Here is a 56,058-nt window from a genome sequence, read left to right on the forward strand (position 1 = left end):
CGGCTTCGTGTACGACACCAAGACCGCCGACGCCAAGGATCCCGACGCGCTCGCCGACTTCATTCTCAACGGCAAACGCGGCTTCTGTGAGCAGTTCGCGTCCGCGATGGCCGTGATGCTGCGGTCGATCGGCATCCCGTCGCGGGTCGCCATCGGTTTCACCTCCGGCACCCCGAAGGGCGATCACCTCTCGATCAGCTCCGAGGACGCGCACGCGTGGGTCGAAGTCTTCTTCCAGCAGAAGGGCTGGGTCAGTTTCGACCCGACCCCGCTGGTCGACGGCCGCGCGGTCGTCCCGCCGTATCTGCAGACCGACACCAGCAGCTCCACGACCAACGACACCCAGGAAGTGCCGACAGCGCCGGCGTCGAGCGCCCCCGCCACCGGCACCCCGCGTGACCCGGGCGCGGACCAGGGCGCGGGCGACACCGGTGGTCAGCAGGAGGAGGAGCCGCTGTGGCCCGCCATCCTCGCCGGGATCCTCGGTGGCTTGGCGGCCGCGCTCACCGTGGTCGCGATCGTGCGCTCCCGCTTGCGATACCGGGCGCTCATGCGCTCGAAACCGTCCCGATCCCCTGATTCGCCCGCATCGGCGCGTGCAGACGACGGGTTCCTGGACAACCCGAACGTCGCGAACTGGCTGCCTTTGATCGCGATCGGGCTGTGGGTGGCGGCGTTCGCGTTCCTGGCGGCGTGGGTGTCGTGGTGGTTCGCGCTGATCTTGGTGGTCGTGCTCGGCGGCTTGGGCACGCCGACGGCGATCCGGGAGATCAAGCGACGGCTGCGGCTGCAGAAGATCGCGTCCCACTCCCCCGACGCCGCCGACGCGGCGTGGCGCGAACTGATGGACGAATGCGCGGACCGGGGGCTGCCGCTCTCGGACGGCGACACGGTGCGCGTGGCGGGCCGGAAAGTCGCCGAGAAGCACCGTCTGGACGAGGAGGGCCGCTCCGGCCTGCGGACGGTCATCGGCGTCGTGGAGACGTCCTGGTACTCCGACCAGCCGGCGAGCGACGACGAACTGGGCCCGGCCTTCGCCGAGGTTCGCAAGAGCCTTAAGCGGAACGCGCCCATGTCGTGGAAGGGCCGCCTGTTCCCGCGGTCGCTGAGGCGAGGCAAGTAAGCTCTGGGGTGAAGTACATGATGGCCCCCTTCCTTGCGCCAGGCGCAAGGAAGGGGGCCATCATGTACTTAGGGAAGGTGTGAAGGTCGACTAGAACCGTCACCACCACTCACGAGCCTCAGCGTCCTCCGCGCACGACAACGCGAACATGCCGACGGGGCAGCGCCCCGTCGGCATGTTCGCGTGTGTGAGAGCTATTGCTCCTCGAAGCGCTGGCGGAAGCGCTCTTCCATGCGCTGGGTGAACGAGCTTCGGCGCGGGGACGACTTTCCGCCGCCACCTCCGCCGGCGCCCGGGCCACCGCTGTCCTTACCGCCTTCCGTTTCGGCTCCGTGCCGAATCGATGTGACGGCCATCATGACTCCGAAGAACATCACGAGGAACCCGAGCACGCTGATCACTGGGATCTCGGCTACCCGGATGTTGACCACCACGCCGAGCACCAACAGTGCGACGCCCACTACGAACAGGGCAACGCCCTGGATACGCCGTCGGCGGGCGGGGCGGCGCAACCGGGTGCCTCGCACCGTGGATGCGAACTTGGGGTCCTCGGCATAGAGCTCGCGCTCGATCTGATCGAGCAGCCGCTGCTCATGCTCGGAGAGTGGCATCTTTCCTCCTCCGGCACAGCTGTCGCGGGCGCCGGGCCGCGCAACGTCATGGACCCAACAGACAACCCCAGGCGGGGTGTCTCTGTCCAGGATACGAGCCCCGCGCTCGTCCGACTACCCGATCCCGTATCCAGAAGGGATCGAATTGGCCGAAACCACCCGACTCGGCTCTCTCGAAGACGGTCGAGCGGCCGATGTCACTGGTCACGGGGGGTCAGCAGGGACGCGGGCCGCACCGCGGCGGCGCCGAACTTCGACCTCGCGACGTCGGCGGCCACTTCCGCGTCCCGCCAACGGGGTTCCGGTGCTGCGAAAACCAGCTGCTCTCCATCACTCTCCGTGTGCAACCCCTCGACTCTTACGCCGATCAGGCGGACTGCGCCCGTCGGCGCGTGCTCGGTGAGGAGTTCGACGGCGGTGCGGTGGATGTCGCGGGCCACATCCACTCCGACGGCGGTTGTCCTGGCCCGGGTGATCGTCTTGAAATCCGCGAACCGGACCTTGATCGACACCGTCCGCCCGCGCAGCCCCCGGCGGCGCAAGGTGGCGGCGACGCGTTCCGACAGCCGGAGCAGTTCCAGGCCGAGTGCCGAGCGGTCGTGGAGATCGACGTCGAAGGTCACTTCGGCACCGATCGACTTGTCGGGTGTCTCCGGCACGACCTCACGGTCGTCGTGCCCGTTCGCCAGCGCGTACAGATGGTCTCCCAGCGCCCGCCCGAGCGAGCGCCGCAGCCGGGGCAGCGGCGCCGCGGCGACATCGGCGATCGTGTCGAGACCCTGCTGCCGCAACTGCTCCTCGGTGCGCTTCCCGACACCCCACAGTGCCGACACGGGCAGCGGACGCAGGAACGCGAGCGTCTCGGCCGCCGGGACGACGACCATGCCGTCCGGTTTCGCCATCCCGGACGCGAGCTTCGCGACGAACTTGACCTTCGCGACACCGACCGAGCAGCTGATCCCGAAGTCGGCGGCCACCCGCTCCCGGATCCAGGCACCGAGCCGCGCGGGTGAGGAGTCCAGCCGTCTGAGCGCCCCGCTGACGTCGAGGAAGGCCTCGTCCAGGCTCAGCGGCTCCACCAGCGGCGTCAGCTCGCGGAAGACCCCCATGACACCCTTCGACACTTCGCCGTAGAGCCCGGGTGTCGGGGTGATGCAGATCAGCTGTGGACAGAGCCGCTTCGCGGTCGAGAACGGCATGGCCGACCGGACGCCGAACTCACGCGCCGCGTAACTCGCGGCCGCCACGACCGACCTCGGACCGCCACCCGAGACCACCACCGGCTTGTCGGCCAGTTCGGGCCGCGTACGCAGCTCACAGGACACGAAGAAGGCGTCCATGTCGACGTGCAGCAGGCCGCAACCGGTGTCGTCGGGCCAACTGGTGGCCCCGGTCGTCACCCGGTAGCGGGCCATCCCGCCGGGCAGCTCAGCGTTTCTCCCCACGGTGTGTCTATTTGTCGCGCGCTACCGGAAACGCCCCGGCAGGGCGCACGTTGTCGATATCCGCTGCGGTGACCATGCAAGCGCCCTGCCAAAACGTTTCCGGGGGCCTTCGGCCCGAAAGAGGCGCGCGACGGTGAAGTCGCCGTCGGGCGCGGGGCGCCCTCCGGCGACCTTGCGGGCACGTTAGCCGGAGGCACCGACAGTTCCGCGTCCAGCGTGCTAGGAAAGGCTCTTTCCTGGCGAAATTTGCCAGGAAAGGACCTTTCATGGCGTGTCCGGACGCGGCTCAGGCCGGGCGGCGGGCGAGGAGGTGCAGCCGGCTGGAGATGTCCCGCAGCGGAGACACCGACGCGGCCGCCAGCTCGAACTCCGCCAGGTCCTCTTCCCGCACTCCGCCCGGCACGAAGTCCGCCACGACACCGTCGCCCTGCAGGGAGGTCACCTCGAGTCCCACCGCGACGAGCTGCGCCCGCAGCGCCTCGGCGTCGAAGCGTCGCAGCACGGTCTCCCGGCCGCCACCCAGCACGCCGCTTCCGGACGCGAGCAGCTCCCGTGCCTCGCCGAGCCGTCCGGCCAGCGCGCGCTGCAGGATCGCGGCGTGACGGTTCGCCACCAGCACCGAGACCGCGCCGCCGGGTTTGACCGCGGCGGCCAGCGCGGCGAGCACAAGCTCGGGGTCGTCGACGACCTCGAGCAGGCCGTGCGCGAGCACCAGGTCGGCCGATCCGGCCGCGACGTGGTCGCCGAGCGCGTCGGAGTCGTCGGCGATCACCGTGATGCTGCCGGAGACGCCCTCCTCCTCGGCGCGGCGGCGCAGGGTCGCCAGCGCGTTGGGGTTCGGCTCGACGACGGTCACCAGGCAGCCCGCCGAAGCCAGCGGCACCGCCCAGCCGCCGCTGCCGCCGCCGACGTCGACGACGTTCGGCTGGTGCGCGCCTCGCGCCCGGGCGGCCTTGAGTTCTGCTTCGAGAACCCGGCGGACCGCGCCCGATCCCCGCGTGGCCACGGTGTCCGTCTTCATAAGCGCACAGGGTAATGCCCGCCTTCCGGCAGGCCTTACCTGTGTAGTCCGATGCGGTGTTCGACACCTTGCCGGGGAGCCACCCCGCCGAAGGCCCGTAGGCTGTATCGAGTGCACACGGTCGCTGTACTCAGCCTGAAGGGTGGCGTCGGTAAAACGACGGTCGCCCTCGGTGTCGCGTCCGCCGCCCTGCGCCGGGGCGCGCGGACCCTCGTGGCCGACCTCGACCCGCAGGGCAACGCCACCACCTCGCTGGATCCGCCCCTCACCGACCGCACGCTGGCCGACGTCCTCGAGACACCGACGCGTCCGGTGCTCGAACGCGCGATCGCGCCCAGCGTGTGGAGCGACCGGATCGACGTCCTCGTCGGCGCCGAAGAGCTGGAGATGCTCAACGAGCCCGACGCCGACAGCCGCCGTCTGGAGAACCTGTCCCGCGCGCTCGACGAGCTGCACACCAACCCGTTGCGCGAGGAACCCTACGAGCTGGTGATCCTCGACTGCCCGCCGTCGCTCGGCAGGCTGACCCGCTCGGCGCTGGTGGCCGCGGACAGCGCCCTGATCGTCACCGAGCCGACGATGTACGCCGTCTCCGGCGCCCGCCGCGCGCTCGAAGCGATCGAGAAGATCCGCGAGGAGCAGAACCCGGGGCTGCGGCCGATCGGCGTCGTGGTCAACAAGCTCCGCGTGCGCTCCTACGAACACCAGTTCCGGGTGGCCGAACTCCGGGAGAACTTCGGGCCGCTCGTGATGCCGACGGCGATCCCGGACCGGCTCGCGGTGCAGCAGGCCCAGGGCGCGTGCAGCCCGATCCACGAGTGGCACTCCCCCGGCGCCCAGGAGATCGCGCTCACCTTCAACATGGTGCTGGCGAAGGTCCTCCGCTCGAACCGCGCCGGACGTCATCGCGTCCGCGGCGACGAGCCGGAGCCCGCAGAAGAGCCCGCCAAGCTGAGCGACACCGGTACGGGTTAGCGCCGATGCCCGAAGGCGACACCGTCTTCCTCGCCGGCAAGGTCCTCGACAAGGCACTGGCCGGGAAGACCCTGCGGAAAGGCGAGTTCCGGGTCCCTCGACTGGCCACGGCGGATCTCGCCGGGCGGGAGGTACTCGGCGTCGGCACGGTCGGCAAGCACCTGCTGACGCGTTTCTCCGGCGACCTCACCCTGCACAGCCACCTGCGCATGGACGGCAAATGGGCGGTCTATCCGGCGGGCGCTCGCTGGCGCCATCCGGCCCATCACGCGCGCGCCATCCTGGTGACCGAAGACGTCCAGGCGATCGGGTTCCGCGTGCACGACCTCGAACTCGTGCCCACCGGCGAAGAAGACCGCCTGGTCGGCCATCTCGGGCCGGATCTGCTCGATCCGCAATGGACGGACGAACTCGCGGAACGGGCGGCCGCCGCGCTGGCCGCGGACCCGGACCGCGAACTGGGTGACGCCCTGCTGGATCAGCGGATCATGGCCGGGATCGGGAACATGTACAAGGTCGAGATGTGCTTCCTGCTCGGCGTCACACCGTGGACCCCGGTTTCCGACGTGGATCCCGCGAAAGCCGTCGCGCTCGGCCGCAAACTGCTGAAGGCGAACGCCTGGCACACCTCGCAGACCACCACCGGTGACCAGCGGCGCGGCCGTGAGCACTGGGTCTACGAGCGGACCAAGCAGGGCTGTTTCCGCTGTGGCGGACGGCTCCGGGTCGCCGCACAGGGCACCGGCCACCAGGCGAGACCGACCTGGTTCTGTCCGAAATGCCAGTCAGGGCCGGTTCCCGGCGGCTAAGCTGGCCTCGTGACGCTGTTCAAGCTCCCGCTCTACGGGGCCGACACCGAACGCGGCGACCTCGCTCCCTGAGCCGACCGCTCCACGCACACGTCACCCTTCGCCCACTTTTTCGGGGAGCTTTCGTCATGTCCGGATTCCTGACGGGCGAGGCGCTGCGCGCGTTCGTGCACGCCTTGCCCAAGGTCGAACTCCACGTCCACCTCGTCGGTTCGGCGAGCCTGCCCACGGTGCTGGAACTGGCCCGGCGCCGCCCGTCCGCCGGGGTGCCGACAGCGCCCGAAGCGCTCGCCGAGTTCTTCACCTTCCGTGATTTCCCGCATTTCCTCCGCAACTACCTGGCGGTGACGTCGCTGGTGCGCGACACCCGCGACATCCACACCCTCGTCACCGGGCTGGCCGCCGATCTGGCCGCGCAGAACGCGCGCTACGCCGAAGTGACCGTGACGCCGTACAACCACCTTCTCGACGGCATGACCGGGGACGATCTCCTCACCGGCCTCGCCACCGGGCGAGCCGCGGCGAAGGCGGAACACGGGGTGGAACTGGCCTGGTGCTTCGACATCCCCGGCGAGAAAGGCGTCGTCGCCGGGCGCGAGACGGTCGTGTTCGCGCTCCGCGAACGGCCCGAAGGACTGGTGTCGTTCGGGCTCGGCGGACCGGAGGTCGGCGTCGGCCGCGCGCAGTTCGCACCCTTCTTCACGCGGGCCCGGGAGGCAGGCCTGCACAGCGTCCCGCACGCGGGCGAGACCACCGGACCCGCCACCGTCTGGTCGGCGGTGCACGATCTCGGCGCCGAGCGGATCGGCCACGGTGTCGGCGCGTACACCGCTCCGGCCCTCATGGAATACCTTGCGGCACAAGGCATTCCGCTGGAAGTCTGCCCCACGTCGAATGTCCGGACGGGACAGTTCCCGTCGATTGCGGCGCATCCGATCCGCCGCCTGCTCGACCACGGCGTGGTGGTCACGCTCAACACCGACGACCCGCCGATGTTCGGCGCCACGCTCGACGGCGAGTACCTGGCCGTCGCCGAAACCCTCGGCCTCACCGCGTCCGAAATCGCCAGGTTGGCGGAGAACGCCGTGCACGCGTCGTTCCTGGAACCGGCGTCGAAGGCGGCACTGGTGACCGAGATCAAAGAAATCTTGTTGCAGGACACCGAACACCTCGCCTAGCGTGGCAGTACACGAGAGAGGAGGTGGTCCAAAGTTGTATTCCAACAGGACTCGTGAGGTGACTGTCCGCTAGCGGACCGCACGCGTAGGACTTTTGAGCAGATACAACGCAAGTTGGAGCCACCTTCGGCTCGTCGTCTGCTTCGCGTGGTGCCTGATAGCGAATACCAGGCAGTCACCGGGCCCCCGAGATTCCCGAGCACCGGTCCGGCTCGGGCCCGGCCGCCGATTCCGGCGTCCGGGAGCCATCTCGGGGGTACCCTCATGTCCGGGATGGCCCTTTTGCGCACCCGGAGGGACCACCCGTCGATCTGGAGGACCGTCCGCCGCTGTTCCGCCCCAGGAACCCCGCGGACTTCGCTAGCCTGACGCCATGTTGAGGCCCGATTTCCCGATCACCACCCCGCGCCTTACCCTCCGTGCCTTCACTCCGGACGATCTCGACGGACTCAGTTCCTTCCAGTCCCGCGCCGACGTCGCCCGCTATCTGTACTGGGGCCCGCGCAGCCGGGCAGAATCCGCCGCGGCGCTCGCGAAACGCGTCCACAGCAGCACCCTGGCGAAGGAAGGCCAGTTCCTGGCCGTGGCCGTGGAGCTGACCGAGACCGGGCAGCTGATCGGCGATCTGAACCTCGAATACCTCAGCAGCGAGCACCGGCGGGGTGAGATCGGTTTCGTGTTCCATCCCGATCACCACGGCAAGGGGCTCGCCGCGGAGGCCGCCGTCGAACTGCTCCGGCTCGGCTTCGAAGACCTCGGGCTGCACCGGATCATCGGCCGCTGTGACGGCCGCAACACCGCTTCCGCCGCGCTGATGGAACGCCTCGGCATGCGGAAGGAGGCGCATCTGCGGGAGAACGAGATCGTCAAGGGCGAGTGGTGTGACGAACTCGTCTTCGCGATGCTCGAAGACGAGTGGAAGGCGAGCCGCTAGCGGCCACCAGGCATGATGGGGCCGTGCTCTTCGACAAGATCGTCCGCCCCGCGCTCTACCGGGTCTCCGGCGGTGACCCCGAAACCGTGCACGAACGCACCATCGGCAGCCTCGCCAGGCTGAGCCGGGTCTCCCCCGCGCTCGCCGCGCTCGGCCGCGTCTACCGGACGGACGATCCGGTCACCTTCCTCGGGCTCCGCTTCCCGAACCGCGTCGGCCTCGCCGCCGGGATGGACAAGAACGGCCGCGCGCTGCACGCCTGGCCGTCGCTCGGCTTCGGTTTCGTCGAGGTCGGCACGGTCACCCGGCATCCGCAGCCGGGCAACGACAAACCGCGGCTGTTCACCCTCGCCGAAACCGACGCGGTGATCAACCGGATGGGCTTCAACAACGAAGGCGCGGAAGCGCTCGCCGCCCGCCTCGCCGCGGGCGGGAAGCCGCTGGTGCCGCTCGGCGTCAGCATCGGCAAGTCCAAGGTGACCCCGCTCGACGAGGCCGTCGAGGACTACCGGTTCTCGCTGCGGGCGCTGTACCCGTACGCCGACTACTTCGCGATCAACGTCAGTTCGCCCAATACGCCGGGGCTGCGGGCGCTGCAGGACAAGACGGCGCTGGCCGAACTGCTCGCCGAACTCCGGAAGACCTCGGCCACGCTCGCGGGCGACGCCGCGCCGACACCGGTGCTGGTGAAGGTCGCCCCCGACCTCACCGACGAAGCACTCGCGGAACTGCTGGAGGTCTGCCTCGAACACGGTGTCGCCGGGCTGATCGCGACCAACACGACCCTGTCCCGCGATGGCATCGCGCCGACCGAGGCCGCCATCGGCGAGCAGGCGGGCGGGCTTTCCGGCCGCCCGCTCACCGCACGCGCGGTCGAGGTGGTGCGGTTCGTGCACGACGAAACCGGCGGCGAGCTGCCGATCATCGGCGTCGGCGGCATCTTCGACGCCGGCGCCGCCGCCCGGATGCTCGACGCCGGCGCCGGTCTCGTCCAGCTCTACAGCGGTTTCGCCCTGCACGGCCCCGGCCTGGTCAAGCGGGTCGCCCGAGGTCTCGCGGCCCGGCCGTGCTGACGAACCGCAGGTAGGCCCGCCAGCACTGGTACCGCGTGAGCTCCGTCGCCGTCGCCGCGGCCGTCTGGTCACAAAGGACGGCCAGCGGCGTGTCCCCGTTCTCCAGCCGGATCCGGCCGAGGACGAACGGCGCGGGCAGCGCGGCGGCGAACGCGCCGAGTGCGGCGGGCGAGAGCCGCCAGCGCTCCCCCGACAGCATCGTGTGCTCGCCCGCGGCGCTCACCGGTACGACACCAGGCTGCGGCGGTTCGGTCGGCAGCAACAGCATCCGATAGCCCTCGGCGGTCTTGACCGGCCCGGAGAACCGGGCCCCCGCCGCGACCAGCTGCTCGTTCAGCGGCTGCCCGCGCAGCTGCGCGCCGAACACCACGAGATCCGCACCCGGTGCGGGATAAGGGAAATCGGCCTGTTCGTCGGTGAGGACGGCGGCGAGGTCGATGGCGACCTGGTCGTCGAACGGCCGCACCACCACCGACACCCCGTACGGGCCGAGATCCGACGGCGACGACGGCACCGTGACCGCGGCGAGGTCGAGCAGGTTGACGAACGCCGTGAACCGCTCCAGCCGCTGGGCGACCCCGTCCGGATCGGCCAGTGCCTCGGCGATCTCAGGATGGTCCGCGACCGTCGGCAGGACCAGGGCGTCGTACTCCGACAGCATCCGGAGCGCGAGCATCCCGGCCTCGGCGACCCGCTGCCTGTCGGCGGTGAAGCCCTCGTCGCGGATCAGTTCCCCCACCGACAGCAATGCCGACACCTCCACCGTCTCCACGACGGCGCCGGACGCGCGCAGCGCCGAAACCGCGCCGAGGAAGGCGGACCGGGATCGCAGCGACAGGCCGGTGAGCGTTCCGGAGCCCGGGATCGCGACCCGGGGCCGGTCTCCCGCGCCGAGCCGGACGTCGGACGGCCAGTCTCGCGCCAGTGGGTCGATCCCGTCCGCGCCGGTCATCAGACTCAGCGCGCGCTGCCCCAGTGTCAGGCTGCGCGCGAACAAGGCCACGCCCGCACAGGGCGCGACGACGCCGGTCTTGGGCACCAGGCCCAGTGTCGGCTTCATCCCGACGATCCCGTTCAGCGAGGCGGGGATCCGGCCCGCCCCCGCGGTGTCCGTGCCGACCGCCAGATCGACCAGACCGAGTGCCACCGCCACGGCCGCGCCACTGCTCGCGCTCCCGGAGACCCGGGCGGTGTTCAGCGCGGCGCTCACCGCGCCGTACGGGCTGTGCGTATTTTCGAGATCGCTGCCGAAGCGGTCGCAGTTGGTCTTGCCGAGGACCACCGCTCCGGCGGCGGTCAGCCGGGAGACCGAGGTGGCGCCGACACAGCAGACGTCCTCCCCCGCGGTGGGAAGACCGGCGACGTCGATGACGTCGGCGACCGCCAGCAGGGTTCCGGCGAGCGGGAGATCCGCGCCGGCGCGGAGGCGTTCATCCACCGCCTTCGCCTCCACGAGGGCGTCCTCCAGGGGGCGGAGGGTGATCCAGACGTCGGGCCGGTCGACCTCGGTGATCCGGTCGTAGGCCGCTTTGACGCGCTGATAGGAGCTGGGAGGCGGGGTCGGGATCGGCTCTGGTTCCGGGGGTAGCGTCGTCACTGGGCGTCCTTTCCTCGATGGGGACGAGAAAGACCACTGCGCGAGATCCACTGTGTCCGGTCCGCCACCCTGGGACGCCCGCTCACGCGGGCTGGGTTCAGGCCCGAGCTGGGAAAAGCACTGCGTGCATGAGAGAAACGTTAAGCATCACGCGTTTCCGCCACCAGCGGATTTGGGTTACGCGAGCGTTTCGGTATCACACAGTGAGCGAGTCGTTACGCAATGGAGTATTAGCGACGACGAATGAGACGATTGTCCAGGAAAGCGCCTGCTCACGGAACCCCGCGGCGCTTCCGGCACGGTCGCGAGTGGCTGGCGTGCAGTACATGATGGCCCCCTTCCTTGCGCTGGGCTCAAGGAAGGGGGCCATCATGTACTGGGAAAGGCGAATCGCCACTCACGACCACCTGGACCGAACGGGCCTCCGTACGTCAGGAAAGTTCGCGCAGCGCCATCGCCAGTCCGGCGAGCTTGTCGGTCGCGTCGGAGAGCGACTCCTTGGACGATGTCATGCCGTCCGAGCTCGCGGCGACGGTGTGCCCGGCGGCGGCGACGAGACCGCCGTAGCCGTCGAGGCCGTCGTCGAGCTGCTCGCGCAGCTGCTTGATGGCGGCGTCGAGGGCGCCCCGTTCCCGCTCGGGCGCGGCGTCCCGGCCGCGTTCGATGGCCTGGATCCGGCTCGCCAGCCCACGGAGGGCTTGCGCGGCCTCCGCGGCGGTGGCCCGGGCGTCCGCCACGGCGATTTCCGAGACCGGCATGGTGCCGAGCGACGTCGGCTGCGAAAGCTGGCGAAGCAGCTCCGCCAGCGAAGCCTCGCTCTCGACGAGGCGCTCCATCGGTTCCCGCGCGACGGAACGCGCCGGGGGCAGCGGCGGCGGAGCGGCGGGTGCGGCGGGCAGCACGGTGCGGTTGAGCGCGCGCAGGCGCAGTCCCGACCGGACGCCGAAAGTGCCGAAGACGATGGTGAACGCGCTACCCGCGATGGCCTGGAGAACGTCGGCCTGTCCGTTCTTCAGCAGACCGGTGCCCGCGACGACGACGAACAGTCCACAAAGGATGGTGAGGAGCAGCCAGAAGGTCATCGCGCGCGAGGTCCGGCGCTTGCGTCGCTCCAGTTTGGCGGCCGGTTCGTTCCAGCGGGCCCATTTGGCCTTCGCGTCGGCGACGACCGGGATCTGGCCCGCCGCCAGTGACGTCAACTGCTGCGAAATCTTGGGCATGGCGGGCATCGGCGGCATCGGCGGCCTGCTCCGCGGTGGCTGAGCCGGCTGCGGGGGCCGGGCGGCCGCCGGCGTGGACGGCCGGGAGCCCTGCTCGGCGGGCGGGATGTAGCGCTGCAGTTTCTCCTGCGCGCGCTGGGCGTAGTCGGGCAGCTTCTCGATGTGCTTCTCAAGCTTGGCGGTGAACTCCCCGAAGTCCTTGCGCCTGCCCTGCCCCATTTGCCCTCGCCCCTGTCTTCGGTGAGTCCGGTTCCGCGTCCCCGCGGGGACGCGGAACCGGCTCTAGGTGGTGTGTCAGGCGGGGTTCTTGCCCTGTTCGGCCTGAACCCGTGCCTGGATCTCACGCTGGATGTCCGCACCGCTCGACGCCTTCGGCGCGGCGGCCGCGGTCTTGCCGTCGGTCACCTGCGCGACGGAGTCACCCTTCATGGAAGCGCGGATCTGCTCCAACCGCGAGTGCCCCGCGAGCTGCGTCGTCGAGGCCTGGACTTCCATCATCCGGCCCTGCACGGAGTTCTGGGCGAGTTCGGCAGAGCCGAGCGCGGTGGTGTACCGCTTCTCGATCTTGTCGCGAACGTCTTCCAGCGACGGGGTGTTGCCCGGCGCGGCCAGCTGGCTCATCTGGTTCAGCGAAGCGGAGACCTGCTCCTGCATCTTCGCCTGCTCCAGCTGCGAAAGCAGCTTGGTGCGCTCGGCCAGCTTCTGCTGCAACATGGTCGCGTTGCGCTCGACGGCCTTCTTCGCCTGCTCCGCAGCCTGAAGCGACTGGTCGTGCAGGGTCTTCAGGTCCTCGATGTTCTGCTCGGCGGTGACGAGCTGCGCGGCGAAACTCTCCGCCGCGTTCTCGAACTCGGTCGCCTTCTGCTCGTCGCCCTTGGCGCGCGCCTCGTCGGCGAGCACCAGCGCCTGGCGGGTCGAAGCCTGGAGCTTCTCCACGTCGCCGAGCTGGCGGTTCAGCTTCATCTCCAGTTGACGCTGGTTACCGATCACCGAGGCGGCCTGCTGGGTCAGCGCCTGGTGATTGCGCTGCGCCTCCTCGATGGCCTGCTGGATCTGTACCTTCGGGTCGGCGTGCTCGTCGATCTTCGACGAGAACGCCGCCATCATGTACTTCCAGAACTTCACGAACGGGTTGGCCATCTCCTCCGCCTGCCTTCTCGCATCCCACGGGCTGTTACCTCGAGGTGGGGCGTCCCCTCTTGTGATGTTGCAACGTCCCGACCCCGGCGTTGAGTTCCATCGTGTCAGGTCGTCGTCCCGCGTTCCAGGTGACCCCGACGGAATTCAGGGATACCCCTGACTGTGATGTCCACGACCTTTCGGGTTCACCCGGCGGTGACCGTGGGTGAAAACGGGCGGGTTCAGTGCCGCAAAGCCGTCGCCTGTTCCATGCGTGACAACTTCTCGGGGTTGCGCACGACGTAGAGCCCGGTGATGAGACTGTCGTCGAAACGCATCGTCACGACGGTGTCCACCTCGCCGTCGCGGCGCAGGATCAGCGCGGGATGGCCGTTGACCTGCGCCGGGCGCAGTGTCGCCGCCTCGGCCTTGACCAGAGCGCTCGCGGCCAGCAGCGAGGCGACCCGTTCGGCACCCACGACAGGGGTCAGCACGGCCTGCGCCACCCCGCCGCCGTCGCCGAGGAAGACGACATCGGGAGCGAGGACGTCGAGCAGTCCTTGCAGGTCGCCCGTCCGGACCGCACGCTGGAAGGCCTCGAACGCCTCCCGGGTCTCGGCCGGGGAAGGGGCGGCGCGCGGCCGTCGCGCGGCGACATGGGCCCGGGCCCGGTGGGCGATCTGGTGCACCGCGGCCGGGGTCTTGCCGACGGCTTCGGCGATTTCGGCGTAGGCCACGTCGAACACCTCACGCAGTACGAAGACCGCGCGTTCGGTCGGCGTCAGGGTTTCCAGCACCAGCAGCATCGCCATCGAGACGCTGTCGGCCAGTTCGACGTCTTCGGCGACATCGGGCGTGGTGAGCAGTGGTTCGGGCAGCCAGGGGCCGACGTAGGACTCTTTTCGGCGGCCGAGTGTGCGCAGCCTGCCGAGTGCCTGCCGGGTCGTGACGCGCACCAGGTAGGCCCGCGGGTTCTCCACGGTGCCGACGTCGACGCCCGCCCAGCGCAGCCAGGTCTCCTGAAGGACGTCCTCCGCGTCGGCGGCCGAACCGAGCATCTCGTAGGCGATGGTGAACAGCAGATTGCGGTGGGCCACGAACGCCTCGGTGGCGAGATCCGGTCCGCGCTCGTCGGTCATGACTGGCTCCTGCTCCCTCTTGCCGGTGTCCTCACCAGACACCGGCCCTCGCTGGTTTCTGACCGCGCCTGACCGTGGCGTACCTCACGTCGCCGTGGTGTCAGCGGATCCCGGCTGACGGCGTCTGGTGGTCGTTCGCTTCACCGCCCGACCACGAATGAGGACGAAGTCATGAATTCCCGTTTCGACCTGAACGACAACGAGCTCGGCGCCAAGCTCGGCAAGCGGTTCGCGGCCGTCAGCGTGGCCATCACGGGGTCGGCACTGCCGAAGACCACCCAGGAACTGGTGTCGCTGCGGGCCAGCCAGCTCAACGGCTGCGGTTTCTGCGTGGACGCCCACGCCAAGGAACTGGCCGCCGCCGGCGAACCAGCCGTCCGGATCAACCTGGTCGCCGCCTGGCGCGAATCCACGGTGTTCACCGAGGCCGAGCAGGTCGCGCTGGCGTTCGCGGAGGAAGGCAGCAGGCTCGCCGACGCGCACCAGGGCGTCTCCGACGAGACCTGGGCCCAGGTACGGAAGCACTACGACGACGAGCAGATCGCCGCGCTGATCTACCTGGTCGCGATGATCAACGCCGCCAACCGGCTGCTGGTGATCACGCACACCAAGGGTGGCTCCTACCAGACCGGGACGTTCGACCGCGTCGCGAGCTGATCGGGGGGACGGGAGAGGCCCCGGACGGACTGCCCGGGGCCTCTCCTGTTCACGACTGCTAAGCGGCGACCATCTTCGGTGCGGCGATGGTAGTCCGCAATGCGGGACTCATCCTCGGCGGCGGCGAGATCCGCAGATCCGCCAGATCGTTGCCGATCAGTTCGGACACCAGGCGGCCTCCTTCGAGCCCACCCCTCGCGGCCTCGGCGCCCTCGCGCTCCTGAGCCCGCCGCTTTCCTGCTTCGACCTTCTCGTCCACCGGGGCGACCTCGACGTTGTCCATCGCCGAGACGTCCGCCGCGACCTTGTGCAGGAGTTCGCCCAGCGGAAGGTCCAAGGCCTCGCAAATGGACGCCAGCAGCTCGCTGGACGCCTCCTTCTGCCCGCGCTCGACCTCCGAGAGGTAGCCGAGGCTCACCCTGGCGGCGCGGGAGATGTCCCGCAGGGTTCGACGCTGGTTCGTGCGGGCGTGTCGGAGCCGGTCGCCGATCGCCTCGCGCAACAGCACGGTCATCACGCGCCTCCCTTCCAGGACTGACTGTCCCCTACGTTACCCAGTGCGGTGCCCCGGGCGCAGGTGTTGACACGGCAATACGCCAAGGGCGAACGCGGCGATCATGTGAGATGTTCCCCCAGCAGGGCGAACGCCTCGCGGACGGCACCGGCCCTGACCGAGCCTCGATCACCGCTCAAGTCCAGCGTACGGACGGTGAGCACCCCCGGACCGGCGAGGCCGACGTGGACGGTGCCGGGTGCGGCGCCGTCCTGCCCCGCCGGGCCCGCGACACCGGTGAGGCCGAGGCCCCAGGTGGCGTCGCAACGATCCTTCGCCCCGGTGGCCAACTGCGCCGCGACCTCGGGATGAACGGCGCCGTGGACGGCGAGAAGGTCCTTGTCCACTCCGGCGAGTGAAGCCTTCAGATCGGTGGCGTAGACGATCAGCCCGCCACGGACGACGGCACTCGATCCAGGGATCTCGGTCAGCGTCGCGCAGACCAGCCCGGCGGTCAGCGACTCAGCGGTCGCCACCGTCTCCCCACGCTCGATCAGGTGAGTGATCAACGTCTCACCGGTTGTCACGACGCGGTGCCCGTCGCACGCTGTCCGGCGGCCCGCAGCCGCACCGCGCGCACTACGTAGTCGAGGCCGGTGACGACGGTCAGGATCAGCGCGAGCCCCATCAGCACCCAGCGGACCGGTTCGGCGGCGGCCGGCAGCGGCAGCAGGTACGCGGTGATGGCCGCGATCTGCGCGAGCGTCTTGGCCTTGCCACCCCGGCTGGCCGGGATGACGCCGTGCCGGATCACCCAGAAGCGCAGCAGCGTCACACCGATCTCGCGGATCGCGATGACGATGGTGACCCACCAGCCCAGTTCGCCGAGCACGCTCAGCCCGATCAGCGCGGCGCCGATCAGCGCCTTGTCCGCGATCGGGTCGGCGATCTTCCCGAAATCGGTGATCAGCCCGTACTTCCGCGCGACCCAGCCGTCGACCTGGTCGGTGAACGACGCGATCGCGAACAGCGCGGTGGCCATCGCGCGCCAGAAGGTGTCGCCCCCATCGCCCGCGAACAGCGCCATCACGAACAACGGCACCAGTACCAGCCGCGACATCGTGAGCAGGTTCGCCAGGTTCAGCGTCGGGACCGGAGTGGCCTCGGGGACCCGGGCGTGCTCACCGCCCGTTCCCTCACCGGCTCCGGCGTCGCTCGGGGCGGCATTCACCGGTCGGCCTCGGGCGGCGCGGGCCGCACGATCAGGTCGACGCCCTCGGAGTCGACGACCTCACAGCGCACGAAGTCACCGACCGCCAGCGAGGGCAGGTCGTCCGTCTCGATCAGGACGCATTCGCCGTCGACCTCGGGGGCCTGGTGCGCGGCGCGGCCGATCGGGTCCTCGCCGTCCTCGGCCTGCTCGATCAGCACGTCGACGAAGTCGCCGATCCGCTCCTCGGCCCGCTGCGAGGTCAGCTCCTCGACCAGCGCGGAGATCCGCGAAACCCGCTCGGCGACCACGGACTCGTCGAGTTTGCCGTCGAAGGTCTCGGCCTCGGTGCCGTCCTCGTCCGAGTAGCCGAAGACGCCGACCGCGTCCAGCCGCGCGCCGGTCAGGAACCGCTCCAGCTCGGCGACATCCTCCTCGGTCTCGCCGGGGAACCCGACGATGACGTTGGTGCGGATGCCGGCGGCGGGCGAGTACTCCCGGATCTGGTCGCACAGCGCGAGGAAGGAATCCGTCGAGCCGAAGCGGCGCATACGGCGCAGCACGGTCTCGCTGGAGTGCTGGAAGGACAGGTCGAAGTAGTCGGCGACACCCGGCGTGGTCGCGATGGCCTTGACCAGGCCGGGGCGGGTCTCGGCGGGCTGCAGGTACGAGACGCGGACGCGTTCGATACCGGGCACCGCGGCCAGGCGCGGGACCAGCAGCTCCAGCGCCCGGGCACCGTCACGGCCGAAATCCTTGCCGTAGGAGGTGGAGTTCTCCGAGACGAGGAAGACCTCCTTGACACCGTTCTCCGCGAGCCACATCGCCTCGGCGACGATCTCGTCCGGCTGCCGGGACACGAAGGAACCCCGGAACGACGGGATCGCGCAGAACGAGCAGCGGCGGTCGCAGCCGGAGGCGATCTTCAGCGCGGCCACCGGGGAGTCGTCGAGCCGGGTCCGCAGCACGCGCGGGCCCCAGCCGTGCTGCGCGTGGCCGGGCACCTCGACCGACTCGGCGGCCGTCGGGCGCTGGACCGGGCTGATGGGCAGCAGCTTGCGGCGGTCGGAGGGGGTGTGGGACGCGACCTTGCGGCCCGCCACGACGTCGTCGAGCCGCTCGGAGAGGTCCGCGTAGTGGTCGAAACCCAGGACCGCGTCGGCCTCGGGCAGGTTCTCGGCCAGCTCGTTGCCGTAGCGCTCCGCCATGCAGCCGACGGCGACGACCTTCTTGCCGGTGTCGGACGCGGCGAGCAGGGTGTCGACCGAGTCCTTCTTGGCGGACTCGACGAAGCCGCAGGTGTTGACGACCACGACGTCGGAGTCTTCGGGCTCGGCCGTGAGCTCCCAGCCGCCCGCCGCCAGCCGTCCGGCGAGTTCCTCGGAATCGACCTCGTTGCGGGCGCAACCGAGGGTCAACAAGGACACGCGACGGGTGGCGACAGGATCAGTGGTGGGAGAAGGCACGTGCCTTAGGGTAGCTGGCCTGCTCTCGGGGTCGGCGATCGCTCGCTCGGGCGAGCCTCCGGCCGGTCGCGGCCTCGTGGATGGCTTAATGGTGGACGTGCCCTCAGACCCCCTCGAACCGCTCCATCGCCGCCGCCCGATCGTTCGCCGGGCGCGGATCGCGGACGTCCGCAAGATCAAGGCACTGGTCGACTCCGACGCGGGGACGGTGCTGCTGGAGAAGGAACTCGTCACCCTCTACGAGAGCGTCCAGGAGTTCTGGGTGGTCGAAGACGGTGACGACGTGCTCGGCTGCGGCGCCCTCCACGTGCTGTGGGAGGACATCGGCGAGCTGCGCACCATCGCCGTCGACAAGGATTCCCGGGGTCGCGGCATCGGGCACGCGCTGGTGGGGCAGCTGATCGACTTCGCCAGGGAGATCGGGCTGAAGCGGCTGTTCGTGCTGACCTTCGAGACCCATTTCTTCTCCGGACACGGCTTCGTCGAGATCGACGGCACGCCGGTGACCCAGGAGGTCTACGAGGAGATGCGGCGCTCGGCCGACCCGGGCGTCGCGGAGTTCCTCGACCTGCCGTACGTGAAGCCCAACACGCTGGGCAACAGCCGGATGCTGCTGGAGCTGTAGCTTCGGGTGGCGAAACGTTCGGGAATGCTGTTCCCTCGCTCTTCGGCATCAGGAAAGGCGGGACATGGACACCTCGGTCACCGACCAGCTGCTCAGCACGACACGGGCGGTCCGGCGCAAACTCGACCTGGACCGGCCGGTCGAGCCGGAAGTGCTCGAAGAGTGCCTGCGGCTCGCGCTGCAGGCACCGACGCCGGGCAACCAGCAGGCGTGGCGCTGGCTCGTGGTGCGGGATCAGGGCGTCAAAGACCGGCTGTCGGAGCTGTTCCGCCGGGTCGGGAAGGCCTATCTGGAAGCGAACGCGGCCGCGTTGGGCGAGGCGATCACCGAGCCGTCCGTGGCGCGGGCGTTCGCCTCAGGGCAGCATCTGATCGACGTGATCGACCGGGTGCCCGTGTACGTCATCCCGTGCCTGACCGGCAGGCCGAGCGGGGACAACGCGACCGATGCCGCGTTCTACGGCGGGATCTTCCCGGCGGTGTGGAACTTCCAGCTGGCGCTGCGCTCGCGCGGCCTTGGCTCGACGCTCACGACCTACCACCTGACGCACGAGGCGGAAGCGGCCGAGATCCTCGGCATCCCCTCCGACGTCACGCAGGTGGGGCTGCTGCCGGTGGCCTACACGACGGTGCCGGATTTCAAGCCCGCCGCGCGCGTGCCGCTGTCGGAGGTCGCGTACCTCGACGGGTGGGGCAACGCGCTCTAGACGGCGTTGGTCGTGGCTGTGTCCGATCAGGGCTCGCGGCGAAGTACATGATGGCCCCCTTCCTTGCGCCTAGGTACAGGAAGGGGTCCTTCATGCACTGGGCCGGTGTGACTGGTGCTGCGCCTATGCCTTCGACACCCGCAGGGTGACCTGGTCGCCCCCCGAACTCACAGCGACCAGGTCCACCCGGCAGGCGGCGAACTCGACGGACTGCCTGCCACCTCGTCCGGTGGAGGCCAGTTCCGCGCTCGTCCGCTCGCCGCGTCCCGGTTCGGCCAGTGCCAACGCGACCACGGCCTCCCCTTCCCAGACGCAGACCATCCCCTGGGCGCAGCGGGAATCGGACACCAGCCGGGAGAACCGGATGCTGATGTCCTTCGACGCGACCTCGGCGGTTTCACCGGCCTTGAGGACGATGGTCTCCCCCAGTTCCACGGTGCCCTTGGGTGGCCGAGCCTGCTCGGACGTCGGCGACGACTGGGCGGCCGGAGCGGACTGCACCGCCGGAGGCACGGCCGCCGGAGGTTGCTCGCGCGCGGCGGAGCTGCCGACTCCGCAGGCGAGGCCGGCCAAGGCGCAGAGGACGACGAGCAGCTTCTTGGGGTCCACGTGTCCTGGACGTAACAGAGGGCCGGTCCGTTGCATCGGGTTTCAGGGGATCTCTTCGACCAGGGCCAGGTCAGCCGTCGTCGGAGACGTCGCCCCCGTTCGCGTCCCCGCCGCCGCGGATCATGAACAGCACCGACTCCAGCTCCTCCGGCTTGATCAGTACGTCCCGCGCCTTCGAGCCTTCCGACGGGCCGACGACGCCCCGGCTCTCCAGCAGGTCCATCAGGCGCCCCGCCTTGGCGAACCCGACCCGCAGCTTCCGTTGCAGCATCGACGTCGAGCCGAACTGAGAGGTGACGATCAGCTCGGCGGCCTGCAGCAGGACGTCGAGGTCGTCGCCGATGTCGGAGTCGATCTCCTTCTTCTCGCCCGCCTTCGCCGCGGTGACGCCGTCCTGGTAGTCCGGCTGCGCCTGCTCCTTGGCGAAGTTCACCACCGCGGAGATCTCTTCGTCGCCGACGAAGGCGCCCTGGATGCGGACCGGTTTCCCGGCGCCCATCGGCAGGTACAGGGCGTCACCCATACCGATGAGCTTCTCCGCGCCCGGCTGGTCGAGGATGACCCGCGAGTCGGTGAGCGACGAGGTCGCGAACGCCAGCCGCGAGGGCACGTTGGTCTTGATCAGGCCGGTCACGACGTCGACGGACGGCCGCTGGGTCGCCAGGACCAGGTGGATCCCGGCGGCACGCGCCTTCTGGGTGATGCGGACGATCGCGTCCTCGACGTCACGCGGGGCGGTCATCATCAGGTCGGCGAGCTCGTCGACGATCGCCATGATGTACGGGTACGGCTGGTAGACGCGCTCGCTGCCCGGCGGTGCCGTGATCTCGCCGGAGCGCACCTTCTTGTTGTAGTCGTCGATGTGCCGGACCTTGTTGACCTGCATGTCCTGATACCGCTGCTCCATCTCCTCCACCAGCCAGGCCAGCGCCGCGGCGGCCTTCTTCGGCTGGGTGATGATGGGTGTGATCAGGTGCGGGATGCCCTCGTACGGGGTCAGCTCGACCATCTTCGGGTCGATGAGGATCATCCGGCACTCGTCCGGCGTCGCCCGCGCGAGCAGCGACACCAGCATCGAGTTCACGAAACTCGACTTACCGGAACCGGTGGACCCCGCCACCAGCAGGTGCGGCATCTTCGTCAGGTTCGCGGTGACGAAATGGCCTTCGATGTCCTTGCCGAGGCCGATCACCATCGGATGGTTGTCCTTGACCGTCGACGGCGCGCGCAGCACGTCGCCGAGGCGCACCATCTCGCGGTCGGAGTTCGGTACCTCGATGCCGACCGCGGACTTGCCCGGGATCGGGGCGAGCAGCCGGACGTTGTCGGTCGCCACCGCGTAGGCGATGTTCTTGGTCAGCGCGGTGATCTTCTCGACCTTCACGCCGGGGCCGAGTTCGACCTCGTACCGGGTGACCGTCGGACCCCGGGTGAACCCGGTGACCTGCGCGTCGACGTTGAACTGATCCAGCACACCGGTGATCGCCTCGATCATGGCGTCGTTGGCCTTGCTGCGTGACTTCGGCGCGTCGCCGAGCTTCAGCAGGTCCGGCGGCGGGAGCTGGTAGTCGCCTTCCACGGTCCTGGTGACCGCCAGCGGCTGCTCGGCCTTCTTGGGCTTCTTCTCCGGCACTTCGACCGGTTTGACCGCGGGCTTCGGCGGGCGCAACGGCGTCGGCGGTTCGGCCAGCGCGGCCTCGATGTCGAGCTGCTCCCCCGTGTGGTCGTCGGCGCCCTGGCGGCGCCGCGACGGCTTCCGCAGGCGGACCGACTTCGGGTCGGCTTCGGTGACGGCGTCGCGTTCGTCGTGGATGGCCCGGCGCTCGGCCTCGGCCTCTTCGATCTCTTCGGGGTCGAGACCCCAGGTGCGCAGCCGGTGCGGGATCTCGCGGACCGGGGTCCCGGTGAACACGAGCGTGCCGAACAGCAGCGCCAGCACCAGCAGCGGCACCGCCACCCAGGTGGTGACGCCCATGGTCAGCAGGCCGCCGGAGAACGCGCCGATCACCCCACCGGCGTACATGCGCCCGTCGTTGGTCTCGGGCAGCGCGGTGAAGATGTGCAGCAGGCCGAGTACGGACAGGATCACCAGCAGCGTGCCGATCACCATCCTCGGCCGGGCCTCCGGCATCGGTTCCGATCGCATCAGCGCGACGGCGACGACGGTCAGCACCAGCGGGAGCGTCACGGCACCGGCGCCCAGCAGCGAGCGGGTGCCGACCTCCACCCAGCCGCCGATCGGACCCGCGGCCCGCCACCACACGCCGAACGCGACCACCAGCGCCAGCGCGATCAGGCCGAGCGCGAGACCGTCGCGGCGGTGTTCGGGTTCGAGTTCACGGCCGCGGCCGACCGTCCTCGCCAGGGTGCCGAGCCCCTTGGCGAGCAGGTTCCAGGTGCCGCGCACGCCTTTGGCGAACGTGCCGGAAGACTTCTTCCTGGCCGCCGGGCGCCGTGGCGCGGGCTTCCTCGCCCCCGTTGACCTGGGCTTCGCCGGGGTACGCGGCTTCCGCGCCGGCCCCTTGCTGCCGCCGCTTCGCGCCGTACTCCGTTTCCTGGTCGTCGCCCCGCTAGCCATGGCTCCACGGTAACCGCACCGACCCTTCAGCCCCGGGTGCCACTCGGAGCACACCGGGAACATTCGTCTCAGGTCACAGCTTGAGCGGCCATCCGGGTGAAAAGGGTTTCATGACATGCTCTGCCCCATGTTCGCGCTGCATCAGGATGAGAATTCGGCTCGCCGCGCCCCCGCCATCTGGCGCACGATGCTGAACATCGACCGGGGGCTGGTCAACGTCGTCGGCAAACTCACCGTGACCGGTGGTGTGCCGGCGGAACTGCGCCGGAAGCCGCTGCTCATGGCGGCCAACCACATCGGCGTGTTCGACGCGTTCGTCCTGATGGCCGCCTGTAAACGGATCGGCATCAACCCGCGGTTCATGCTGGCGGGCGGCATCCTCGACGCCCCCGTCATCGGCCCGGCGCTGCGGGCCAGCGGACACCTGCGGGTCGACCGCAAACAGGCCACGACGGCCGTCGGCCAGTTCGCCGAGGCGACCGAGGCGTTGCGCACCACCCGCGATCCGCTCATCGTCTATCCCGAGGGCCGGATCAGCCACGATCCCGGCCTGTGGCCCGAACGCGGCAAGACCGGCGCCGCGCGGCTCGCGCTGGCGGCCGGGGTGCCGGTGATCCCGATCAGCCAGTGGGGTGCGCACGAAGCCGTCTATTGGGGGACGGAGACCGTCAACGGACCCGCCGACCTGGTGCCGCTCGCCAAGTCCGGGCTGAGCGCGCCGATGCGCCGTCCCCGCTTCCAGGTGCATTTCGGTGACCCGGTGGACCTGTCGGCGGTCGAGCCGGAGCGGCCGGGTGCCGGGGTCCGCGCGCACGCCAAGATCATGCAGGCGATCACCGACGGCCTGGTGCCGCTGCGCCGCGACGAACTGGACAAGCCGCGCTTCCACGACCCGACGCGGCCGACCGACACGGTCAGTCCCTGGAAACGGTACTGAGTTCCGGATCCTGAGACGGGTGCTCGCCCTCGCCCAAGGCGGCCGACGTGAGCACTCACGAGTTCGCGACCCTGGACGACCTGGACTGGGCGGACGGTTTCGCCGCCGGGAGCCCGACTCGGTTCGGCGGCCCCGCCGCTCAGCTCAAGTCCTTTTTGGACAGTACCGGCGGCCTGTGGGTCAAGGGAAAGCTGGTGAACAAGGTCGCGACGTCGTTCACCACCGCCTCGAACGCGCACGGCGGACTCGAATCGGGCAAACCGTACGGCGGCTCGTTCGTCTCGCGCTATGTCGCTGGCGGCCTCCTCAAGGACGGATGAAGGGAACCGTGTGTCCATCGCCCGCGTCGTAGTGTGGTCACAGCGTCACGCTAGGGAGGCGGCAGGATGGCCGGCGGGTACGAGGTGGTACTGGAGGCGATCAGCGCCGCGTCGGAGGCGGCGAAACGGGCTGCGGAGGACGTCGGGCGGGTGAATCTCGCGGCCGCCCTGGCCGGTGTCTCCGCCGGCCTGCCGGGTGGCGTGTCCGGTGAGGCGGCGCGGCTGCTCGCGGACGCCTGGGGCCGCGCGGCGCCAGGCTGGGCGAAGAACGCTTCGGAGTATTCCGGGCAGCTCGGCGAGGCCGCCGTCCGCTACCGCTCGAACGAGCTGGCGGCGTCCCGGGAACTGCACGTCTGATGCTCACCTGGGGTGACGTACGCCGATGGGATCCGGCCGCGATCGGCGCGGTCGCCGACGCGCTCAACGACGGCTGCGTCCGCATCACCGCCGCCGGCGAAGATGTCGAGTCCATGGTCCGGTTTCCTGGCTGGTCCGGTGAAGCCGCTCTCGCCGCGTCGACGCGGGGTGAGTCGCTGACGTCCACTTTGGAACAACTCGTGGCCGAGGCGTCCGCCGTGCGGCGTGGCGCGCACGAGGTGCAGCTCGCGCTGGACCGGATCGTGGCGTTCGTACGCGAGACCGACGAACTCGCCGCCCGGAACGGCGTGACGATCGGCCACGGCGGTGAGCTCTCTTCGCCCGGTGGACCTTCGGAACCGCGGGTGATGGCGGAACTGGCCGACCGGGTCGAGCAGATCCTGCGCCGCGCCACCGACGTCGACGCCGACTTCGCGGCCATCATGCGGAGAGCCCTCCGCGGCGAGATCACCGAACAGGACTCCGGCACCCTCGCCCAAGCCGCCGTCATCGGAGCCGCGCAAAGCGGTCTGTCGATCATCGGTCCACCGGAGCACGGCTCACCCGGTGACAACAAGGCGTGGTGGGACAGCCTGTCGGATACCGCGAAAGTTGCTTTGCTCCAAAGAAATCCAGGACTGGTCGGAAATCTCGACGGCATCCCGGCGACCGATCGCGACGCCGCCAACCGCGCCGTCCTCGCCAGGGAAATCGAACGGCTCCAAGGCGATCCCCGGGTGAAAGGGCTGGAAGCCATCGCGCGGCGGCTCGACCAGCCGGAGCCCCGGGCTTTCCTGCTGGGCTTGGACACCAGCGGGGACGGGAAGGCGATCGTTTCGGCCGGGAATCCCGACACCGCGGCGAATGTGGCGACCTACGTGCCGGGGACCGGTGCGGAACTGGCGAAGATCGGCGGGGATCTCGACCGTTCCGACAAGATGTGGGCCGTCGCGACGACCGCGGGCTCGCCGTCGACCGCGGTGATCACCTGGCTGGGTTATGACGCGCCGGACGAGATCACCGACGCCGCGAGCGGAAAGTACGCCGACGGCGGTAAAGCGGCACTCGCTCAGTTCCAGGACGGTCTGCGGGAGACCCATCAAGGGACGCCGTCGCACAATACGGTGCTGGGCCACAGCTACGGCACGACGGTCGCCGGCCATGCCGCCCGCGATGGCGGCCTCGCGGCCGACGAACTCGTCTTCGTGGCGAGCCCGGGCGTCGGCGCGCACGAAGTGAGCCAGTTGCACCTCGATGGGGTTGATCCCGGCGAGATCGGCGGACATGTGCACGCGACGGTGGCCGAACACGACATGATCAATCTGGCCAATCTGGAGATCGCCGGGTACGACCTGGTACTCGGACAGGATCCGACCGACGCGGAGTTCGGCGGGCGGGTGTTCACGTCGGCGCCGGGCACGGACGGATTCGGCGGATACAGCCGGCATGCGCACAGTGAGTACTGGGAAGACAACAATCCCTCGCTCCGGAACATCGGCCTGATCATCGCGGGGAAGCCAGCCTCGTGAAACTGTCGTTCCTGACCGCTCTTCTCCTGTTCCTGACGGCCTGCTCCCCCGGAGGTGGAGACGCCATGAAACCGACCATCACCGAACAACAGGCCCGGGAGAAGGTCGAGGCGTACATCCAAGCCGCGTTCGCCGTGCTGCCCGGCTCGGCGCAGCGGAAACCGTTCACCCGGAACCGTTCCGAATGCGCCGACCCGACCGACAACGGTCCCCAAGGCCGCTTCGAGATCTCGGCGACCTACGAGGTGACCGGTCTCGAACCGGCGAAGTTCGCGGAGTACTTCGACGCCGTGGTCGGATGGTGGACGGCTCACGACTTCAAGGTCCTGACGGATTCACGGCCCCGAGATCGGTATGTGTTCGCCCGCAACAACGCGGACGCGTTCGACATGTCGGTCCAGGCGAACGATCTGGGCAAGTTCTACCTCGGCGCGACCTCACCGTGCGTCTGGCCGAACGGCACCCCCGAACCCCAGGCCGTCGAAGCCGTCGAACCCGAGCAGCCGGTCGCCGCTCCCCCGGTACCGGAGCCGGTCCGCAAACCGCGCCGCGCCCCGGTGGACGACGAGGACTTCGACCGGACCGACTGGACCGACGGCGGCACTTCCTTCTGACCCCGCCCAGCCGCTGGGAAAACCGTTCGCCCCGCCCCTGGCCGGCCTCTACCCTCCGGCCGTGACCGCCGAACTCGCCGCCGCCGCCCAGCATGTCGCGCACCGCGGGCGGGGCATCACGCTCATCCTGCTCGCCGCGCTCTTCTTCGGGACGTCGGGCGTGCTGGGCAAACCGGCGATGCAGGCGGGACTGTCACCGGAGCAGGTCGCGGCGATCCGCATCGGGCTGTCGGCCGTCGTGCTGCTCGGACTGGTCGCCGTCTTCCGGCCGAGGCTCCTCAAAGTGACGAAGCGCGAGTGGCCGCTGCTGCTGGCGTACGGCTCGCTCGGGGTCGCCGGTGTCCAGCTCATGTACTTTCTCGCGGCGGGCCGGATCCCGGTGGGCATCGCGATCCTGCTGGAGTTCACCTCGCCGGTGCTGATCGCGTTGTGGGTGCGGTTCGTGCGGCGGGTGCGGCTGCCGGGAGCGATGTGGGCGGGTATCGCGCTCGCGATGACCGGGCTGATTCTGGTCGCGCAGGTGTGGGAAGGCCTCAGCCTCGACGTCGTCGGGTTGCTCGCCGGGCTGGGCGCGGCCGTCTGTTCGGCAGGATATTTCCTGCTCGGCGAGCGCGGGGTCGCGGACCGGGATCCGCTCGGCATGGTCACCTGGGGGATGACGATCGGCGCGGTCCTGGTCTGCGCGGTCGCCCCGCCGTGGACGATTCCGTGGGGTGTCGTCGCCGCGCCGACGGCTTTCGGACCGTGGCATCCGCCGGTGTGGTCACTGCTGATCGCGCTCGTGCTGATCGCGACGGTGCTCGCCTACGCCACCGGAATGACGGCGCTGCGTCATCTCCCGGCGTCGGTGGCGAGCGTCGTCGGACTGGTGGAGCCGCTGATCGCGGCGGCCGCGGCGTGGGTGCTGCTCGGCGAGGCGCTCAGCTGGATCCAGGCCGTCGGCGCGGTGGTCCTGCTGACCGGCGCGTACATCGTCCAGTCGAATTCGAACGTGGTCCAGACGGACTCAACCCTGCTGGAAGCCCCGTAGCTCGCTGATCTCCTGCTGCTGCGAACGCGCCGTCGTCGCGGCGAGATCGCGGGCGTCGGGGTTGCGGCCGTGCTGCGTTTCCGCTTCGGCGATGCGGACGCCTGCCTCCCGCTGCTTCTGCAGCCGCGAGACGAACTGGCGGTCGAAGTCCTTTCCGGACAGTCCGGCCAGTGTGGTCAGATCGGCGGGGCTGATGTACCCGTCGCGCTGGACGTGTTCGAGGTTCGGATCGTCCGGCGCGGGCTGCGCCCAGGACTCGATGAGCGCGGAAAGCCGCGCGACCTCTGGTTCGTGCGTGTCGATGATCCGCCTCGCGAGCGCTTTCAGCTCCGCGTTCTCCGCGCGCGTTTCGGCCAGGGAAGCCAAATCCACGCCCTGCTGGTGATGCGCGAGCGCCTGCCGCGCGAAGGCGACATCGGCGTCGTTGAACGGAACGGCGGCCTGCTGCGCCATCGGCGACGACCCCGGTGGCGGCGTCTGCGACTGGGGTGCCCCGTCCGAGCAGCCGGTCAGCACGGCGGCCAGTGCGACGGCGGGCAGGAACCGGAGGACGGCGTGCGGCATCGAAGTGCTCCTCGGAACGCGCGGTGGAGATGCCTAGGTTGGCAGAGTCCACATCGGTCCGTTCACCGGGGTTGCGCAAATACTTTTCCTCCGGGCCGCGCGGTGCGAGAATCCCGCGATCCGCCGCCACGCCGACAGGAGGCAACCCGCGAATGGACGCCGAAACCTCTCCGGAGCGGATCGCCGAACGCGACGGTCTCCGCCCGGACCTGCGGCAACGCCACGTCCGGATGATCGCGCTCGGTGGCATCATCGGCGCGAGCCTGTTCATCGGCAGCGGCGCGGTCATCCACACCGTCGGCCCGGCGGCCGTCCTCTCCTACGCCATCGGCGGCCTCATCGTCGTGCTGGTGATGCGGATGCTCGGCGAAATGGCGACGGCCGCGCCGTCCCAAGGCTCCTTCATGGAGTACGCGCGGACCTCGCTCGGCGGCTGGGCGGGTTTCACCGTCGGCTGGCTGTACTGGTACTTCTGGGTCGGCGTGGTCGCGTTCGAGGCCGTCGCCGGGGCGAAGCTCCTGCAGGCCTGGATTCCCGTTGTGCCGCAATGGATCTTCTCGCTGGTGCTGATGCTGCTGCTGACCGCGACCAACCTCGGCTCGGCACGCTCGTTCGGCGAGACGGAATTCTGGCTCGCGTCGGTCAAGATCGCCACGATCGTGGTGTTCCTGGTCGTCGGCATCCTGTTCGTACTCGGCCTCTGGCCCGGCGGATCGTTCTCGGTCGGCAACATCGCGCAAGACGGCTTCCTCGCCAACGGCCCGTTCTCGGTGGTGCACGGTGTGGTGATCGTGATCTTCTCCTATTTCGGCGCGGAGATCGTCACCATCGCCGCCGCCGAATCCCGGGAACCCGAAGCGGCCGTACGCAAGGCGACGTCGTCGATCGTGTGGCGTGTGATCGTGTTCTACGTCGGTTCGGTGACGCTACTGGTGATGATCACCGGCTGGCGTGACATCCCGACCACGACGAGCCCGTTCGCCGCCGCGTTCGGCCGCTTCGGCATCCCCGCCGCCGAGACCGTCGTCAGCGCGGTGGTGCTGACCGCCGTGCTGTCGGTGCTGAATTCCGGGCTGTACACCGCTTCCCGCATGCTGTTCGCGTTGCGCGGCAACGGCTGGGCGCCGAAATGGATCGCGGACACGAACCGGCGCGGGGTTCCGTGGAAGGCGATCCTGGTGTCCACTTCGGTCGGTTACGTCGCCGTGGTGATGAACTTCTTGTCTCCGGACAAGATCTTTTACTTCATCATCAACTCCGCCGGCGCGGTCGCGTTGTTCGTCTACGCGATCATCGCCGGATCGCAGCTGCGGATGCGGCGCCGTCTGGAAGCCGAGGCACCGGAACGGCTGAAGCTGCGCATGTGGGGCTACCCGTGGCTCAGCCGGCTCACGTTGGCCGGGACGCTGGCCGTGGTCGCGTCGATGCTGTTCGTGGACGCGGACACGCGGGCCCAGCTGTACCTGAGCTTGATCAGCCTGGCGGTGATCCTCGGCGTCTACTTCCTCCAGCGACGGCGATCCGGCTCGACGTCGTAGGGGGCGGGTTTCTGGGTCGAGGGTGACGGAAAGGGGTGGGGTGCGCTGGTCGTGACCCGCGGGCATCGTCGCCCGGTCCCCCACCTTGATCAACGGAAGATCCGGGACACTCGACGTCCCCGACGATCCCGTGCGGCCTTCACTACCCGGTGACTTCTTGGTTCTGCCCCGGATCCGGTGGTCGCGCGTCGGACGTCACCGGGATGAGCCGGGCCTGAGCGACCGGCGAGGTCGCCCAAGCACGCCACCCCGACGGCCACGAATGCGCGGCGTCGGGGTGTTCCACCCGCGCGCCGGTGAAGTCGGCGTCTTGGTCGAACTCGGCGTCGGCGAACGTGGTCGTCCCGCTGAACATCGCGGCGGCGAAGGTCGCATGCGCGGGGAACGACGCACCGCGGAAGTCGGTGTCGCCGGTGAAGCACGCCCTGTCGAAATTGACGTACGACAGGAACCGCGTCCGGCGAAAGTCCCCGCGGACGATCAGGCTGTCCTGGAGATTGACGTCTTCGAGGACGGTGTCCGCGAAGTCGGGTTCGACAAGGACCGCGTCCTTCAGGTTCAGCTCTTCGATCTCCCAGAACTCGAACGGCCGCGCCTCACCCGCGGGCCACCTGAAGTGCCGCGTGAGAAGCCCCTGTGCGGCGCGCCGGATTTCGAGTTCTTCATCGTCCTCGGAGGGGTGTGGGAAAGGCTTGCGCAAATAGGCGCAAGTCATCGCGACGACGTCTTCCCTGGCATCAGCGTCTTCGCGCCCATAGCGTTCCAGGACAGCGAAACTTTCGAGGCGCTCGGCGGCGTCCTCACTGTCCATCATGGCCTCGAGACGTTCCCAGTCGTCCCGCTGGAGTCCCGGGACCACCTCCTCGGGCGGGATCCGCCGGTCGCGGCGGACACCCTCGATGATCATCCGGACGAGATAGACCGCGCCGATCCCGAGCGCCACCCCCGCCAGCGCGCCTATGACGTGTACCCCGACCATGACCATCCCTGTCGCCATGCGGCGATTATGCGCGAAAAGGCCCCTTCACTCGACTGAGTAAAGGGGCCTTCTCGCGGATTACTGCTAAACGGGGATGACCGTCGGCACGATCATCGGACGGCGCCGGTAGGTGTCGGCGACCCAGCGGCCGACGACGCGGCGCACGGCCTGCGCGATGCGATGTGTGTCGGTGATGCCCTCGGCTTCGGTCCGCGCGAGTTCCATCTCGACCATCGGGAGCACGGCGTCGAGCGCCTTCGGATCGTCGGAGAATCCGCGCCCGGACACCGTCGGGCGGGTCACCGCGCGACCCGTGCTGGTGTCCACGGCGACCGTGATCGCGATGAAGCCACCCTCGCCGAGCACGAGCCTGTCGGACAGGGTCGACTCGCCGACGTCGCCGACCGACAGGCCGTCGACGTACACGTGCCCGACCTCGACCCGGCCGGTCCGCGAGGCCTTGCCGTCGACGAGGTCGACCACGACCCCGTCTTCGGCGATGACCACGTTCTCCGGCGCGACACCGGTGCGCACGGCCAGTTCACCGTTGGCGCGCAGGTGCTTCCACTCCCCGTGCACCGGCATGACGTTGCTGGGACGCACCGCGTTGTACAGGTACAGCAGCTCGCCCGCCGACGCGTGGCCGGACACGTGCACCTTGGCGTTGCCCTGGTGGACGACGTTCGCGCCGAGCCGGGTGAGGCCGTTGACGACGCCGAAGACGGCGGTCTCGTTGCCCGGGATCATCGAGCTGGCCAGCACGACGGTGTCACCCGCGCGGATCGAGATCTGCCGGTGCTCGCCGCGCGCCATCCGCGACAGCGCCGACAGCGGCTCGCCCTGCGAACCGGTCGACACGAACAGCACCTTGCTTTCGGGCAGGTCGCTGGCCTGGTCGAGGTTGACCAGAAGTCCGTCCGGCACGTTCAGCAGCCCGAGGTCGGCGGCGATGCCCATGTTCCGGACCATCGACCGGCCGACGAAGGCGACGCGGCGGCCGTGCCGCGTGGCGGCGTCGAGCACCTGCTGCACGCGGTGCACGTGGCTCGCGAAACAGGCGACGATGACGCGCTGGTCGACCTTGCGGATGACGTCGTCGAGCACCGGGCCGATGTCGCGCTCCGGCATGACGAACCCGGGGACCTCGGCGTTGGTGGAGTCGACGCAGAACAGGTCCACGCCCTCGTCGCCGAGGCGGGAGAATCCGGCGAGGTCGGTCAGCCGCCCATCGAGCGGGAGCTGGTCGAGCTTGATGTCGCCGGTGTGCAGCACCACACCCGCCGGGGTGCGGATGGCCACCGCGAGCGCGTCCGGGATCGAGTGGTTGACCGCGAAGAACTCCAGGTCGAAGTCGCCGACCTTGCGCCGCTCGCCCTCGCGGACCTCGATCAGGTTCGGCCGCTGGCGGTGCTCCTTGGCCTTGGCCGCGAGCAGCGCGTTCGTGAACCGCGAACCGTAGATCTTGAGGTCCGGGACGAGCCGCAGGAGGAACGGGACGGCACCGATGTGATCCTCGTGCCCGTGGGTGAGGACGAGGCCGTCGATGTCCTCCAAGCGGTCTTCGATCGCGCGGAAGTCGGGCAGGATCAGGTCGACGCCCGGCTGGTCGTCTTCGGGGAAGAGGACCCCGCAGTCGACGATCAGCAGACGGCCGCCGAATTCGAAGACGGTCATGTTGCGGCCGACTTCGCCGATTCCGCCGAGCGCGACCACGCGCAGGGCGCCTTCGGGCAGCGCGGGCGGCGGGGTGGTCGGTCCGGGTCCGGTTGACAATGAACTCACCGAGGCATGGTCCCTACGCTGGTATGTGAGGTCGGCGCCGTATAGGCCGCCGCTGAATCTGCTTGTGCCACCCGAGCACCATGCCAGTCGCTGACGGCGCTGTCGCCGAGCGGCACGCCACCCTGGGCGAGATCGGCGGAAATCGCCTGGAGCTGCTCGTCGCTGGCGGCCACGATGGGCAGCCGCGGGTCGCCGATGTCGAAGCCGCGCAACCGCAGGGCCGCCTTCGAGAACGCGACACCGCCGACCCGGGACATCGCCCGCAGGACGGGCAGCATGCCGCGGTGGTTGGTGCGCGCGGTGGAGGTGTCGCCGGACTCGTAGGCGTCCATCATGCCGCGGATCCGGCCCGCGACGACGTGTCCGATCACGCTGACCACGCCGGTGCCGCCGACGGAGATCCACGGGAGGTTGAGGCCGTCGTCACCGGAGTAGTAGGCGAGCTGGGTGTTCGCGATGACCTCGGAGCCGGCTATCAGGTCGCCCTTGGCGTCCTTGACCGCGAGGATACGCGGGTGCTCGGCGAGCCTCAGCAGCGTGTCGACCTCGATGGGGACGATCGAACGCGGCGGGATGTCGTAGAGCATCACCGGCAGTTCGGTGGCGTCGGCGACCGTGGTGAAGTGCGCGTAAAGCCCGGCCTGGCTGGGCCGCGAGTAATACGGCGTGACGACGAGGATGCCGTGGGCGCCGGCCGCTTCGGCCTGCTTCGCCTGCTCGATGCTGTGCGCGGTGTTGTTCGTGCCCGCCCCGGCGACGATCGTCGCGCGATCACCGACGGCTTCGACGACGGCGCGGACCAGCTCGGTCTTCTCGGCGTCGGTCGTGGTGGGGCTTTCCCCGGTCGTGCCGTTCACGACGAGACCGTCGTTGCCCAGTTCCACGAGGTGTTCGGCCAGCTCCTGCGCCCGCTTCAGGTCCAGCGCGCCGTCGGCGTCGAAGGGGGTGGCCATCGCGGTGAGCACGCGCCCGAACGGTCTTCCCGGCGCTGCGGTAGGTGGAGTGGACATGCTGTGAAGGTACCTCCTGCGGCCGTCCGACCCCTTGCCGACGTGGTCGTTCCCGCCGATACGGGAGATTTTCCGTGGCGAAGCCGGACTCGGCGCAAACTCTGTGTGAGCTATTTGACCTTGGTGGTGATCTGCGAGGTGAGCTGCCCGCCATCGACCTTGGCGAGCAAGCACAGGTACTCGCGCGAGTAGTCGGTGTTCTCCTCGCTCAGCGGCCGGTTCCACTCCGCCTCGGTCGGGACGACGGCCCGCCAGTAGAGCCCGCTCCGCTGCTGCGCCGGCACCACGCCCGAGTTGAACGTCGCCGAACAGATCGCCTCGGCGATCCGGTTCACCATCTCGGCTCCAGGGTAGGCGGCGACCGCGGCGTCCTTGTCGCTCGCCGACTGGACGTCGAGCAGATCACCCTTCGCGTAGACCTCGACCAGGTGATTCTTGGCGCAGTTCCCGCTGGTCTCGCTGTTCATCGTGACGTTGTCGGCGAGCGGGACGTTGTAGCAGTCCCCGGAGAGGTCGATCTTGAGCTGGCCGTTGATGCCGTAGGTGAGCGTGGGCTGGGCCTGGCTGTTCCCCTCCGGCGCGGCCATCCATCGGCCCAGGAAGATCCCGCCGACCAGCGCGCCGATCACGGCGACCGCGGCCAGGCTGAGCCACAGTGGACGCAGATTGCGTTTCGGCGGGGTCGGCGCGAGCCGGGTCATCGGCTGGCCGGGGTGCGACATCGCCGTTCCACCCGAAGGCGGGGTCGGCTGGGCCTGCACGCCCTGCGCGGCCGAAAGCAGGCTCCGCACCTGGTCGTAGGACATCCGCGCTTCGGGTTTGGTGACCAGCAGGCCGAGGATCGCGGCGGCCAGCGGGCCCTGGACCCTGGTCAGGTACGGCGCCTCGGTCATGATCGCGTGCAGGGTGGCCGCGGTGGTCGACCGTTCGAACGCGACGATGCCCTCGGCGGCGAAGAACAACGTCGTGCCCAGCGACCAGAGGTCGGATTCGGGCATCGCGTCGCGGCCTTCGACCCGTTCCGGCGCCATGAACGCGGGCGAGCCGACGATCATGCCGCTGGTGGTCAGGCGCGGGTCGTCGGCGGCGTGCGCGATGCCGAAATCGGTGAGCTTCACCCGGCCGTCCGGCGAGACCATGATGTTCGCGGGCTTGACGTCGCGGTGCACGATCCCGGCGGCGTGCGCGGCCCGCAGCGCGGACAGCACCCGCTCTCCCACCAGCGCGATCTGCTGGGCGGGCAGGGGGCCGCGGTCACGCACCAGGTCGGCCAGCGTCGGCGCCTCGACCAGCTCCATCACGATGTAGGTGGCGCTGTTCTCGGTGACGACGTCGTACACGGTGACGACGGCCGGGTCGTTGAGGCGCCCGGCGGAGCGGACCTCGCGCAACATCCGCTCCGTCAGCACCGAAGCGTCCTCGGGGGCGTTAGGGAACTTCAGCTCCTTGATCGCCACCTGGCGGCCGATCACCTGATCCTGTGCGCGCCAGACGATGCCCATCCCACCACGGCCGAGCTCGCCCAGCAGGGCGTATCGGCCGGCGATGATCCGCGCGCCGGAAGCCTGCCGCGTCTGCTGTGGCGGCCCATATGGACGGGTCTGTTCGTCGGTCAAGGTTCGATGCTCCTTCGATTCGCGCAGGATGCCGACTCGGACCCGTTCGCGCCCCGAAAGGTTCCTTCGCCGAGCTCGTGAATCAGACTGTGACCTCGTGGCCGGACTCCTGAAGTGCCTTCACGGCACGTTCGAGCTCGGTGCCCCGGACCAGGACGTGGTCGGTGTCGAAAGTGGACATCGAGAACAGCGCCACCCCGGCGGCGGCCAATTCGCTCGACAGCGCCGCGATGATGCCGGTCAGCGTGAACGCCAGCGGCCCGCGGACCGACAGCAGCCGCCAGCCGTCCTCGACCGTGGCCCCGGCCGGTGCGAGACCGGCCGGGCAGATCACCGACAGCTCTTCGGGCGTCCGCGTGATGGAGATCAGCACGGGCTCTCCGGGGTCGAGCAGATTCGCCGGAACCGGCGCGTCCGGGGCGAGGCGGGCGACCGCGTACTCGCCTGGCCGGACGTCGATCGCGAGGCGCCGCATCAGCCCTCGAGAACCTTCGGGCTGGACGCGACCTCGGTGCCGTCGGGCAGCGCGGAGATGGTGAAGTCCGCGAACACGTTGCCCGAAGCCTTCTGCAGCTCGCGCAGGCACTCGATGGCCAGGGCGCGGATCTCGACGTCGGCGTGCTCGGTGGCGCGCATCGCGATGAAGTGGCGCCAGGCGCGGTAGTTGCCGGTGACCACGATGCGGGTCTCGGTCGCGTTGGGCAGTACGGCGCGCGCGGCCTGGCGGGCCTGCTTGCGGCGCAGGGTCGCGCTCGGCACGTCGGCGAACTTCTCCTCCAGGCCGGCGAGCAGCTCGGTGTAGGCGTCGACGGCGGCCTGCGAGGCGGCGAGGAACTTCGCGTGCAGCTCGGGGTCCTGCGCGATGACGTCGGGCTCGACGAACGCGGCGTCGCGCTCCGGGACGTAGCGCTGGGAGAGCTGCGAGTAGGAGAAGTGCCGGTGGCGGATCAGCTCGTGCGTCAGCGACCGGGAGATCCCGGTGATGTAGAAGCTGACGGAGCCGTGCTCCAGCACCGACAGGTGGCCGACGTCGATGATGTGCTCGAGGTAGCCGGCGTTGGTCGCCGTCTTCGGGTTCGGCTTCTTCCAGGACTGGTAGCAGGCCCGGCCCGCGAATTCGGCCAGTGCCTCACCACCGTCGGCGTCGGTCGACCACGGTACGTCCGACGGCGGGAAGAACTCCGTCTTCGCGATCAGTTGAACCTTGGGTGACACGGTCTCGGCCACGTTCGCACTCCTTTTCGACCCCTGCTCCACGACTCCGGGCAGCGTAACCGCAGCTTGGTTCGACGACCGGGCGACATCACGGTGACGTCATCGGCTTCTTGACTGACATCACAAGTGACGTCATAGTGGTGTCATGGATCTGACGCCGTACATCACAAGCCTTCGCGAGGACCTCGCGAACACGGCTTCGGCCGGCGACGAGCAGACACGGCGCGCCGCCGCGCTGCTGTCGTCGGCGCTGGAGCCCGCCGCCCGGCTGACGCTCATGAACGCCCTCGCGGACCTGGCCGCCGAAGTGACCTCGGCGCTGCCGGGGCACGTCGTCGACGTCCGGCTCGACGGCCGCGACGTGCGCGTCGTCGTCACCGGCGCGGGCGAGAGCACCGAGCAGGCCCCGCCCCGCCAGGAAGCGCCACGGGAAACCCCGCGCGCGCCCAAGGTGGACACGGGCGACATCACCCGCATCACGCTACGCCTGTTCGAGCAGGTCAAGGGCCAGGCGGAAGCCGCGGCCGCCTCTCAAGGCGTTTCGCTGAACACGTTCGTTTCGCAGGCCGTCCAGGGCGCGCTGGGCAAGGGCGGCGGCGAGCACTGGCACCACAAGCAGAAGCCGGGCGGCGGTGCCGGTTCCCACCTGCACGGCTGGGTCCAGGGCTGAGGGGACGGAAAATGACCGAGGAAAACACTCCCGCGGGTGAAGAGACCGTGCGCGTCGAGGAGTTCGAGGCCGAGGGCCCGATCGAAATCGACGTGAGCGTGGCCATCGGCCGGGTGACCATCGAACTGACCGACGAGACCGGTGCCCACGCCGAGGTCCGCCGCGACGGCGGCGAGCAGCAGCCGTGGGTGGACGGGATGACGAGCCTGCTCAGCTGGGTCGGGGAACGCTTCGGCGACCAGCTCGGCGGTTCGCCGGGGACGTCGGCGGAGGACGCCGTGGCGCAGACACGGGTCGAGAAGGTCGGCAACCGGCTCGTCGTCCAGGCGCCGAAGGCCTGGCAACTGAAGAACGTCCCGCTCGCGGTGACCGTCCGGGCACCCGCCGGTTCGCATCTGGAGGTGCGGGCCGGGGCGGCCGACGTCACGGTGTCCGGGGTCGCCGGGCGAGCCGACGTCATGACCGGGGCGGGCAAGGTCGGCCTGGAGCGGGCCGACGGTTCGGCCATCGTCCGCACCGGCACCGGCGACATCAAGCTCGGCGCGACGCAGTCCGGTTTGCAGCTGCGCACCGGCAGCGGCTCGGTCGAGGCGTCCTCGCTGGGCGGTTCGGCCACGATCGCGACCGGTACGGGTGACGTCTGGCTCGGCGAGATCGCGGGCGAGGTACTGGCGCGCACCGGCAGTGGCGACCTTTCGGTGGCGGACGCCGCCTCCGGGGCGCTGGAGCTGACCACCGGGTCGGGCGCGGTCCGGGTGGCGATCCGCGGCGGCGTGCACGCCGAGGTCGACCTTTCGTCGACGACCGGTTCGGTCTCGAGCGAGCTGGAGGTCGCGGAAACCGCGCCTTCGGAGGTCTCGCTGAAGGTGCGGGCGCGGACCGGCACCGGCGACGCGGTGGTGACCAGCGCGGCCCGGTGAGGCCGCTGACCGCAGGGGGATCGAGGGACCTTTGCTCTCACTTTTCCACGGGGGTGGGAGCGAAGGTCCCTCGCTCACTTCGCGGAACCGGTTGCCGAGGTAAGCAGCCGCAATGAAGGGGCCTTTCATCGCAAAATTTGCGATGAAAGGCCCCTTCATTGCGGAACGCGAGACACAGCGCGAGCAACTCAGCGCACCAGCCGGGAAAGCACCGGAGCGAGGTCGCCCCGCTCCCCCACCGCGACCCCGTCCAGTCCCTGCCAGTCCGCCATCAGCCGCAGTTCGCCCGCCAGCTCGCTCGCGACCCGCGCGACGTCCACCCCCGGCTCGGCGAAGGCGCCCTGAACGCGCAGCAGCCCAGCGGCGCGATCGGCTTTGAGGTCGACCCGGCCGACGAGTTCGCCGTCGAGCAGGAACGGGAACACGTAGTAGCCGTAGATCCGCTTCGGTTCGGGGACGTAGATCTCGATGCGGTAGAAGAAGTCGAAGATGCGCTCGGTACGGGCGCGTTCCCAGATCAGCGGGTCGAACGGCGAAAGCAGCGCGCGGCCGGTGACCGACCTCGGCGCCTTCGCCGCGACATGCCGGTACGCCACCGCCGGCCAGCCCTCCACGGTCACCGGCTCCAGCACGCCCGCCTCGACCAGTTCGGCCACCGCCCGTTTGCTGACGTCGGGGCCGAGCCGGTAGTAGTCCCGCAGATCCGGTTCGGTGCCGATGCCCAGCGCGACGGCCGAGCGGGTGATCAGTTCGCGCGCGCCCTCCTCCGGGGTCACCTGCCGCGCCAGGATCTCCGGCGGGACCACGCGTTCGGTCAGGTCGTACAGCCGCTCGAACGACCGGCGCGTGCCGGTCGTCAGCTGCCCCACGCCGAACAGCCATTCGCACGCCTTCTTGACCTCGGAACGCTCCCACCACGAGCCGGGTTTACGGCGCATGCCATCGTTCTCCAGCGCCCGCTCGATGCCGCCCGCGCCGATCGGTCCCTTCTCCTTGACCACGGCGAGGATGTCGTCCACCAGACCGGGCGTCTGCTCCAGCACCCGCGCGTAGTTCGTCCACCAGCCCATGCGTTTCGCGCCGGACCGCAGCAGTGGCCAGTCCGCCACCGGCAGCAGACTCGCCTCGTGTGCCCAGGATTCGACCAGCATCCGTGGCTTGCGCGTGGAATGGGACCAGGCCGCGTCGTCCACCAGCGTGGGCTCGTACGCGCCGAGCCGGGAGAACAGCGGCATGTAGTGCGCGCGGACCGCGACGTTCACCGAATCCAGCTGCAGCAACTGGATCCGCGACAGCACGCGCTGCAGATGCCGCCTGGTCGCCGGTCCGCTCGGCCGCGCGTCGGCGAACCCCTGCGCGGCCAAGGCGATCCGGCGCGCGACCGGCCCGCTGATGGTCGTAGTGCTCATTGCCGGAATGGTGCCATCCACCACCGACAGTTTTCCGCGGCACCGATAACCTGCGCACCATGGCCGTCGCCGAAGTCCGCCCCGCCGTCGTTTCCGACGCCGCCGAGATCGCCCGCATCCAACGCGATACCTGGCGAAGCGCCTACACGGAGTTGCTCGGCGAAGCGGCCGTCGCCGAACTCGACGCCGTGGAACTCGAAAAGACCTGGGCCGAAACGATCGAATACCCGGGCACGCGTGTCTTCGTCGCCGTCGAAGGCGAGTTCACCGTCGGTTTCTGCGTCGCCGGCCGGGCTCCGGAGAGCGAGGTGGCCGCCGCGGACGGTTCGCTGCCCGACGACGCCGCGACGACGGCGCTCATCGCCTCACTCCTGGTCGAACCGCGCTGGGGACGGCGCGGGCACGCGGGACGGCTGCTGGCGAACGCGTCCGCGTGGCTGCGCGAGGAGGGCGCCACCCGCGGGATCAGCTGGGTGGCCCAGACCGATCACCCGTCACTGGGGTTCTTCCGCCGCGCGGGCTGGTCCCCCGACGGGACCGTCCGCATCCTCGACACGGGAAGCACGAGCGTGCGCGAAGTCCGGCTCACCGGCGGCCTCGACCTCGAGCTCGCGCCCTGAGTCCGCGAACACGACCCAGCGCATCACCGAGTACATGAAGACGCCTTCGCACGCCCCGGCGATGAGCCGGGAAAGGCGATAGTCGACGCCCAGCGCGGCCAGTCCCGCGCCGACGCCGAGCAGGAACGCCACATAGTTGACGACGATCGCGGCGACGTACAGCACCGCCTGCCTGCCCACGGGCGCGTGCGAGCGGAAGTTCATGCCGCGGTTCAGCACGAAGCTCAGCCCGAACGCGGTCGCGTACGCGAGCGTGATCGCCAGCCACACCGGCAGGCCGAGCCAGCCCCGGAGCAGGGTCAGCAGAATCAGGTCGATCCCGAAGGTGAACCCGTTGATGAGCGCGAAACCGAGGAAACTCGGCGCCACCAGCCGGGAGAGCCCGAAGGGGAGGCGCCGGACCACGGCCGCGCAGAAGTCGGCGAAGTGATCCGCGAACCCCTTGCCGCGGACCGCGTCGTGCACGTCGGCCACGGCTTCAGCATGACAGCGGCAGGTGGCCGCGAGCCGACGAACAGGTGATCTTCTGGGTGCGTCCGGGAAGCCGGGAACGGGGGTTGACCCCAGTGCGTCCTGGTTTTCAGCTGATAGCTTGGAGAGAACGAAGATAACGGGGAGGCAACGATGGTGGGCTGGTTGCTCCTGTCGTTCGGTGTCGCCTTCGGCTCCGCGATCCTTCCCATCGTCAGTGTCGAAATGTTCCTCATCGGCCTCTGCGCGAGCGAACCGACCTTGCCGTGGCTGCTGCTCGGCGCCGTCGTCGCCGCGGGTCAGGTGGGCGGGAAGACGCTCTACTACCTCGCCGCGCGCGGCAAGATCAAGCTGCCGAAACCACTGCACGACCGGCTGCACCGGGAACGGCCGCCCACACCGCGTCGCGAACGATGGCGGGCGCGGACCAAGAAGATGCGCGCCCGGCTCGACGCCCTTCGCGAACGCTGCCACCGCCACCCGCACTGGATGGCGGGTACCTACGGCGTCAGTTCGGTCATCGGTCTGCCGCCGTACATGGCCACGAGCGTGCTGGCGGGCTTGGTGAACATGCCGCTGGCGAGCTTCCTCGCCACCGGGTTCGTGGGCCGCTGGCTGCGGTTCAGCCTGCTGGCCGCGTCACCGGCGTTGTTCGCGGGCTGGTTCCACTACTGACCGCCCGCATTTCGCCCTCTGAATGCGTGGGGCGAACGCGTTCAGTCCTCTAAGTGCGGGAAGCGGCTTCGAGTTCCACAGCGCGGCGCATGGTCGCCCTGGCCCGCTTCCGGTCGCCGGCGATCTCGTAGGCGTAAGCGAGCCGGTACCAGACCCGCCAGTTCTCCTGATCCGCCTCGACCTCGGCGCGGCGTTCGTCGAACCAGGCGTCCGCGGCGTCGCGATCCACCCGGCCGGATGGCCGCCGGGGCAGGTCGGACACGTCGGGCAGGCCGCCTTCTTCGTCCAGCCGCCGCGAAAGCCGCTGGATCTGGACGCCGGAGCGCCAGGTGGTGACGATGATCCAGACCCCGAGCAACGGCAGCAGCAGCACACCGACGCCGAAGAGCACCGGCACCGTCTCGCCGGTGCGCACCAACGCGATGCCCCGCCCCGCCAGCAGGACGACGTAGACGGCGAGCGCCGCCGTCATCACCAGCGCGAAGTTGCGGGCCCTCACAGGTCGAGGATGTTCTCGAGACCGACCGTCAGGCCGGGCCGCGTGCGCACCGAGCGCACGCCGAGCAGCACACCCGGCATGAACGAGGTGCGGTGCAGCGAGTCGTGCCGGATGGTCAGTGTTTCGCCCTCGCCGCCGAACAGGATCTCCTCGTGCGCCACCAGTCCGGGCAGCCGGACCGAGTGCACGCGGACGTCCTCGACGAGCGCGCCCCGGGCACCGTCCATTTCGGACGTCGTCGCGTCGTCGCCCGGTTCGAGTCCAGCCGCCGCGCGGGCCTCGCCGATCAGCCGCGCGGTGTGCGCCGCCGTTCCGGACGGGGCGTCGGCCTTGCGGTTGTGGTGCAGTTCGATGACCTCGGCGCAGTTGTAGAACCGCGCCGCCTGCTGGGCGAACCGCATGGCCAGCACCGCGCCGAGGGCGAAGTTCGGCGCGATGAGCACGCCGATCGACGGGTCGGCGGCGAGCCACGAACGCAGCTTCTCCAGCCGCTCCTCGCTGAAGCCGGTGGTGCCGACGACGGCGTGGATCCCGTTGACCGTCAGGAATTCCAGGTTGTCCATCACCGCGTCGGGATGGGTGAAGTCGACGACGACCTCTGCCTGCTTGAGCACCGAGAAGTCGTCACCGGCGTCGAGCGCGGCGACGAGTTCCATGTCGTCGGCGCCGTTCACGGCACCGACCACTTCCTGGCCCATCCGGCCGCGTGCGCCCAGCACACCGACGCGAATTCCAGCGGTCATGATGCGATCACCTCGTGCAGATCGTCCGGCAGGTCGTCGGCGTGAGCGTACGGCCCGACCACCGCCGCCGCCGACACGCCACCAGGGCGGTGCAGCAGAGTGCGAGCGAGCGCACAGACCTCTTCGGTGGTGACGGCGTCGATCCGCGCCACCGTGTCGTCGACGCCGAGATACCGGCCGTAGTTCAGTTCGTTCTTGCCGATGCGCGACATCCGCGACGAGGTGTCCTCCAGGCCGAGCACGAGCCCGCCCCGCAACTGCCCCTTCGCGCGCGCGACCTCGGCTTCGCTCAGCCCGTCCTTGCCCACGAGTTCGAGCACCTCGCGGATCACGCCGGCGACCTCGCCGAGCTTCTCGGGCTGGCAGCCCGCGTACACGGCCATGTGCCCGGCGTCGGCGTAGCTCGCGATGGACGAATACACCTGGTACGCCAGCCCTCGCTTTTCGCGGACTTCCTGGAACAGGCGCGAACTCATCCCGCCACCGAGCGCGGCGTTGAGCACCGACTGCGCGAACCGCCGGTCGTCGTGCCGTGACAGCGACCGCAGGCCGAGCATGACGTGGGCCTGCTCGGTGTCGTCGGTGTGCAGGGCGAGCTTCGGCACCCTCGCGATCCGCGCGCGGCCCGACCGCGGCGGCACCGGAGTGGCCGTACCGGTCAGGCGGTCCCGCAAAGCCTTGCGCACCAAGCGAAGCACCTGGCCGTGTTCGATGTTCCCGGCGACGGCGAGCACCATCCGCGGCAGGGTGTAGCGGCGCCGGTAGAACCCGCGCAGCGCCGACGCGGACATCTCCACGATGGACTTCTCGCTGCCGAGCACGGGGCGGCCCAGCGGGTGTTCGCCGAGAATCGCGCCGACGAACGTCTCGTGCAGCAGGTCCTCGGGGTCGTCGTCACGCATCGAGATCTCTTCGAGCACGACACTGCGCTCGGTCTCGACGTCGGAGTCCGTGCACAGCGCCTCGAACACGACATCGGTCACGAGGTCCATCGCGAGCGGCAGGTCCTCGTCGAGCACCTGCGCGTAGTAGCAGGTGTGCTCCTTCGCGGTGAACGCGTTGAACTCGCCGCCGACCGCGTCGATCTCCTCGGCGATCTGGGTGGCGTCACGGTTCGTGGTGCCCTTGAACAGCAGGTGTTCGAGGTAGTGCGCGGCGCCTTCGACCGACGACGGCTCGTCGCGCGATCCCACGCCGACCCACAACCCGACCGTCACCGACCGGGACGCGGGCACGTGCTCGGTGATCACCCGGAGGCCACCGGCCAGGACGCTGCGCTTGACCACCGCACCGTCCGAAGTGGACTCGAGCGTACGGGTGCTGCCGACGGGCTGCTCGTGCCCGGCTGTGCTTGATCGCGCCAACGGATCCCTTACTCACAGGTCAGGAAAGGGCCGTTCAGGACCCGCTTTGGAGCGGCGGCGCGTCCCGAACGACCCTTTCCTGGCGTTTCACATCGATCTGGCCGGACCTACTTGGCGTCGGCCTTCGGAGCGTCGGCCTTCTCGCTTTCGGCCGCCTTGGCGTCCGCCGTGTCCTCTTCCTGGACCACGATCAGGCTGATCTTGCCGCGGTTGTCGATGTCGGCGATCTCGACGCGGAGCTTGTCGCCCACGTTGACCACGTCCTCGACCTTGGCGATCCGCTTGCCGTTGCCCAGCTTCGAGATGTGCACCAGGCCGTCCTTGCCCGGCAGCAGCGAGACGAACGCGCCGAACGCGGCCGTCTTCACCACGGTGCCGAGGAAGCGCTCGCCGACCTTGGGCAGCTGCGGGTTGGCGATGGCGTTGATCTTGTCGATCGCCGCCTCCGCCGACGGGCCGTCGGCCGCGCCCACGTAGATCGTGCCGTCGTCCTCGATGGAGATGTCGGCGCCGGTCTCCTCGGTGATCGAGTTGATCATCTTGCCCTTCGGGCCGATGACCTCGCCGATCTTGTCCACCGGGATCTTCACGCTGGTGACGCGCGGGGCGAACGGGCTCATCTCGTCCGGAGCGTCGATCGCCTCGGCGATGACCTCGAGGATGGTGAGGCGAGCGTCCTTCGCCTGCTTCAGCGCGGCGCCGAGGACCTCCGAGGGGATGCCGTCGAGCTTCGTGTCCAGCTGCAGCGCGGTGATGATGTCCTTGGTGCCGGCGACCTTGAAGTCCATGTCGCCCATGGCGTCTTCGGCACCGAGGATGTCGGTCAGCGCGACGTAGCGGGTCTCGCCGTCGACCTCGTCGGAGATGAGGCCCATGGCGATACCGGCGACCGGCGCCTTCAGCGGGACACCCGCGTTCAGCAGCGCCATGGTCGAGGCACAGACCGAGCCCATCGAGGTGGAGCCGTTGGAGCCCAGCGCCTCGGAGACCTGGCGGATCGCGTACGGGAACTCGTCGCGCTTCGGCAGGACCGGGACCAGGGCGCGCTCGGCGAGCATGCCGTGGCCGATCTCGCGCCGCTTCGGCGAACCGACGCGGCCGGTCTCGCCGGTGGAGAACGGCGGGAAGTTGTAGTGGTGCAGGTACCGCTTCGTGGTCTCCGGGGAGAGCGAGTCGATCTGCTGCTCCATGCGGAGCATGTTCAGCGTGGTGACGCCCAGGATCTGGGTCTCACCGCGCTCGAACAGCGCGGAACCGTGCGCCCGCGGGATCACGGCGACCTCGGCGGCGAGCGACCGGATGTCGGTCAGGCCGCGGCCGTCCATCCGGATCTTGTCCGTGAGGACGCGCTTGCGCATGATCTTCTTCGACAAGGCCTTGAACGCCGCGCCGATCTCCTTCTCACGACCCTGGAAGGCTTCGCCCTCGCCCAGGCCGATCTTCTCCAGCACCGCGGCCTTGACCTCGTCGGTCGCGTTGTCGCGATCCTGCTTGCCCGCGATGGTCAGCGCGTTCGCGAGGTCGTCGGTCGCGATCGCGGCGACGGCGTCGAAGGCGTCCTGCTCGTAGGCGAGGAAGACCGGGAACTCGCCGGTCGGCTTGGCGGCCAGCTCGGCCAGCTGCTGCTGGGCCTCGCACAGCACCTTGATGAACGGCTTCGAGGCCTCGAGGCCCTCGGCGACGGTGATCTCGTCGGGCGCCTTGCCACCGGCGGCGATCAGGTCGAGCGTGTGCTCGGTGCCCTCGGCCTCGACCATCATGATGGCGACGTCGTCACCGACGATGCGGCCGGCGACCACCATGTTGAAGGTGGCCTCTTCCAGCTGCTTCCAGGTCGGGAACGCGACCCACTGGCCCTCGATCAGCGCGACGCGGACGCCGCCGACCGGACCGGAGAACGGCAGCCCGGCGATCTGGGTCGAGGCCGAAGCCGCGTTGATCGCGAGCACGTCGTACGGGTCGTCCGGGTTGAGGCTCTGGACGGTGATGACGACCTGGATCTCGTTGCGGAGACCGTCGGCGAACGACGGGCGCAGCGGCCGGTCGATCAGGCGGCAGGTGAGGATCGCGTCGGTCGACGGGCGGCCCTCACGGCGGAAGAACGCGCCGGGGATGCGTCCGGCGGCGTACATCCGCTCTTCGACGTCCACGGTCAGCGGGAAGAAGTCGAAGTGGTCCTTCGGGTGCTTCGACGCGGTGGTCGCGGAGAGCAGCATGGTCTCTTCGTCGAGGTACGCGACGACGGAACCGGCGGCCTGACGGGCCAGACGGCCGGTCTCGAAGCGGACGGTGCGAGTGCCGAAACGGCCGTTGTCGATGACGGCTTCGGTTTCGTGCACGGTGACTCCGGTGGAGTCGGTCATAGGGTGTATCTCCTCTTTTGTTCCTCTGTAATGACGCGAGTCTCCCACCCTGGGACCTGTTTCGCCTGCGGACGCTCGAGGAGTGAGGCCGGTCTTCGATCGAAGCCCCCGGGCCGTTACCCGGGAACCACTACCGAGGACCGGCGGACGGATCCTCGTGCGCGCTCGCGCCATGCCCCTCACGTGGAGAGGGCGTTCTGTTCTTAAACCGAGGGGGAGCGACCGATGTGGCCACTCCCCCTCGGGGTCAAGCTATCGGCGGAGGCCGAGACGCTGGATCAGCGCACGGTATCGCTCGATGTCCACCTTCATCACGTAGTTCAGCAGCCGGCGGCGGCGGCCGACCAGCAGCAGAAGCCCGCGACGGGAGTGGTGGTCGTGCTTGTGAGCCTTGAGGTGCTCGGTGAGGCCGACGATGCGCTTGGTCAGCAGCGCGACCTGGGCCTCGGGGGATCCGGTGTCCGAGTCGTGCACGCCGTACTCGGCAAGGATCGACTTCTTTTCTTCGGTGGACAACGCCACTGTGGTGCTCCTAGATACTCTGTGCCGTGCGGCCCGGACGCTGCTTCACGCCGGGTGAGACGGTCGCGGCCGCCACGGACTGCAGCCGGACCCGATCATCGAGGTTACCAGCCCCGTGATCAGCGGCTTCAGGCGCGGGCGCGCTTCAGCTCGTAAGACCGGATCACCCGGTAGTGCGACGCGCCCTGCTCACGGTCACTGCGCATCAAGACGGCTTCGGTGGCCGTCCAGGTCCTGCTGGTGAATCCGGCCAGCCGCTTCACCCACGCGCTCGCGGCCATCGGCCGGTCGCGGGGAAAGCGGGCCACGGTCAGGTGGGCCGTGTACGGCCTGCCCTCGTCTCCCGCGCCTGCCTTGACGGCCAGCTCGTGGAGCCCGGTTCCGGTGACACTCAACCACAGCACGCCCGGGAATGTCGCGGCCTTTTCCAGCCGGAGGCCGAACGCGGTCGCCTCCGCCAGCCGTCCGGCGAGCCAGGCGGCGCGTTCCCCGGCGTCGTCCTCACCGTAGAAACCGAGGGTGACATGCCAGTGTTCCCGCCGCGACCAGCGGAAATCGCCGTCTTCGGGTGACCCCAGCGCCGTCGCGATCTCGTCGAGGACGTCGTCCGGCGGGATCAGAGCGCTGAAGAGGTTCATCAGGAGTTCTTGGCCGCCCGGCGCAGCAGGTCCGCCAGAGCGGGGAAATCGTCGTCGAGCAGCTTCGCGGCCTCGGTGAGGTCTTCGTCCTCGCCGATGTCCCGCAGCGCCACGAGCACGCCCTGGTCGTCGGCGACGGCGCCGACCGGGATGCTGTCCCGGCCCACCGTCGGCCGCGAATCGCGGACGTCTTCCAGTGCCTCCTGCATGGCCTTGCGGTCTCCCGCGGCGACCGCCGGGACCAGCACCTTGCGCTCCAGCATGATCATCTTCGCGAGCACGACCGGGTTGCCGATCTTCGCGCGGCGCCCGCTCATCACCTGGCTGAGCATGGGCGCGCTGATCCCGAGTACCTCGGCGAGGAAGGCCTGGGAGATGTCGAACGCGACGACCAGTCTCCGCACGCGATCGCCGAGCGGCTCCCCGTACCACTCCCTCTGCAGCGCGATGTTCCGCTGGACGATCTTGTGGTCCTCCACCTGGTCCGCTCCCCTAACCCCATCCAACGCCACCTGTGGTCTGTGACATCTTGCCACCGGGACGCACCGTGACGGGCGTGTTCGTACATTCTCACCGGCCTCGGCCGGGTCCGGTCAGTCCTGCTCGCCCAGCAGTTCCCTGGTACGGAGGACGTCGTCGTCGATCTGTTTCACCAGACCCTCCGACGTCGGGAACCGGACCTGATCCCGCAGCCTGGCGACGAAATCGAGCGAAACGTGCTGCCCGTAGAAGTCCTCGTCGATGTCGAGGACGAAGGCCTCGACAGTCCGCTCCCGCCCCGAGAACGTCGGATTGGTGCCGACCGACACCGCGGCGCGCAGCCGGCGGCCAGGATCCGACGAACGGGTGAACCAAGCGCCGTAGACCCCGTCGGCGGGCACCGCGGCGAAACGCGGCGTCGACAGGTTCGCCGTCGGGTAGCCGAGGTCGTGTCCCCGGCCGTCGCCCCGGACGACGATGCCCTCCAGCCGGTGCGGCCTGCCGAGCGCCTCGGCCGCCGCGACGACGTCGCCCGCGTCGATGCACGAGCGGACGTAGGTCGAGGAGAAGGTGATCTCGTTCTCCGTCTGCTGCCGCGCGAGCAGCCCTTGCAGTTCCGCGCCGTGCGCCACGAAGCCGAACCGCTTTCCCAGTGTGCGCAGGAGGTTGACGTCACCGGCGGCCTTGGCGCCGAAGGTGAAGTTCTCCCCCACGATCACCGCGGCCGCGTGCAGCTTGTCCACGAGCACCTCGTGCACGAACTCGTGCGCGGTCAGCCGCGACAGTTCCAGCGTGAACGGCAGTACGCAGAAGACGTCGACGCCGAGACCCTCGACCAGTTCCGCCTTGCGGCGCAACGTGCTCAGCTGCGCGGGATGGCTGCCCGGCCGGATCACCTCCGACGGATGCGGGTCGAAGGTCAGCACCACGCTCGGGACGTCGCGTTCGGCGGCGGCACGGACCGTCCTCGAGATCAGCTCCTGATGCCCGCGATGGACGCCGTCGAAGACGCCGATCGTCACCACGCACCGTCCCCAGCTCCCGGGAAGGTCACCCAAACCACGCCAACGCTGCACTTGTGCCCCGTCTCCTCCAGGCCTGTTTCGTGCACCACCCTAAGTGCCTGTTGGCGGAGCTGAGGAGGTACCCCGGAAAGGGACGAACGCGGACGCGGGTTCACCGCCGGACATCAAGCGGGCAGCAACACGACCACCGAGCGGGCCAGCTCGCCTTCGTCCGCGGCGAGCGCGAGCACCCGGCCGTCCGGTCCGAACATGCCGTACGTTCCCTCGATCCCGGCCGCGGGCACCCTCTGTCCATATCGGACCGCCTGGGCCGCGCGGGCGTCCAGATCGCGGCGCGGGAACGCGGCGGCGACGGCGGCGTCGAGATCCAGTGACAGCCCCGGTTGCTCCTCGAGCTGGTCGAGGGTGCGCGCCTTGGCGAGGGTGAACGGCCCGACCGTGGTGCGCCGCAACGCGAGCAGGTGCCCGCCGATGCCGAGTCCGGCACCGAGATCGCGGGCCAGCGCCCGCACGTAGGTCCCGGAGGAACACTCGACGACGGCGTCGAGTTCGATCCGGCCGGCCTCGCGGCGGGTGGCGAGCAGATCGAACCGGTGCACGGTGACCGGACGCGGCGGGATGACGACCTCTTCGCCGGCGCGGACGCGGGCGTAGGCGCGCTTCCCGTCGATCTTGACCGCGCTGACCGCGCTCGGTACCTGCTGGATGTCGCCGGACAACGCGGCGATCCCGGCGGCGATGGCGTCGTCGGTGATCTTCTCGACGGTTTCCGGGGCGGCTTCGGCGATCGGCTCGCCCTCGGCGTCGTCGGTCGTGGTGGACAGGCCCAAGGAGAGGGTCGCGAGATAGGTCTTGCGGTCCAGCGCCAGATGGCCGAGGAGTTTCGTCGCGCGTTCGATGCCGAGCACCAGGACGCCGGTGGCCATCGGGTCCAGGGTGCCGGCGTGCCCGACCTTGCGGGTGCCCATGAAGCGCCGCGCCCTGGCGACGACGTCGTGGGAGGTCATCCCGGACGGCTTGTCGACGATGACGAGACCGGGCGGCGGAGCGGGACGTTTCTTGGCTTGAGCCTGATTGGGGCGCGACACGCGCCGAACCCTATCTTTCGGGTCCTCGCCTAGGACGAGACGGGCAGCGACGCTTCGGCGTCCCACCGCCGTCGCCGGATCTGCACCGGGATCTCCTCGCCGCGGGCCTCGGCCTCGAACAGGGTGGCGCGGGTGCGCCGCCACCACACGAGCATCCGGAAGGTGCCCAGCGCGAGCACCGCGACGACCGACAGCAGCGCCGGCCTGAACGCACCACCGGTCAGCTCCAGCAGTACCCCGACCGCGAGCGCCGAGACCGTCGTCGCCACGAACCCGCCGACGTTCACCACACCGGTGGCGGTGCCGACGCGCGCGAGCGGGTTGTAGTCCCGCGCCAGCGCGAAACCGATCATCGACGCGGGGCCGCCGAGGGAGAGGAACGCGAACACGGGCACCAGGACCGCGACCGGGATCGTGCCGCTCCAGCCGAGCAGGATCGCCCACATCACCGCGGCACCGGCGATGTACCCGCCGACCAGCGGCATCCGCAGCGACGGGCGCCGTCCGATCAGGCCGCCGACGACCGGGCCACCGATCATCGAACCGAAGACGAACACGATCAGCAGCGAACTGGCGGTGGCCTTCGGAACGCCCTGTGCCCGCACCAGGAACGGGACGCCCCACAGCATGGTCAGCACGTTGGGCGCGAACATCGTGCTGAAGTGGACCCAGAAGCCCAGCCGGGTCCCCGGCGTGCGCCACGCCTCGGCGACCTGACGGCCGAGCACCTTCGGATGCACCTTTTCGCGGACGGGCTCGGGCTCGCCGCGCGGGTTGTCTTCGACGCGCAGCGCGACGACGACGGTGTAGAGCACGGTCACGAGACCGACGACGAGGAACGTCGGCGTCCAGCCGGCATCATCGAGCAGCAGGCTGAGCGGGAGGGTCGCGGCGAGGTTTCCGACGTACCCGATGGCCGAGGTCAGCGTGGCGATCAGGGTGTAGTGGCGACCGGGGAAATGCGCGGCGATCAGCCGCAGGACGCTTACGAAGGTCAGCGCGTCACCGAAGCCGAGGACGGCGCGGGCGAGCAGGCCGAGCGGGTAGGAATCGGCGATCGCGAGCAGGATCTGGCCGAGCCCGAGGAAGAACACGGCGCCGGTGAGCACGCGGCGCGGGCCGTAGCGGTCGACGAGGACACCGGTGGGGATCTGCATCGCGGCGTACACGCCGACCTGCAGGACGGTGAAGGTGCCGAGCGCGGCCGCGCCGACGCCGAAGCGGTCGGCGGCCTGCAGCCCGGCGACGCCGAACGAGGTCCGGTGGAAGACGGCGAGCAGGTAGACGGTGACGGCGGCCAGCCAGATGAACCAGGACCGGCGGGTGGCTCGGCCTGTCACGGTGATGTCCTCCTAGGGAAGGGCTTTTCGGGCGGAATCAGGCGCCCGCAGTGCCGCCTCACTAGTTGTATCGCCTAAGCAATGGCGAAACCTACCCGTTACCCAGGTGGTTTTCGCCACAGCTCCCGCGTGCCTCGCCTCCCCTCTCCCGCATTTAGTCCTCTAAGTGCGGTAGTTGCACGCGCAAGGACCGCATTCAGAGGACTAAACGCGAGAGGTCCGGGGCGAGGTCAGGGCACGCGGACGGCGCCCACCACGGCCCAGCGCCCCGAGCGCCACCGCACCAGCAAGGTCGCCAGCCGCAGCAGCATGAACAGCGACAGCCCCGTCCAGATCCCGGCCAGTCCCCATCCGAACGCGAGCGAGAGCCAGATCAGCGGCAGGAAGCCCAGTGCCGCGCTCAGCAGCGTGGCGTTGCGCAGGAACGCGGCGTCGCCCGCGCCGAGCAGGACGCCGTCCAGTGCGAACACCACCCCGGCGATCGGTTGCAGCGCGACGAAGAACCACCACGCGTGCGGGATCTCGCCGAGCACGCTCGCGTCCGAAGTGAACACCTGCGGCAGCACCCCGGCCAGTGACGCGAACACGACACCGAGGAAGCAACCGAAAACCAGGCCGTAGACGGTGATCTGACTCGACACGCCCCGCGCCCGCTTGCTCGCCCCGGCGCCGAGCGCGGCCCCCACGAGCGACTGCGCGGCGATCGCCAGCGAGTCCAGCACGAGCGCCAGGAACGTCCACAGCTGCAGCACGACCTGGTGCGCGCCGACCGCTCCCGTGGAGGTCCGGGCGGCGACCGCGGCGGCGGAGACGAAACACGCCTGGAAGGCGAGACTGCGCAGGACAAGGTCCCGGCCGAGGCCGAGCTGGGCGCGCATCACCTTCGGCTCCGGCCGCAGCGGGACCCGCTCGCGCACCAGGGCCGCGAGGAACAGCGACGCCGAGATGACCTGCGCGACGACGTTCGCGATCGCCGAGCCCTCCAGCCCCCAGTCCGCGCCGTACACCAGCACCGGGCACAGCACGGCGGAGATACCGTTGCCCGCCAGGACGTAGCGCAACGGTTTCGCGGAATCCTGCACGCCGCGCATCCAGCCGTTGCCCGCCATCGTGATCAGGATGAACGGCGTGCCGAACAACGCGATCCGCAACCACGAGACGGCGGCGTCGGTGATCGCGGCGTCCCCCGAGAGGACCCGGGCGATCGGCGATGCCAGCAACTGGCCCGCGACGATCACGACCAGTCCGACGATCACCGCCAGCCAGGTCGCCTGGACGCCTTCGCTGACCGCCTCGCCGCGACGTCCCGCGCCGTGCAGCCGAGCCGTCCGCGAAGTGGTGCCGTAGGAGAGGAACGTCAGCTGACTCGAAACCTGCGACAGCACGACACCGCCGACGGCGAGCCCGGCCAGCGGCAGGGCGCCGAGATGCCCCACGACGGCCGTGTCCACCAGGACGTACAACGGCTCGGCCGCGAGCACCCCGAGGGCGGGTACGGCGAGCCCGAGAACGCGTTTCGGCGCGACGCGCTCGTCGACTTCGGAAGCTTCAGACACCCCTGGAGACTAAGGGCTACCGCTGAACGGCAACGGGGACGGCAGCGCGGATCGCGGCCCCGGCACGACCACCTGGATACTGACATCATCCGAATGATGTCTGTATTCTGATAACGACCTAAGGGAGGAAGTCGTGATGGTTCGGCTGACGCGGGCGCAGCAGCAGGCGCGAACCCGTGCCGCGGTGCTGGCGGCGGCGCGGGAAGAGTTCGTCGAGTACGGGTACACGGCGGCGAAAGTGGATCGGATCGCCGAACGGGCCGAACTGACCAGAGGGGCGGTGTATTCGAACTTCCCCGGCAAACGCGCGCTGTATCTCGCCGTCCTCGTCGAGCTGGTCGAGCGGACGGGCTCCCCGCCCGCCGTCGAGGAGCCGGGCTCGGCGGGCGAGGCCTTGGGCGCGTTCGCGCGGGTCTGGCTGGCCAGGCTGCCCCTGGTCGACGACCCCGCCGCCGGCGGACGGCTGCAGTTGCGTTCACTGGCCGGTGTCATCGAGGACGACGCGGGACGAGCGGTGCTCGCCCAGACGGCCAGGCTGGAAGCGCTGCTGCTGGCACTGATGCTGGAGTCCCGCGCCCCCGAACAACCGCCGACGCGCCGCGTCCGCCTGGCCGAGCTGGCGTTGACGCTGCTCGGCGGTTCGGGCCTCATCGCGGAACTGGCTCCCGGATTCGGTGACCCCTTCGACCGGGCACGGGCGTGCGAGCACCTGGCGAGCCTCGACTTCGGGGACGTCTGGGCTCCGGCATATCTGCCGTACATCGCACCCGCGGCCCGGGTAGAGCAGGCATGGACGCCGCCCGCCGAGGCCGGTGCTCCGTTCACCGCGGACGCGGTCGACCTGGCGGCGGACGGCGTGGTGGTCGTGCTGGGGGCTGGACGGCTGGAAGCGGCCGAGGAAGCCGTGCGCTCCGCGCGGCCCGGTGAGCAGCTCACCGTCGTCATCGTCACCGACGATCCCGCGAACACCGGCAGGCTCGTCCGGTTGCGCGTCGGCGACCTGCTGGCGTGCCTGCGGCAGGTCTCCCCTTCTCCGCTGCCGGACCACCTTCACCTGGTGCTCGACGACGACGCGCGCGTCGCGGCCGCGGCCGGCCTGGCAGCCGTCGACGACAGCACCGAAGCCGCGGTGCGCATCAGCGGGAACGCCGTCGTCGCCCGTGCCGAGGGGCGCGGCGCCGCGTACGCGGTCGTGAAAGCGGAGACCGCTCGTACCGGCGGAGCCACGACGTGACCCGCGCGGATTCGGACGCCGGGCTGCTCGTGCTGCACGCCCTGCGCTGCGGCGGTTATGCCGCCTTGCCGCGCCTGTCGGCGACTACCGGACTGAGTGAGCCCGACCTCGAGTCGGAGCTGATCGACCTCGCGGTCGCGGGATACGTCACGCGGCCGAGCGGCTTCGACGCCTGGGGCTGCACCGCTGCCGGGCGCGATGCCGACGCCGAGCACATCACCGCGCAGCTGGAGGCGGCCGGTGCCCGCGCGGCGGTCACGGCGGCGTTCGACCGGTTCCTGGTGCTCAATCCGGAACTGCTCGATCTCTGCACGGCTTGGCAGCTCCGCCCGGTGGAGGGGGACACGGTCGTGAACGACCACAGCGACCCGGCCTACGACGCCCGCGTACTCGCCCGTTTCCTCGACCTGCACGAGCGCGCGCTGCCGGTGTGCCACGCCTTGGAAGCGGCGCTACCGCGCTTCGGCCGATACCGCGTGAGACTGACCTACGCCCTCGACCAGGCCCGCGCGGGCGAGCTGGCGCTGGTCGCGGATTCGACCGCGTCCTACCACGTGGTCTGGGGCGAACTGCACGAAGATCTCCTTGCGACACTGGGCATTCCGCGATGAAGTGGTTACGGGAACTCGCCCCGGGCACTCGGGAGGATCCCCGCCTCGTCGGTGCGAAGGCCCATGGACTCGTCGAACTGCGCCGGCTCGGGCTCCCGGTTCCGCCGGGGTTCGTCGTCACCACCGAAGCGTGCCGGGCGTTCCTTCGCGACGGCCGCCTCCCCGACGGGCTCAGTGACGAGCTCGCAGCGGCGACACGAGCGTTGGAAGACACCACCGGGCGACGTTTCGGCGGCTCGCCACCGCTGACCGTCTCGGTGCGTTCCGGGGCCAGTGTGTCGATGCCCGGAATGATGGACACCATCCTGAATCTCGGGCTCACCGCCGAGGCCACGGACGCACTCGCCGCCGAAACCGGCGATTCCCGCTTCGCGCTCGAATCACGGGCCCGGTTTCTGGCCGGCTTCGCGTCGGCGACCCGGCACGGGCGCGAGCTGCCGGCCAAGGCGGCCGATCAACTGGAGGCGGCCGTCGAGGCGGTCTTCGCCTCCTGGGAGACACCGCGAGCACGTACCTACCGGGAACTGCACGGCATCGACCACGATCTGGGGACCGCGGTGGTCGTCCAGGAAATGGTCTACGGCAACCGAGACGACCGAAGCGGTACCGGTGTCGCCTTCAGCCGGGACCCAGGCACCGGCGAGCCCGACCCTTTCGGCGATGTGCTGTTCGCCCACCAAGGAGAGGACGTCGTCGCGGGTACCGCGCAGGTCCTGCCGCTCACCGGACTCACCACCCGTGAACCGCGCGTCTGGGCGGCACTGACCGACGCCTTGATCCGGCTGGAAGACCATTACCGCGACGCGGTCTATGTCGAATTCACCTTCGAAGCCGGGGTCCTGTGGCTTCTCCAAGTACGCCCCGGACGCTTCACCGGTGCCGCGGCGGTCAGGGTCGCCGTCGACCTCGCCGACGAAGGACGGATCAGCCGGGCCGACGCGGTGCGCCGGGTTTCACCCCGGCAGGTCGAGCGCGCCCGCACGCCCCGCCTCGCGCCGAACCCGGACACGACTCTGCTCGGTCGCGGAACGGGGGCGTGCCCAGGCGTCGCCACCGGCAGGATCGCCACCACCACCGAGGCGGCGAGACGGCTGGCGGCCGACGGCCCCGTGATCCTCGTCCGCCCCGAGACCTCCCCGAACGACATGAACGGACTCGCCGTGGCAGCGGGCATCCTCACCGCGCGAGGCGGTCCGGCCAGCCACGCCGCCGTCGTCGCCCGGTCCCTCGGCAAGCCCGCAGTGGTCGGCATGGGCACGCTCGTCATCGACGAGGCGAACGCGTCCGTCACCGTGGGCGGGCGCAGCCTTGCCGAAGGAATGCTCGTGACCATCGATGGAACCAGCGGAGAGGTCGCCCTCGGCCGGGTGCCGACGGTCATGAGCGGGAACGGGGACCATCTGGAACGACTCCTCGCCTGGGCAGGCGAAGGTCGGGGCCCGGGCGAGACGCGCGGAACGTGAGCGCACGACGTTCAGGGGCGCTGCCCCGGACCGGAGCCGGTCCACCGCAGGTCTTCCGGGAGATGCCTCATGTCGTTGTACAGCAGGACCGCCGGGGCACCGCCGTCGTAGTGATCGATCGCCGTCAACGCGGTGTTCCCGCAGCTCAATCCCAGCCAGCGCACCGGTGGCGCGTCCAGCGCGTCGCGGACCAACCACGCGACCGGGTAAGCGTGCGTCACCAGCACCTCGTGCGTCTCCACCTCGGCGGGGCGAGCGAACCGCTCCGTCAACGCCGCGGCGATACGC

General features: G+C 69.6%; 56 protein-coding genes and 2 pseudogenes (2 of these 58 only partly in view). 24 read left to right on the forward strand and 34 right to left on the reverse strand.

All coding sequences use genetic code 11. The annotated features are described in order from the left end of the window. On the forward strand, positions 1 to 1,123 hold the end of the coding sequence (locus tag AVL48_RS18210; RefSeq protein WP_061983950.1) for a transglutaminase TgpA family protein. It extends 1,397 nt beyond the left edge of the window; 1,123 of the gene's 2,520 nt are visible here — the last part of the coding sequence; its start codon lies beyond the left edge, outside the window; the stop codon is at positions 1,121 to 1,123. Between the two features lie 194 nt (positions 1,124 to 1,317). Here the strand turns inward: AVL48_RS18210 and AVL48_RS18215 are convergent, their stop codons facing one another. The 3 genes from AVL48_RS18215 to AVL48_RS18225 all read right to left on the reverse strand — a co-directional run bounded on the left by AVL48_RS18215 (position 1,318) and on the right by AVL48_RS18225 (position 4,200). Beyond that, positions 1,318 to 1,734 carry a DUF3040 domain-containing protein gene (locus AVL48_RS18215; RefSeq protein ID WP_061983947.1) on the reverse strand — a complete coding sequence of 139 codons (417 nt, stop codon included), beginning with the start codon at positions 1,732 to 1,734 and terminating at the stop codon, positions 1,318 to 1,320. Positions 1,735 to 1,931: 197 nt separating this feature from the next. Next, on the reverse strand, positions 1,932 to 3,149 hold the full coding sequence (dinB, locus tag AVL48_RS18220) for a DNA polymerase IV (protein ID WP_061983946.1): 1,218 nt from the start codon (positions 3,147 to 3,149) through the stop codon (positions 1,932 to 1,934). A gap of 316 nt (positions 3,150 to 3,465) precedes the next feature. After that, on the reverse strand, positions 3,466 to 4,200 hold the full coding sequence (locus tag AVL48_RS18225) for a methyltransferase domain-containing protein (RefSeq protein ID WP_061983944.1): 735 nt from the start codon (positions 4,198 to 4,200) through the stop codon (positions 3,466 to 3,468). A 111-nt stretch (positions 4,201 to 4,311) separates the two neighbouring features. On the opposite strand from AVL48_RS18225, the gene AVL48_RS18230 reads away from it, so the two are divergent. From AVL48_RS18230 to AVL48_RS18250, 5 genes are all read left to right on the forward strand, one after another. Next, the gene (locus AVL48_RS18230; RefSeq protein ID WP_061983942.1) at positions 4,312 to 5,175 is read left to right on the forward strand and encodes a ParA family protein; all 864 of its coding nucleotides are present in this window, start codon (positions 4,312 to 4,314) and stop codon (positions 5,173 to 5,175) included. Between the two features lie 5 nt (positions 5,176 to 5,180). Beyond that, positions 5,181 to 5,984, forward strand: coding sequence for a DNA-formamidopyrimidine glycosylase family protein (locus tag AVL48_RS18235; protein WP_061983940.1), 804 nt, complete (start codon positions 5,181 to 5,183; stop codon positions 5,982 to 5,984). Positions 5,985 to 6,112: 128 nt separating this feature from the next. Then, positions 6,113 to 7,162 (forward strand): adenosine deaminase, encoded by a 1,050-nt coding sequence (gene add / locus AVL48_RS18240; protein WP_061983938.1) that lies wholly within the window; start codon positions 6,113 to 6,115, stop codon positions 7,160 to 7,162. 373 nt (positions 7,163 to 7,535) lie between these two features. After that, positions 7,536 to 8,096: a GNAT family N-acetyltransferase gene (locus tag AVL48_RS18245; protein ID WP_061983935.1), complete on the forward strand. Its 561-nt coding sequence runs from the start codon at positions 7,536 to 7,538 to the stop codon at positions 8,094 to 8,096. A gap of 23 nt (positions 8,097 to 8,119) precedes the next feature. Further along, positions 8,120 to 9,169 carry a quinone-dependent dihydroorotate dehydrogenase gene (locus AVL48_RS18250; RefSeq protein ID WP_061983933.1) on the forward strand — a complete coding sequence of 350 codons (1,050 nt, stop codon included), beginning with the start codon at positions 8,120 to 8,122 and terminating at the stop codon, positions 9,167 to 9,169. On the opposite strand, the gene AVL48_RS18255 is transcribed toward AVL48_RS18250, so the two are convergent. The 4 genes from AVL48_RS18255 to AVL48_RS18270 form a co-directional block, all read right to left on the reverse strand. Next, entirely contained in the window at positions 9,129 to 10,766 is a 1,638-nt protein-coding gene (locus tag AVL48_RS18255; protein ID WP_061983931.1) for an amidase family protein, read from the reverse strand. The two genes, AVL48_RS18250 and AVL48_RS18255, sit on opposite strands and share 41 nt — an antisense overlap. 431 nt (positions 10,767 to 11,197) lie before the next feature. After that, positions 11,198 to 12,205 carry a phage shock envelope stress response protein PspM gene (gene pspM, locus AVL48_RS18260; RefSeq protein WP_061983927.1) on the reverse strand — a complete coding sequence of 336 codons (1,008 nt, stop codon included), beginning with the start codon at positions 12,203 to 12,205 and terminating at the stop codon, positions 11,198 to 11,200. 75 nt (positions 12,206 to 12,280) lie between these two features. Then, on the reverse strand, positions 12,281 to 13,126 hold the full coding sequence (locus AVL48_RS18265; protein WP_061983925.1) for a PspA/IM30 family protein: 846 nt from the start codon (positions 13,124 to 13,126) through the stop codon (positions 12,281 to 12,283). Positions 13,127 to 13,347: 221 nt separating this feature from the next. Continuing rightward, the gene (locus tag AVL48_RS18270; RefSeq protein ID WP_061983923.1) at positions 13,348 to 14,244 is read right to left on the reverse strand and encodes an RNA polymerase sigma-70 factor; all 897 of its coding nucleotides are present in this window, start codon (positions 14,242 to 14,244) and stop codon (positions 13,348 to 13,350) included. 171 nt (positions 14,245 to 14,415) lie between these two features. Here AVL48_RS18270 and AVL48_RS18275 point away from each other — a divergent pair, with 171 nt between their 5' ends. Next, positions 14,416 to 14,901 carry a carboxymuconolactone decarboxylase family protein gene (locus AVL48_RS18275; RefSeq protein ID WP_061983921.1) on the forward strand — a complete coding sequence of 162 codons (486 nt, stop codon included), beginning with the start codon at positions 14,416 to 14,418 and terminating at the stop codon, positions 14,899 to 14,901. A 58-nt stretch (positions 14,902 to 14,959) separates the two neighbouring features. Here the strand turns inward: AVL48_RS18275 and AVL48_RS18280 are convergent, their stop codons facing one another. The 4 genes from AVL48_RS18280 to rimO form a co-directional block, all read right to left on the reverse strand. After that, positions 14,960 to 15,415, reverse strand: coding sequence for a helix-turn-helix domain-containing protein (locus tag AVL48_RS18280; RefSeq protein ID WP_061983919.1), 456 nt, complete (start codon positions 15,413 to 15,415; stop codon positions 14,960 to 14,962). Positions 15,416 to 15,516: 101 nt separating this feature from the next. Beyond that, on the reverse strand, positions 15,517 to 15,963 hold the full coding sequence (locus AVL48_RS18285; protein ID WP_143104867.1) for a CinA family protein: 447 nt from the start codon (positions 15,961 to 15,963) through the stop codon (positions 15,517 to 15,519). 14 nt (positions 15,964 to 15,977) lie between these two features. Next, entirely contained in the window at positions 15,978 to 16,625 is a 648-nt protein-coding gene (gene pgsA / locus AVL48_RS18290; RefSeq protein ID WP_061983915.1) for a CDP-diacylglycerol--glycerol-3-phosphate 3-phosphatidyltransferase, read from the reverse strand. Next, positions 16,622 to 18,070, reverse strand: a complete 1,449-nt coding sequence (gene rimO / locus AVL48_RS18295; protein ID WP_061983913.1) for a 30S ribosomal protein S12 methylthiotransferase RimO — start codon at positions 18,068 to 18,070, stop codon at positions 16,622 to 16,624. Before rimO ends, pgsA begins: the two co-directional genes overlap by 4 nt. A gap of 88 nt (positions 18,071 to 18,158) precedes the next feature. Here rimO and AVL48_RS18300 point away from each other — a divergent pair, with 88 nt between their 5' ends. Further along, positions 18,159 to 18,695 (forward strand): amino-acid N-acetyltransferase, encoded by a 537-nt coding sequence (locus AVL48_RS18300; RefSeq protein ID WP_061983911.1) that lies wholly within the window; start codon positions 18,159 to 18,161, stop codon positions 18,693 to 18,695. Between the two features lie 64 nt (positions 18,696 to 18,759). Beyond that, the gene (locus AVL48_RS18305; protein ID WP_061983910.1) at positions 18,760 to 19,401 is read left to right on the forward strand and encodes a nitroreductase family protein; all 642 of its coding nucleotides are present in this window, start codon (positions 18,760 to 18,762) and stop codon (positions 19,399 to 19,401) included. A 123-nt stretch (positions 19,402 to 19,524) separates the two neighbouring features. Here the strand turns inward: AVL48_RS18305 and AVL48_RS18310 are convergent, their stop codons facing one another. Both AVL48_RS18310 and AVL48_RS18315 read right to left on the reverse strand, forming a co-directional pair. Then, complete coding sequence (locus AVL48_RS18310; protein ID WP_061983908.1) at positions 19,525 to 20,010, reverse strand: hypothetical protein; 486 nt, start codon at positions 20,008 to 20,010, stop codon at positions 19,525 to 19,527. 70 nt (positions 20,011 to 20,080) lie between these two features. After that, entirely contained in the window at positions 20,081 to 22,417 is a 2,337-nt protein-coding gene (locus tag AVL48_RS18315; RefSeq protein ID WP_061983906.1) for an FtsK/SpoIIIE family DNA translocase, read from the reverse strand. Here AVL48_RS18315 and AVL48_RS40110 point away from each other — a divergent pair. The 7 genes and pseudogenes from AVL48_RS40110 to AVL48_RS18350 all read left to right on the forward strand — a co-directional run bounded on the left by AVL48_RS40110 (position 22,407) and on the right by AVL48_RS18350 (position 27,375). Next, complete coding sequence (locus AVL48_RS40110; RefSeq protein WP_167386335.1) at positions 22,407 to 22,601, forward strand: hypothetical protein; 195 nt, start codon at positions 22,407 to 22,409, stop codon at positions 22,599 to 22,601. The two genes, AVL48_RS18315 and AVL48_RS40110, sit on opposite strands and share 11 nt — an antisense overlap. A 114-nt stretch (positions 22,602 to 22,715) precedes the next feature. After that, entirely contained in the window at positions 22,716 to 23,525 is an 810-nt protein-coding gene (locus tag AVL48_RS18325; RefSeq protein ID WP_061983904.1) for a lysophospholipid acyltransferase family protein, read from the forward strand. A 56-nt stretch (positions 23,526 to 23,581) separates the two neighbouring features. Then, a pseudogene (locus tag AVL48_RS38360) lies at positions 23,582 to 23,845 on the forward strand (NAD(P)H-dependent oxidoreductase); the annotation flags it as partial. A 66-nt stretch (positions 23,846 to 23,911) separates the two neighbouring features. Further along, positions 23,912 to 24,202: a hypothetical protein gene (locus tag AVL48_RS18335; protein ID WP_061983902.1), complete on the forward strand. Its 291-nt coding sequence runs from the start codon at positions 23,912 to 23,914 to the stop codon at positions 24,200 to 24,202. Next, positions 24,202 to 25,731: an alpha/beta hydrolase gene (locus AVL48_RS18340; protein ID WP_061983900.1), complete on the forward strand. Its 1,530-nt coding sequence runs from the start codon at positions 24,202 to 24,204 to the stop codon at positions 25,729 to 25,731. The genes AVL48_RS18335 and AVL48_RS18340 overlap by 1 nt, the downstream gene beginning before the upstream one ends. 65 nt (positions 25,732 to 25,796) lie before the next feature. After that, positions 25,797 to 26,345: a hypothetical protein gene (locus tag AVL48_RS18345; protein ID WP_061984231.1), complete on the forward strand. Its 549-nt coding sequence runs from the start codon at positions 25,797 to 25,799 to the stop codon at positions 26,343 to 26,345. Between the two features lie 61 nt (positions 26,346 to 26,406). Next, positions 26,407 to 27,375: an EamA family transporter gene (locus tag AVL48_RS18350; RefSeq protein ID WP_061983898.1), complete on the forward strand. Its 969-nt coding sequence runs from the start codon at positions 26,407 to 26,409 to the stop codon at positions 27,373 to 27,375. Here the strand turns inward: AVL48_RS18350 and AVL48_RS18355 are convergent. Continuing rightward, positions 27,352 to 27,939, reverse strand: a complete 588-nt coding sequence (locus tag AVL48_RS18355) for a DUF305 domain-containing protein (RefSeq protein WP_061983896.1) — start codon at positions 27,937 to 27,939, stop codon at positions 27,352 to 27,354. The two genes, AVL48_RS18350 and AVL48_RS18355, sit on opposite strands and share 24 nt — an antisense overlap. Positions 27,940 to 28,091: 152 nt before the next feature. On the opposite strand from AVL48_RS18355, the gene AVL48_RS18360 reads away from it, so the two are divergent. After that, positions 28,092 to 29,477 carry an amino acid permease gene (locus AVL48_RS18360; protein WP_061983894.1) on the forward strand — a complete coding sequence of 462 codons (1,386 nt, stop codon included), beginning with the start codon at positions 28,092 to 28,094 and terminating at the stop codon, positions 29,475 to 29,477. 142 nt (positions 29,478 to 29,619) lie between these two features. On the opposite strand, the gene AVL48_RS18365 is transcribed toward AVL48_RS18360, so the two are convergent. From AVL48_RS18365 to thyX, 6 genes are all read right to left on the reverse strand, one after another. Next, positions 29,620 to 30,474 carry a pentapeptide repeat-containing protein gene (locus AVL48_RS18365; protein ID WP_244162302.1) on the reverse strand — a complete coding sequence of 285 codons (855 nt, stop codon included), beginning with the start codon at positions 30,472 to 30,474 and terminating at the stop codon, positions 29,620 to 29,622. A 66-nt stretch (positions 30,475 to 30,540) separates the two neighbouring features. After that, positions 30,541 to 32,229, reverse strand: coding sequence for a ribonuclease J (locus AVL48_RS18370; protein ID WP_425266078.1), 1,689 nt, complete (start codon positions 32,227 to 32,229; stop codon positions 30,541 to 30,543). Between the two features lie 5 nt (positions 32,230 to 32,234). Continuing rightward, on the reverse strand, positions 32,235 to 33,248 hold the full coding sequence (gene dapA, locus AVL48_RS18375) for a 4-hydroxy-tetrahydrodipicolinate synthase (protein WP_061983889.1): 1,014 nt from the start codon (positions 33,246 to 33,248) through the stop codon (positions 32,235 to 32,237). Between the two features lie 110 nt (positions 33,249 to 33,358). Further along, entirely contained in the window at positions 33,359 to 34,864 is a 1,506-nt protein-coding gene (locus tag AVL48_RS18380) for a serine/threonine-protein kinase (RefSeq protein WP_061983887.1), read from the reverse strand. Positions 34,865 to 34,946: 82 nt separating this feature from the next. Beyond that, complete coding sequence (locus AVL48_RS18385; protein WP_061983885.1) at positions 34,947 to 35,339, reverse strand: ACT domain-containing protein; 393 nt, start codon at positions 35,337 to 35,339, stop codon at positions 34,947 to 34,949. Then, positions 35,339 to 36,091, reverse strand: a complete 753-nt coding sequence (gene thyX, locus AVL48_RS18390; RefSeq protein WP_034312167.1) for an FAD-dependent thymidylate synthase — start codon at positions 36,089 to 36,091, stop codon at positions 35,339 to 35,341. The genes AVL48_RS18385 and thyX overlap by 1 nt, the downstream gene beginning before the upstream one ends. A gap of 133 nt (positions 36,092 to 36,224) precedes the next feature. Between thyX and AVL48_RS18395 the strand changes: the two genes are divergently transcribed. After that, positions 36,225 to 36,749 carry a toxin-antitoxin system HicB family antitoxin gene (locus AVL48_RS18395; protein WP_061983883.1) on the forward strand — a complete coding sequence of 175 codons (525 nt, stop codon included), beginning with the start codon at positions 36,225 to 36,227 and terminating at the stop codon, positions 36,747 to 36,749. 11 nt (positions 36,750 to 36,760) lie between these two features. After that, entirely contained in the window at positions 36,761 to 37,669 is a 909-nt protein-coding gene (locus tag AVL48_RS18400) for a DUF4097 family beta strand repeat-containing protein (protein ID WP_061983881.1), read from the forward strand. 188 nt (positions 37,670 to 37,857) lie between these two features. Here the strand turns inward: AVL48_RS18400 and AVL48_RS18405 are convergent, their stop codons facing one another. Beyond that, positions 37,858 to 39,078: a winged helix-turn-helix domain-containing protein gene (locus AVL48_RS18405; protein WP_061983879.1), complete on the reverse strand. Its 1,221-nt coding sequence runs from the start codon at positions 39,076 to 39,078 to the stop codon at positions 37,858 to 37,860. Between the two features lie 59 nt (positions 39,079 to 39,137). Between AVL48_RS18405 and AVL48_RS38365 the strand changes: the two genes are divergently transcribed. Then, the gene (locus tag AVL48_RS38365; protein WP_074038068.1) at positions 39,138 to 39,698 is read left to right on the forward strand and encodes a GNAT family N-acetyltransferase; all 561 of its coding nucleotides are present in this window, start codon (positions 39,138 to 39,140) and stop codon (positions 39,696 to 39,698) included. A gap of 66 nt (positions 39,699 to 39,764) precedes the next feature. Here the strand turns inward: AVL48_RS38365 and AVL48_RS40115 are convergent. Then, positions 39,765 to 40,172, reverse strand: a pseudogene (locus AVL48_RS40115) (GtrA family protein); the annotation flags it as partial. A 150-nt stretch (positions 40,173 to 40,322) separates the two neighbouring features. Here AVL48_RS40115 and AVL48_RS18415 point away from each other — a divergent pair. After that, positions 40,323 to 40,844 carry a YqaA family protein gene (locus tag AVL48_RS18415; protein ID WP_061983875.1) on the forward strand — a complete coding sequence of 174 codons (522 nt, stop codon included), beginning with the start codon at positions 40,323 to 40,325 and terminating at the stop codon, positions 40,842 to 40,844. Positions 40,845 to 40,893: 49 nt separating this feature from the next. Here the strand turns inward: AVL48_RS18415 and AVL48_RS18420 are convergent, their stop codons facing one another. From AVL48_RS18420 to AVL48_RS18470, 11 genes are all read right to left on the reverse strand, one after another. Then, positions 40,894 to 41,343, reverse strand: coding sequence for a tetratricopeptide repeat protein (locus AVL48_RS18420; protein ID WP_061983872.1), 450 nt, complete (start codon positions 41,341 to 41,343; stop codon positions 40,894 to 40,896). Then, on the reverse strand, positions 41,340 to 42,086 hold the full coding sequence (gene dapB / locus AVL48_RS18425) for a 4-hydroxy-tetrahydrodipicolinate reductase (protein ID WP_061983870.1): 747 nt from the start codon (positions 42,084 to 42,086) through the stop codon (positions 41,340 to 41,342). Before dapB ends, AVL48_RS18420 begins: the two co-directional genes overlap by 4 nt. Further along, positions 42,083 to 43,450, reverse strand: coding sequence for a M16 family metallopeptidase (locus AVL48_RS18430; RefSeq protein WP_061983868.1), 1,368 nt, complete (start codon positions 43,448 to 43,450; stop codon positions 42,083 to 42,085). The genes dapB and AVL48_RS18430 overlap by 4 nt, the downstream gene beginning before the upstream one ends. A gap of 107 nt (positions 43,451 to 43,557) precedes the next feature. Beyond that, positions 43,558 to 45,813 (reverse strand): polyribonucleotide nucleotidyltransferase, encoded by a 2,256-nt coding sequence (locus AVL48_RS18435; RefSeq protein WP_061983866.1) that lies wholly within the window; start codon positions 45,811 to 45,813, stop codon positions 43,558 to 43,560. A gap of 252 nt (positions 45,814 to 46,065) precedes the next feature. Continuing rightward, positions 46,066 to 46,335, reverse strand: coding sequence for a 30S ribosomal protein S15 (gene rpsO / locus AVL48_RS18440; RefSeq protein ID WP_003084034.1), 270 nt, complete (start codon positions 46,333 to 46,335; stop codon positions 46,066 to 46,068). Positions 46,336 to 46,463: 128 nt separating this feature from the next. Beyond that, entirely contained in the window at positions 46,464 to 46,973 is a 510-nt protein-coding gene (thpR, locus tag AVL48_RS18445) for an RNA 2',3'-cyclic phosphodiesterase (RefSeq protein ID WP_061983864.1), read from the reverse strand. After that, a complete protein-coding gene (locus tag AVL48_RS18450; RefSeq protein WP_037304358.1) occupies positions 46,973 to 47,452 on the reverse strand; it encodes a helix-turn-helix domain-containing protein in 480 nt (159 codons plus the stop codon). The genes thpR and AVL48_RS18450 overlap by 1 nt, the downstream gene beginning before the upstream one ends. A 114-nt stretch (positions 47,453 to 47,566) precedes the next feature. Next, positions 47,567 to 48,529 carry a bifunctional riboflavin kinase/FAD synthetase gene (locus tag AVL48_RS18455; RefSeq protein ID WP_074038070.1) on the reverse strand — a complete coding sequence of 321 codons (963 nt, stop codon included), beginning with the start codon at positions 48,527 to 48,529 and terminating at the stop codon, positions 47,567 to 47,569. Positions 48,530 to 48,642: 113 nt separating this feature from the next. Continuing rightward, positions 48,643 to 49,566, reverse strand: coding sequence for a tRNA pseudouridine(55) synthase TruB (gene truB, locus AVL48_RS18460; RefSeq protein ID WP_074038072.1), 924 nt, complete (start codon positions 49,564 to 49,566; stop codon positions 48,643 to 48,645). Between the two features lie 29 nt (positions 49,567 to 49,595). Continuing rightward, the gene (locus AVL48_RS18465; RefSeq protein ID WP_061983860.1) at positions 49,596 to 50,906 is read right to left on the reverse strand and encodes an MFS transporter; all 1,311 of its coding nucleotides are present in this window, start codon (positions 50,904 to 50,906) and stop codon (positions 49,596 to 49,598) included. Positions 50,907 to 51,136: 230 nt separating this feature from the next. After that, positions 51,137 to 52,462 (reverse strand): MATE family efflux transporter, encoded by a 1,326-nt coding sequence (locus AVL48_RS18470; protein WP_061983858.1) that lies wholly within the window; start codon positions 52,460 to 52,462, stop codon positions 51,137 to 51,139. Between the two features lie 136 nt (positions 52,463 to 52,598). Between AVL48_RS18470 and AVL48_RS18475 the strand changes: the two genes are divergently transcribed. From AVL48_RS18475 to AVL48_RS18485, 3 genes are read left to right on the forward strand one after another with little or no spacing between them, the layout of a single operon-like run. Then, complete coding sequence (locus AVL48_RS18475; RefSeq protein ID WP_061983856.1) at positions 52,599 to 53,696, forward strand: TetR/AcrR family transcriptional regulator; 1,098 nt, start codon at positions 52,599 to 52,601, stop codon at positions 53,694 to 53,696. Beyond that, positions 53,693 to 54,307, forward strand: coding sequence for a hypothetical protein (locus AVL48_RS18480; protein WP_061983854.1), 615 nt, complete (start codon positions 53,693 to 53,695; stop codon positions 54,305 to 54,307). The genes AVL48_RS18475 and AVL48_RS18480 overlap by 4 nt, the downstream gene beginning before the upstream one ends. Next, positions 54,304 to 55,770 carry a pyruvate, phosphate dikinase gene (locus AVL48_RS18485; RefSeq protein ID WP_061983852.1) on the forward strand — a complete coding sequence of 489 codons (1,467 nt, stop codon included), beginning with the start codon at positions 54,304 to 54,306 and terminating at the stop codon, positions 55,768 to 55,770. The genes AVL48_RS18480 and AVL48_RS18485 overlap by 4 nt, the downstream gene beginning before the upstream one ends. Positions 55,771 to 55,781: 11 nt before the next feature. Here AVL48_RS18485 and AVL48_RS18490 read toward each other — a convergent pair whose 3' ends face one another. Then, positions 55,782 to 56,058: the end of a histidine phosphatase family protein gene (locus AVL48_RS18490; protein WP_061983850.1), read on the reverse strand. The gene runs 311 nt beyond the window's last position; only the last 277 of its 588 coding nucleotides appear in the window; its start codon lies off the right edge, out of view; its stop codon occupies positions 55,782 to 55,784.

The organism is Amycolatopsis regifaucium, from assembly GCF_001613935.1.
Classification (GTDB): domain Bacteria; phylum Actinomycetota; class Actinomycetes; order Mycobacteriales; family Pseudonocardiaceae; genus Amycolatopsis; species Amycolatopsis regifaucium.

Bases quoted from the DNA above. Each gene is read 5' to 3' on its own strand.
- AVL48_RS18215 (WP_061983947.1), bottom strand. From the start codon at position 1,734: ATGCCACTCTCCGAGCATGAGCAGCGGCTGCTCGATCAGATCGAGCGC.
- dinB (WP_061983946.1), bottom strand. From the start codon at position 3,149: ATGGCCCGCTACCGGGTGACGACCGGGGCCACCAGTTGGCCCGACGAC.
- AVL48_RS18225 (WP_061983944.1), bottom strand. From the start codon at position 4,200: ATGAAGACGGACACCGTGGCCACGCGGGGATCGGGCGCGGTCCGCCGG.
- AVL48_RS18235 (WP_061983940.1), top strand. From the start codon at position 5,181: ATGCCCGAAGGCGACACCGTCTTCCTCGCCGGCAAGGTCCTCGACAAG.
- add (WP_061983938.1), top strand. From the start codon at position 6,113: ATGTCCGGATTCCTGACGGGCGAGGCGCTGCGCGCGTTCGTGCACGCC.
- AVL48_RS18245 (WP_061983935.1), top strand. From the start codon at position 7,536: ATGTTGAGGCCCGATTTCCCGATCACCACCCCGCGCCTTACCCTCCGT.
- pspM (WP_061983927.1), bottom strand. From the start codon at position 12,205: ATGGGGCAGGGCAGGCGCAAGGACTTCGGGGAGTTCACCGCCAAGCTT.
- AVL48_RS18265 (WP_061983925.1), bottom strand. From the start codon at position 13,126: ATGGCCAACCCGTTCGTGAAGTTCTGGAAGTACATGATGGCGGCGTTC.
- AVL48_RS18270 (WP_061983923.1), bottom strand. From the start codon at position 14,244: ATGACCGACGAGCGCGGACCGGATCTCGCCACCGAGGCGTTCGTGGCC.
- AVL48_RS18275 (WP_061983921.1), top strand. From the start codon at position 14,416: ATGAATTCCCGTTTCGACCTGAACGACAACGAGCTCGGCGCCAAGCTC.
- AVL48_RS18280 (WP_061983919.1), bottom strand. From the start codon at position 15,415: ATGACCGTGCTGTTGCGCGAGGCGATCGGCGACCGGCTCCGACACGCC.
- AVL48_RS18300 (WP_061983911.1), top strand. From the start codon at position 18,159: ATGGTGGACGTGCCCTCAGACCCCCTCGAACCGCTCCATCGCCGCCGC.
- AVL48_RS18305 (WP_061983910.1), top strand. From the start codon at position 18,760: ATGGACACCTCGGTCACCGACCAGCTGCTCAGCACGACACGGGCGGTC.
- AVL48_RS18325 (WP_061983904.1), top strand. From the start codon at position 22,716: ATGTTCGCGCTGCATCAGGATGAGAATTCGGCTCGCCGCGCCCCCGCC.
- AVL48_RS18335 (WP_061983902.1), top strand. From the start codon at position 23,912: ATGGCCGGCGGGTACGAGGTGGTACTGGAGGCGATCAGCGCCGCGTCG.
- AVL48_RS18340 (WP_061983900.1), top strand. From the start codon at position 24,202: ATGCTCACCTGGGGTGACGTACGCCGATGGGATCCGGCCGCGATCGGC.
- AVL48_RS18345 (WP_061984231.1), top strand. From the start codon at position 25,797: ATGAAACCGACCATCACCGAACAACAGGCCCGGGAGAAGGTCGAGGCG.
- AVL48_RS18355 (WP_061983896.1), bottom strand. From the start codon at position 27,939: ATGCCGCACGCCGTCCTCCGGTTCCTGCCCGCCGTCGCACTGGCCGCC.
- AVL48_RS18360 (WP_061983894.1), top strand. From the start codon at position 28,092: ATGGACGCCGAAACCTCTCCGGAGCGGATCGCCGAACGCGACGGTCTC.
- AVL48_RS18365 (WP_244162302.1), bottom strand. From the start codon at position 30,474: ATGGCGACAGGGATGGTCATGGTCGGGGTACACGTCATAGGCGCGCTG.
- dapA (WP_061983889.1), bottom strand. From the start codon at position 33,248: ATGTCCACTCCACCTACCGCAGCGCCGGGAAGACCGTTCGGGCGCGTG.
- AVL48_RS18385 (WP_061983885.1), bottom strand. From the start codon at position 35,339: ATGCGGCGCCTCGCGATCGACGTCCGGCCAGGCGAGTACGCGGTCGCC.
- AVL48_RS18395 (WP_061983883.1), top strand. From the start codon at position 36,225: ATGGATCTGACGCCGTACATCACAAGCCTTCGCGAGGACCTCGCGAAC.
- AVL48_RS18400 (WP_061983881.1), top strand. From the start codon at position 36,761: ATGACCGAGGAAAACACTCCCGCGGGTGAAGAGACCGTGCGCGTCGAG.
- AVL48_RS18405 (WP_061983879.1), bottom strand. From the start codon at position 39,078: ATGAGCACTACGACCATCAGCGGGCCGGTCGCGCGCCGGATCGCCTTG.
- AVL48_RS38365 (WP_074038068.1), top strand. From the start codon at position 39,138: ATGGCCGTCGCCGAAGTCCGCCCCGCCGTCGTTTCCGACGCCGCCGAG.
- AVL48_RS18415 (WP_061983875.1), top strand. From the start codon at position 40,323: ATGGTGGGCTGGTTGCTCCTGTCGTTCGGTGTCGCCTTCGGCTCCGCG.
- dapB (WP_061983870.1), bottom strand. From the start codon at position 42,086: ATGACCGCTGGAATTCGCGTCGGTGTGCTGGGCGCACGCGGCCGGATG.
- AVL48_RS18435 (WP_061983866.1), bottom strand. From the start codon at position 45,813: ATGACCGACTCCACCGGAGTCACCGTGCACGAAACCGAAGCCGTCATC.
- thpR (WP_061983864.1), bottom strand. From the start codon at position 46,973: ATGAACCTCTTCAGCGCTCTGATCCCGCCGGACGACGTCCTCGACGAG.
- AVL48_RS18475 (WP_061983856.1), top strand. From the start codon at position 52,599: ATGGTTCGGCTGACGCGGGCGCAGCAGCAGGCGCGAACCCGTGCCGCG.
- AVL48_RS18485 (WP_061983852.1), top strand. From the start codon at position 54,304: ATGAAGTGGTTACGGGAACTCGCCCCGGGCACTCGGGAGGATCCCCGC.